The organism is Paracoccus hibiscisoli (assembly GCF_005048265.1).
GTDB lineage: Bacteria > Pseudomonadota > Alphaproteobacteria > Rhodobacterales > Rhodobacteraceae > Paracoccus > Paracoccus hibiscisoli.
Window position 1 is genome coordinate 57,672 of record NZ_SUNH01000008.1, and the last position, 56,534, is coordinate 114,205.

General features: G+C 67.9%; 54 protein-coding genes and 1 pseudogene (2 of these 55 cut by a window edge). 26 read left to right on the forward strand and 29 right to left on the reverse strand.

Annotated elements, in window-relative coordinates; translation table 11 throughout:
• On the reverse strand, nucleotides 1-69 hold the beginning of the coding sequence (locus FA740_RS06395; RefSeq protein WP_136855950.1) for a LacI family DNA-binding transcriptional regulator. The gene continues 945 nt to the left of window position 1, outside the view; 69 of the gene's 1,014 nt are visible here — the first part of the coding sequence; the start codon lies at nucleotides 67-69; the stop codon falls past the left edge of the window.
• Between the two features lie 172 nt (nucleotides 70-241).
• On the opposite strand from FA740_RS06395, the gene iolG reads away from it, so the two are divergent.
• From iolG to FA740_RS06445, 10 genes are all read left to right on the forward strand, one after another.
• A complete protein-coding gene (iolG, locus tag FA740_RS06400; RefSeq protein ID WP_136855951.1) occupies nucleotides 242-1,234 on the forward strand; it encodes an inositol 2-dehydrogenase in 993 nt (330 codons plus the stop codon).
• Nucleotides 1,235-1,362: 128 nt separating this feature from the next.
• Nucleotides 1,363-2,286, forward strand: coding sequence for a sugar ABC transporter substrate-binding protein (locus FA740_RS06405; protein WP_136855952.1), 924 nt, complete (start codon nucleotides 1,363-1,365; stop codon nucleotides 2,284-2,286).
• Nucleotides 2,287-2,347: 61 nt separating this feature from the next.
• Nucleotides 2,348-3,454, forward strand: coding sequence for an ABC transporter permease (locus tag FA740_RS06410; protein ID WP_136855953.1), 1,107 nt, complete (start codon nucleotides 2,348-2,350; stop codon nucleotides 3,452-3,454).
• 1 nt (nucleotide 3,455) lies between these two features.
• Nucleotides 3,456-4,232, forward strand: a complete 777-nt coding sequence (locus tag FA740_RS06415; RefSeq protein ID WP_136855954.1) for an ATP-binding cassette domain-containing protein — start codon at nucleotides 3,456-3,458, stop codon at nucleotides 4,230-4,232.
• Nucleotides 4,232-5,326 (forward strand): Gfo/Idh/MocA family protein, encoded by a 1,095-nt coding sequence (locus tag FA740_RS06420; protein WP_136855955.1) that lies wholly within the window; start codon nucleotides 4,232-4,234, stop codon nucleotides 5,324-5,326. The genes FA740_RS06415 and FA740_RS06420 overlap by 1 nt, the downstream gene beginning before the upstream one ends.
• The gene (locus FA740_RS06425; RefSeq protein WP_136855956.1) at nucleotides 5,323-7,239 is read left to right on the forward strand and encodes a bifunctional 5-dehydro-2-deoxygluconokinase/5-dehydro-2-deoxyphosphogluconate aldolase; all 1,917 of its coding nucleotides are present in this window, start codon (nucleotides 5,323-5,325) and stop codon (nucleotides 7,237-7,239) included. The genes FA740_RS06420 and FA740_RS06425 overlap by 4 nt, the downstream gene beginning before the upstream one ends.
• 100 nt (nucleotides 7,240-7,339) lie before the next feature.
• The gene (gene iolD / locus FA740_RS06430; RefSeq protein WP_136855957.1) at nucleotides 7,340-9,163 is read left to right on the forward strand and encodes a 3D-(3,5/4)-trihydroxycyclohexane-1,2-dione acylhydrolase (decyclizing); all 1,824 of its coding nucleotides are present in this window, start codon (nucleotides 7,340-7,342) and stop codon (nucleotides 9,161-9,163) included.
• Nucleotides 9,164-9,172: 9 nt separating this feature from the next.
• On the forward strand, nucleotides 9,173-10,081 hold the full coding sequence (gene iolE, locus FA740_RS06435) for a myo-inosose-2 dehydratase (RefSeq protein WP_136855958.1): 909 nt from the start codon (nucleotides 9,173-9,175) through the stop codon (nucleotides 10,079-10,081).
• Nucleotides 10,082-10,090: 9 nt separating this feature from the next.
• Nucleotides 10,091-10,885, forward strand: a complete 795-nt coding sequence (gene iolB, locus FA740_RS06440; RefSeq protein WP_136855959.1) for a 5-deoxy-glucuronate isomerase — start codon at nucleotides 10,091-10,093, stop codon at nucleotides 10,883-10,885.
• Nucleotides 10,886-10,898: 13 nt separating this feature from the next.
• Nucleotides 10,899-11,690 (forward strand): TIM barrel protein, encoded by a 792-nt coding sequence (locus tag FA740_RS06445; protein ID WP_136855960.1) that lies wholly within the window; start codon nucleotides 10,899-10,901, stop codon nucleotides 11,688-11,690.
• 33 nt (nucleotides 11,691-11,723) lie between these two features.
• Here FA740_RS06445 and FA740_RS06450 read toward each other — a convergent pair whose 3' ends face one another.
• From FA740_RS06450 to FA740_RS06475, 6 genes and pseudogenes are all read right to left on the reverse strand, one after another.
• Nucleotides 11,724-13,385, reverse strand: a complete 1,662-nt coding sequence (locus tag FA740_RS06450; RefSeq protein WP_136855961.1) for a CocE/NonD family hydrolase — start codon at nucleotides 13,383-13,385, stop codon at nucleotides 11,724-11,726.
• The gene (locus FA740_RS06455) at nucleotides 13,330-14,886 is read right to left on the reverse strand and encodes an ABC transporter substrate-binding protein (RefSeq protein WP_169306235.1); all 1,557 of its coding nucleotides are present in this window, start codon (nucleotides 14,884-14,886) and stop codon (nucleotides 13,330-13,332) included. Before FA740_RS06455 ends, FA740_RS06450 begins: the two co-directional genes overlap by 56 nt.
• Nucleotide 14,887: 1 nt before the next feature.
• Nucleotides 14,888-15,904 (reverse strand): ABC transporter ATP-binding protein, encoded by a 1,017-nt coding sequence (locus FA740_RS06460; RefSeq protein WP_136855963.1) that lies wholly within the window; start codon nucleotides 15,902-15,904, stop codon nucleotides 14,888-14,890.
• The gene (locus tag FA740_RS06465; protein ID WP_136855964.1) at nucleotides 15,901-16,839 is read right to left on the reverse strand and encodes an ABC transporter ATP-binding protein; all 939 of its coding nucleotides are present in this window, start codon (nucleotides 16,837-16,839) and stop codon (nucleotides 15,901-15,903) included. The genes FA740_RS06460 and FA740_RS06465 overlap by 4 nt, the downstream gene beginning before the upstream one ends.
• Nucleotide 16,840: 1 nt before the next feature.
• Nucleotides 16,841-17,701, reverse strand: a complete 861-nt coding sequence (locus tag FA740_RS06470) for an ABC transporter permease (RefSeq protein WP_136855965.1) — start codon at nucleotides 17,699-17,701, stop codon at nucleotides 16,841-16,843.
• Nucleotides 17,698-18,674 (reverse strand): annotated as a pseudogene (locus FA740_RS06475) (ABC transporter permease). The gene FA740_RS06470 and the pseudogene FA740_RS06475 overlap by 4 nt, the downstream one beginning before the upstream one ends.
• Nucleotides 18,675-18,768: 94 nt before the next feature.
• Here FA740_RS06475 and FA740_RS06480 point away from each other — a divergent pair.
• The 3 genes from FA740_RS06480 (at nucleotide 18,769) to FA740_RS19640 (ending at nucleotide 20,718) form a co-directional block, all read left to right on the forward strand.
• Entirely contained in the window at nucleotides 18,769-19,680 is a 912-nt protein-coding gene (locus tag FA740_RS06480; RefSeq protein WP_136855966.1) for a LysR family transcriptional regulator, read from the forward strand.
• 272 nt (nucleotides 19,681-19,952) lie between these two features.
• Complete coding sequence (locus tag FA740_RS06485; protein ID WP_136855967.1) at nucleotides 19,953-20,552, forward strand: RBBP9/YdeN family alpha/beta hydrolase; 600 nt, start codon at nucleotides 19,953-19,955, stop codon at nucleotides 20,550-20,552.
• Between the two features lie 28 nt (nucleotides 20,553-20,580).
• Complete coding sequence (locus FA740_RS19640; RefSeq protein ID WP_169306236.1) at nucleotides 20,581-20,718, forward strand: hypothetical protein; 138 nt, start codon at nucleotides 20,581-20,583, stop codon at nucleotides 20,716-20,718.
• A 133-nt stretch (nucleotides 20,719-20,851) separates the two neighbouring features.
• Here FA740_RS19640 and FA740_RS06490 read toward each other — a convergent pair whose 3' ends face one another.
• Nucleotides 20,852-21,913: an SDR family oxidoreductase gene (locus FA740_RS06490; RefSeq protein ID WP_136855968.1), complete on the reverse strand. Its 1,062-nt coding sequence runs from the start codon at nucleotides 21,911-21,913 to the stop codon at nucleotides 20,852-20,854.
• Nucleotides 21,914-22,013: 100 nt separating this feature from the next.
• Here FA740_RS06490 and FA740_RS06495 point away from each other — a divergent pair, with 100 nt between their 5' ends.
• The gene (locus tag FA740_RS06495; RefSeq protein WP_136855969.1) at nucleotides 22,014-22,397 is read left to right on the forward strand and encodes a winged helix-turn-helix transcriptional regulator; all 384 of its coding nucleotides are present in this window, start codon (nucleotides 22,014-22,016) and stop codon (nucleotides 22,395-22,397) included.
• Between the two features lie 18 nt (nucleotides 22,398-22,415).
• Here FA740_RS06495 and FA740_RS06500 read toward each other — a convergent pair whose 3' ends face one another.
• On the reverse strand, nucleotides 22,416-23,117 hold the full coding sequence (locus FA740_RS06500) for a GntR family transcriptional regulator (RefSeq protein ID WP_136855970.1): 702 nt from the start codon (nucleotides 23,115-23,117) through the stop codon (nucleotides 22,416-22,418).
• Between the two features lie 140 nt (nucleotides 23,118-23,257).
• On the opposite strand from FA740_RS06500, the gene FA740_RS06505 reads away from it, so the two are divergent.
• From FA740_RS06505 to FA740_RS06540, 8 genes are all read left to right on the forward strand, one after another.
• Entirely contained in the window at nucleotides 23,258-23,545 is a 288-nt protein-coding gene (locus FA740_RS06505) for a UxaA family hydrolase (protein WP_136855971.1), read from the forward strand.
• 3 nt (nucleotides 23,546-23,548) lie between these two features.
• On the forward strand, nucleotides 23,549-24,730 hold the full coding sequence (locus tag FA740_RS06510; RefSeq protein ID WP_136855972.1) for a UxaA family hydrolase: 1,182 nt from the start codon (nucleotides 23,549-23,551) through the stop codon (nucleotides 24,728-24,730).
• An 87-nt stretch (nucleotides 24,731-24,817) separates the two neighbouring features.
• A complete protein-coding gene (locus FA740_RS06515) occupies nucleotides 24,818-25,768 on the forward strand; it encodes a tripartite tricarboxylate transporter substrate binding protein (RefSeq protein ID WP_136855973.1) in 951 nt (316 codons plus the stop codon).
• A gap of 77 nt (nucleotides 25,769-25,845) precedes the next feature.
• A complete protein-coding gene (locus FA740_RS06520) occupies nucleotides 25,846-27,828 on the forward strand; it encodes a tripartite tricarboxylate transporter permease (RefSeq protein ID WP_136855974.1) in 1,983 nt (660 codons plus the stop codon).
• A 13-nt stretch (nucleotides 27,829-27,841) separates the two neighbouring features.
• Nucleotides 27,842-28,774 (forward strand): hydroxyacid dehydrogenase, encoded by a 933-nt coding sequence (locus FA740_RS06525; protein ID WP_136855975.1) that lies wholly within the window; start codon nucleotides 27,842-27,844, stop codon nucleotides 28,772-28,774.
• Nucleotides 28,775-28,777: 3 nt separating this feature from the next.
• Complete coding sequence (locus tag FA740_RS06530; RefSeq protein ID WP_136855976.1) at nucleotides 28,778-29,773, forward strand: Ldh family oxidoreductase; 996 nt, start codon at nucleotides 28,778-28,780, stop codon at nucleotides 29,771-29,773.
• Nucleotides 29,774-29,777: 4 nt separating this feature from the next.
• Nucleotides 29,778-30,791 (forward strand): YeiH family protein, encoded by a 1,014-nt coding sequence (locus tag FA740_RS06535; protein ID WP_136855977.1) that lies wholly within the window; start codon nucleotides 29,778-29,780, stop codon nucleotides 30,789-30,791.
• A 28-nt stretch (nucleotides 30,792-30,819) separates the two neighbouring features.
• On the forward strand, nucleotides 30,820-31,983 hold the full coding sequence (locus FA740_RS06540; protein ID WP_136855978.1) for a mandelate racemase/muconate lactonizing enzyme family protein: 1,164 nt from the start codon (nucleotides 30,820-30,822) through the stop codon (nucleotides 31,981-31,983).
• A gap of 10 nt (nucleotides 31,984-31,993) precedes the next feature.
• Here FA740_RS06540 and FA740_RS06545 read toward each other — a convergent pair whose 3' ends face one another.
• From FA740_RS06545 to FA740_RS06570, 6 genes are all read right to left on the reverse strand, one after another.
• On the reverse strand, nucleotides 31,994-33,409 hold the full coding sequence (locus tag FA740_RS06545) for a M20 family metallopeptidase (protein WP_136855979.1): 1,416 nt from the start codon (nucleotides 33,407-33,409) through the stop codon (nucleotides 31,994-31,996).
• Between the two features lie 17 nt (nucleotides 33,410-33,426).
• Nucleotides 33,427-34,428 carry an ABC transporter ATP-binding protein gene (locus tag FA740_RS06550; RefSeq protein WP_136855980.1) on the reverse strand — a complete coding sequence of 334 codons (1,002 nt, stop codon included), beginning with the start codon at nucleotides 34,426-34,428 and terminating at the stop codon, nucleotides 33,427-33,429.
• A complete protein-coding gene (locus FA740_RS06555) occupies nucleotides 34,425-35,405 on the reverse strand; it encodes an ABC transporter ATP-binding protein (RefSeq protein WP_136855981.1) in 981 nt (326 codons plus the stop codon). Before FA740_RS06555 ends, FA740_RS06550 begins: the two co-directional genes overlap by 4 nt.
• On the reverse strand, nucleotides 35,402-36,310 hold the full coding sequence (locus tag FA740_RS06560) for an ABC transporter permease (protein WP_136855982.1): 909 nt from the start codon (nucleotides 36,308-36,310) through the stop codon (nucleotides 35,402-35,404). The genes FA740_RS06555 and FA740_RS06560 overlap by 4 nt, the downstream gene beginning before the upstream one ends.
• Nucleotides 36,307-37,284, reverse strand: coding sequence for an ABC transporter permease (locus FA740_RS06565; protein WP_136855983.1), 978 nt, complete (start codon nucleotides 37,282-37,284; stop codon nucleotides 36,307-36,309). Before FA740_RS06565 ends, FA740_RS06560 begins: the two co-directional genes overlap by 4 nt.
• Nucleotides 37,285-37,348: 64 nt before the next feature.
• Entirely contained in the window at nucleotides 37,349-38,953 is a 1,605-nt protein-coding gene (locus FA740_RS06570; RefSeq protein WP_136855984.1) for an ABC transporter substrate-binding protein, read from the reverse strand.
• Between the two features lie 147 nt (nucleotides 38,954-39,100).
• On the opposite strand from FA740_RS06570, the gene FA740_RS06575 reads away from it, so the two are divergent.
• Both FA740_RS06575 and argE read left to right on the forward strand, forming a co-directional pair.
• Nucleotides 39,101-40,051, forward strand: coding sequence for a LysR substrate-binding domain-containing protein (locus FA740_RS06575; RefSeq protein ID WP_169306237.1), 951 nt, complete (start codon nucleotides 39,101-39,103; stop codon nucleotides 40,049-40,051).
• A 13-nt stretch (nucleotides 40,052-40,064) separates the two neighbouring features.
• Nucleotides 40,065-41,234, forward strand: a complete 1,170-nt coding sequence (gene argE, locus FA740_RS06580; protein WP_136855986.1) for an acetylornithine deacetylase — start codon at nucleotides 40,065-40,067, stop codon at nucleotides 41,232-41,234.
• A 151-nt stretch (nucleotides 41,235-41,385) separates the two neighbouring features.
• Here argE and FA740_RS06585 read toward each other — a convergent pair whose 3' ends face one another.
• From FA740_RS06585 to FA740_RS06650, 14 genes are all read right to left on the reverse strand, one after another.
• Nucleotides 41,386-42,174 (reverse strand): ATP-binding cassette domain-containing protein, encoded by a 789-nt coding sequence (locus tag FA740_RS06585; RefSeq protein WP_136855987.1) that lies wholly within the window; start codon nucleotides 42,172-42,174, stop codon nucleotides 41,386-41,388.
• The gene (locus tag FA740_RS06590; RefSeq protein ID WP_211243652.1) at nucleotides 42,171-43,145 is read right to left on the reverse strand and encodes an ABC transporter ATP-binding protein; all 975 of its coding nucleotides are present in this window, start codon (nucleotides 43,143-43,145) and stop codon (nucleotides 42,171-42,173) included. Before FA740_RS06590 ends, FA740_RS06585 begins: the two co-directional genes overlap by 4 nt.
• Entirely contained in the window at nucleotides 43,142-44,701 is a 1,560-nt protein-coding gene (locus FA740_RS06595) for a gamma-glutamyltransferase family protein (RefSeq protein ID WP_136855989.1), read from the reverse strand. Before FA740_RS06595 ends, FA740_RS06590 begins: the two co-directional genes overlap by 4 nt.
• The gene (locus FA740_RS06600) at nucleotides 44,698-45,573 is read right to left on the reverse strand and encodes a polysaccharide deacetylase family protein (protein WP_136855990.1); all 876 of its coding nucleotides are present in this window, start codon (nucleotides 45,571-45,573) and stop codon (nucleotides 44,698-44,700) included. The genes FA740_RS06595 and FA740_RS06600 overlap by 4 nt, the downstream gene beginning before the upstream one ends.
• Complete coding sequence (locus FA740_RS06605; protein ID WP_136855991.1) at nucleotides 45,573-46,373, reverse strand: SDR family NAD(P)-dependent oxidoreductase; 801 nt, start codon at nucleotides 46,371-46,373, stop codon at nucleotides 45,573-45,575. The genes FA740_RS06600 and FA740_RS06605 overlap by 1 nt, the downstream gene beginning before the upstream one ends.
• Nucleotides 46,374-46,397: 24 nt before the next feature.
• Nucleotides 46,398-47,240 (reverse strand): ABC transporter permease, encoded by an 843-nt coding sequence (locus tag FA740_RS06610; protein ID WP_136855992.1) that lies wholly within the window; start codon nucleotides 47,238-47,240, stop codon nucleotides 46,398-46,400.
• Nucleotides 47,237-48,163 (reverse strand): ABC transporter permease, encoded by a 927-nt coding sequence (locus tag FA740_RS06615; RefSeq protein ID WP_136855993.1) that lies wholly within the window; start codon nucleotides 48,161-48,163, stop codon nucleotides 47,237-47,239. Before FA740_RS06615 ends, FA740_RS06610 begins: the two co-directional genes overlap by 4 nt.
• A gap of 31 nt (nucleotides 48,164-48,194) precedes the next feature.
• A complete protein-coding gene (locus FA740_RS06620; protein WP_136855994.1) occupies nucleotides 48,195-49,703 on the reverse strand; it encodes an ABC transporter substrate-binding protein in 1,509 nt (502 codons plus the stop codon).
• Nucleotides 49,700-50,464, reverse strand: coding sequence for a GntR family transcriptional regulator (locus FA740_RS06625; RefSeq protein ID WP_169306238.1), 765 nt, complete (start codon nucleotides 50,462-50,464; stop codon nucleotides 49,700-49,702). Before FA740_RS06625 ends, FA740_RS06620 begins: the two co-directional genes overlap by 4 nt.
• A 258-nt stretch (nucleotides 50,465-50,722) precedes the next feature.
• Nucleotides 50,723-51,013 (reverse strand): hypothetical protein, encoded by a 291-nt coding sequence (locus FA740_RS06630; protein ID WP_136855996.1) that lies wholly within the window; start codon nucleotides 51,011-51,013, stop codon nucleotides 50,723-50,725.
• A gap of 271 nt (nucleotides 51,014-51,284) precedes the next feature.
• Nucleotides 51,285-52,529 carry an organoarsenical effux MFS transporter ArsJ gene (gene arsJ, locus FA740_RS06635; protein ID WP_136855997.1) on the reverse strand — a complete coding sequence of 415 codons (1,245 nt, stop codon included), beginning with the start codon at nucleotides 52,527-52,529 and terminating at the stop codon, nucleotides 51,285-51,287.
• The gene (locus FA740_RS06640; RefSeq protein ID WP_136855998.1) at nucleotides 52,526-53,527 is read right to left on the reverse strand and encodes an ArsJ-associated glyceraldehyde-3-phosphate dehydrogenase; all 1,002 of its coding nucleotides are present in this window, start codon (nucleotides 53,525-53,527) and stop codon (nucleotides 52,526-52,528) included. Before FA740_RS06640 ends, arsJ begins: the two co-directional genes overlap by 4 nt.
• A 3-nt stretch (nucleotides 53,528-53,530) precedes the next feature.
• Nucleotides 53,531-54,352 (reverse strand): arsenate reductase/protein-tyrosine-phosphatase family protein, encoded by an 822-nt coding sequence (locus FA740_RS06645; protein ID WP_136855999.1) that lies wholly within the window; start codon nucleotides 54,350-54,352, stop codon nucleotides 53,531-53,533.
• A gap of 94 nt (nucleotides 54,353-54,446) precedes the next feature.
• Complete coding sequence (locus FA740_RS06650; RefSeq protein ID WP_169306239.1) at nucleotides 54,447-54,896, reverse strand: DUF302 domain-containing protein; 450 nt, start codon at nucleotides 54,894-54,896, stop codon at nucleotides 54,447-54,449.
• Nucleotides 54,897-55,025: 129 nt separating this feature from the next.
• Between FA740_RS06650 and FA740_RS06655 the strand changes: the two genes are divergently transcribed.
• A complete protein-coding gene (locus FA740_RS06655; protein WP_136856001.1) occupies nucleotides 55,026-56,108 on the forward strand; it encodes an FAD-dependent oxidoreductase in 1,083 nt (360 codons plus the stop codon).
• A 362-nt stretch (nucleotides 56,109-56,470) separates the two neighbouring features.
• Nucleotides 56,471-56,534 (forward strand): IS5 family transposase gene (locus FA740_RS06660; protein ID WP_136856002.1); it runs 730 nt beyond the window's last position. Within the gene, nucleotides 56,471-56,534 belong to an annotated coding region that runs on past the window's edge; the region does not span the whole gene.

Below are 56,534 nucleotides of genomic sequence, written 5' to 3' on the forward strand. Positions count from 1 at the left end.
TCGCGACACGCCGGTCGCCGCGGCGACATCGTCAGCGGTCACATTCTCGAAGCCGTCGGATTTCGGCATGGGGTCTCTCCCTCGTCATGTCGGTCCGGTCTGATACCGCCAAGCATAGGTGTCAACCGGCCAGATTTCTCACAGAAAGCACGCGCGTGCAAAAATATCTTGCACACGCGTGCAAAGGGTGTATTTCTTTCACCAGGCGGACGGGTGAGGCGCCGCGGATCGGGGGGATTTGATGCTGAAAGTCGGTTTGCTGGGCGCGGGCAGGATAGGCCATGTCCACGCGGTCAACATCGCGGGCCACATGCGTTCGCAGCTGGTGGCGGTGTCAGATGTCCATCAGGAGGCCGCCCGGACGCTGGCCGACAGACATGGCGCCGAGGCGCGCACATCCGATGCGATCCTGAACGATCCGGACATCGACGCGGCGCTGATCGCCACCTCGACCGACACGCATTCCGACCTGATCGAGGCCGCCGCCCGCGCAGGCAAGGCGGTCCTGTGCGAAAAGCCCGTCGATCTGTCGCTGGAGCGCGCCCGGGCCTGCCTGCGGTCCGTCCAGAATCTGGGCGTTCCGGTGATGATCGGGTTCAATCGCCGCTTTGACGCGAATTTCGCCGGGCTCAAGACATCGCTGCGCGCAGGCGATATCGGGCGGCCCGAGCTGCTGTCCATCACCTCGTTCGACCCCGCGCCGCCGCCGGTCGATTACGTCAAGGTGTCGGGTGGGCTGTTCCGGGACATGATGATCCACGACTTCGACATGTCGAACTTCATCATGGACGCCATGCCCGTATCGGTCCACGCCGTGGGCAGCAGCATCGTCGACCCCGCGATCGGGGCGGCGGGCGATGTGGATACCGCCGTGGTCACCCTGACCTATGCCGATGGCCGCCTCGCCGTGATCAAGAACAGCCGCCGCGCGGTCTATGGCTATGACCAGCGGGTCGAGCTGTTGGGCTCGGACGGGCTGCTGCAGGCGGGCAACATGCTGGAGAACACGGTTGTCCGCTCGACCGCGACGGGCGTCGTTTCGGGCAAGCCGACCTATTTCTTCCTGGAACGCTACATGGCCGCCTATGCTGCGGAATGGGATGCGTTCCTGGCCGCGTGCCTGGACGGCGCGCCGGTTCCGGTCACGCTGGCCGACGGCATCGCGGCGCTGGCCATGGCCGAGGCCGCGACCGAATCCGCGCGCACCGGGCGGACGGTGCCGGTGCCCGGCTGACGGAAATACGGGCTGCGCCGCCGGAGGAGCGGCAGCGCAGCCCCACGATATCCGGCAGGGGAGCATGCCGGACCGACGGCGGGGCCATCGCGCCCCGTTGCGACAACAACCCACAGGGAGGGATGAACATGAACAGATATGCAGCTTCGGCCGCGGTCGCGGCGCTGATGGCGCTGGCGGCCCCGGCGATGGCACAGAACATCATCGTGGTGGCTCATGGTCAGGCGAACGACCCGTTCTGGTCGGTCGTCAAGAACGGTGCGGCCCTGGCGGGCGAGCATACCGGCGCCACCGTCGATTTCCGCGCCCCCGAGATCTTTGACATGGTCGCCATGAGCCAGCTGATCGACGCCGCCGTCAACCAGCAGCCCGACGGCCTGGTCGTGTCGATCCCCGACCCCGACGCGCTTGGCCCCTCGATCCGGCGGGCGGTCGAGGCGGGTATTCCCGTCATCTCGATGAATTCGGGCGCCGATGTCGCCGCCGATCTGGGCGCGCGGCTGCATGTGGGTCAGTCAGAATATGACGCGGGCGTCGCCGCGGGCGAACGTCTGGCCGAGCTGGGCGGCACCAAGGGCATCTGCGTCAACCAAGAGGTCGGCAATGTCAGCCTGGATCAGCGCTGCGCGGGCTTTGCCGAAGGCTTTGGCAACCCGGTCAACGTCATCCCGACCCAGAACGACCCGACCGAGGTGCAGGCCCGTGTCCGCGCCGCCCTGGAATCCGACCCCGAGGTGGACACCGTCCTGGGCCTGGGCGCAAGCCTGGTCGGAGAGCCGACCGTGGCCGCCGTCCAGGCGCTTGGCCGCGACGATGTGCTGATCGCCAGCTTCGATCTGTCGGCGGGCTTCCTCGAGGCCGTGTCCGAAGGCCGCGCCGCATTCGCCATCGACCAGCAGCAGTATCTGCAGGGCTATCTGCCGGTCACCTTCCTGGCGCTGCATGCGCAATATGGTCTGATGCCGGGCGGCGACGTGCCCTCGGGCCCGAACCTGGTGATGCAGGAGGCCGCGGGCCAGGTGATCGAGCTGTCCGCCCAGGGCATCCGCTGATCCGCTGCGGGCGGGCGTCCGCGCCCGCCCCATCCGACCGACAGCAGAGGGGAACCGACCCATGGCCACGCAAGCCGCCGCATCCGCGGACGAACGGATCAAGACCGAATCCATCACCACGCGCCTGATGAAGCGGCCCGAACTGGGGGCCATCGGCGGGGTGATCCTAGTCACCATCTTCTTTCTGTTCACCGCCAGCCCATCGATGTTCACCCTGGCGGGCATCATGAATTTCCTGACCCCCGCCGCCCAGCTGGGCATCCTGGGGATCGCCGCCGCCATGCTGATGATCGGCGGAGAGTTCGACCTGTCCATCGGCTCGATGGTGGCCTTCGCGGGCATGATCTTTGGCGTGCTGGTCGTGAACATGGGCCTGCCGCTGATCCTGGCCATTCCGCTGACCATGGGCTTTGCCGCACTGGTGGGGGCGGCCAACGGCGCCATCGTGCTGCGCACCGGGCTGCCCAGCTTCATCGTGACGCTGGCCTTCCTGTTCATCCTGCGCGGCGCCTCGCTGGTCGGGCTGAAGGTCTTTACCGGCGGCGCGACCCAGCTGCGCGGCGTGCGTGACGCGGTGGCGGCCGACTGGCTGACGCCGCTCTTTTCGGGCCATGCCTTCGGCGGTCTGTTCCGCTGGATGGCCGATCATGGCTGGACGGCCAAGCTGGCATCGGGGACGCCCGCCGTGCCGGGGATTCCGGTGTCGATCCTGTGGTTCGTGGCGGTCACGCTGATCGCGACCTTCGTGCTGCTGCGCACGCCCGCGGGCAACTGGATCTTTGCCACCGGCGGCGACAAGAACGCCGCCAGCAATTCCGGCGTGCCGGTGCGGCGGGTCAAGATCTCGCTGTTCATGCTGACCGCCTGCGCGGCGGCGCTGGTCGCGATCATCACCGTTATCGACACCGGGTCCACCGATGCGCGGCGCGGCTTCATGAAGGAATTCGAGGCGATCATCGCCGCCGTCATCGGGGGCTGCCTGCTGACGGGGGGCTACGGCTCGGCCATCGGCGCGTTCTTCGGGGCGATCATCTTCGGCATGGTCACCATCGGGCTGACCTATACCGGGTTCGACCAGGACTGGTTCCAGGTCTTTCTGGGCGGCATGCTGCTGCTGGCGGTGGTCTTCAACAACGTCATCCGCAAACGCGTGACCGGGGAGCGCTGAGATGTCCGATCCGATCATCCAGATGCAGGGCATCAAGAAGCACTTCGGCAATGTGATCGCCCTGAACGGCGTTACCTTCGACGTGCGCCCCGGCGAGTGCCATTGCCTGCTGGGCGACAATGGCGCGGGCAAGTCGACCTTCATCAAGACCATGTCGGGCGTCCACAAGCCGACCGAGGGGACGATCACCTTCGAGGGCCGCCCGATGGAATTCTCCAGCCCGCGCGACGCGATGGAGGCGGGCATCGCCACGGTCTTTCAGGATCTGGCCATGATCCCGCTGATGAGCGTCACGCGCAATTTCTTCATGGGGCGTGAACCGACCGTGGGTCGTTTCATCAAGCGCTTTGACATCGAGACCGCGAACCGCATCACGATGGAGAAGATGCGCCAGATGGGCATCAACCTGCGCGCGCCCGATCAGGCGGTGGGCACGCTGTCGGGCGGCGAACGCCAGACCGTGGCCATCGCGCGGGCCGTCCATTTCGGCGCCAAGGTGCTGATCCTGGACGAACCGACCAGCGCGCTTGGCGTGCGCCAGACCTCGAACGTGCTGGCGACCATCGCGCGGGTCCGGTCGCAGGGCGTGGGCATGGTCTTCATCAGCCACAACGTGCGCCATGCGCTGGCGGTGGGCGACCGCTTTACCGTGCTGAACCGCGGCCAGACCCTGGGCACCGCCAATCGCGGTGAGATCGACGCCGCCGAATTGCAGGACCTGATGGCCGGCGGGCAGGAGCTGGCGACCCTCGAAGGCAGCCTGGGGGGGACGATCTGATGTCCCTGGGCGTCGCGCTGATCGGCACGGGCTTCATGGGCAAGTGTCACGCCATGGCCTGGCGCAACGTGGCGACCGCCTTTGGTGGCACGCCGCCGCGGCTGGAGGTTCTGGCCGATGCCGCGGCGCCGGGCGATCTGGCCCGGGCTTGGGGCTTTGCCCGCGCGACGGCTGACTGGCAGGCAGCAGTCGCCAACCCGGGCGTCGACGTGGTCAGCATCACCACCCCAAACGGGTTGCACCGCCCCATGGCCGAGGCGGCCCTGCGCGCGGGCAAGCATGTCTGGCTGGAAAAGCCCATGGCGCTGACCCTGGCCGACGCGCAGGCGATGGCCGATCTGGCGGCCGCGCATCCTGGTCAGGTGACGCTGCTGGGCTACAACTATCTGCGCAGCCCGGCCTTTCAGGCGGCGCGTGCGATGGTGGCGGATGGGGTAATCGGCACCACCCTGGCCTTTCGCGGGGTCTATGACGAGGATTACTCCGCCGACCCGTCCCTGCCCTGGTCCTGGCGGATGACGCATCAGGAGGGCGGACTTGGCGCGCTTGGCGATCTGGGCTGTCATCTGGTCAGCGTCATGGTCGCGCTGATGGGCCCGGTGGCCGAACTGACCGCCATGACCCAGATCGCCGTGCCCACGCGCCCCTCGCCCGACGGCCCCCGCGCGGTGGAGAACGAGGACAGCGCCTTGGCCCTGATCCGCTTTTCCAGCGGTGCACAGGGGTCGTTCGCCACATCGCGCGTGGCACGGGGCCGCAAATGCCGCCTGCAATGGGAGATCCACGGCAGCGACGGCACCCTGATCTTCGACCAGGAACACATAAACGAATTGTGGGTCCACCGGGCGGGCGAGGCGGGCTTCACCCGCCACCTGACCGGGCCGGACCAGCCGGATTTCGCCGCCTTCTGCCCCGCACCGGGGCATGGGTTCGGCTTCAACGAACAGAAGGTCGTGGAATGCCGCGACCTGATCCGCGCCACCCAAGGCGGCACCCCCTGCGGGCCCGATTTCGCCGCCGGCCTGCAGATCGAACGGATCATCCACGCCATGGCGACCAGCGCCGGTCGTCCCGTTTCCCTGGAGGGCGCATGAAGACGCTTGACGTGATCACCATCGGACGCAGCAGCGTTGACCTGTACGGCCAGCAGGTCGGCGGGCGGCTGGAGGATATGGGCTCGTTTGCAAAATATATCGGCGGCAGCCCGACGAACATCGCCTGCGGGACGGCGCGCTTGGGGCTGCGCTCTGCCGTGATCACGCGGGTGGGCGACGAGCATATGGGCCGCTTCATCCGCGAACAGCTGATCCGCGAGGGCGTCGATGTGCGCGGCGTGGCCACCGACCCCGAGCGGCTGACCGCGCTGGTCATCCTGGGCATCCGCGATGAGGACAGCTTTCCGCTGATCTTCTATCGTGAGAACTGCGCCGACATGGCGCTATCCCAGGGCGACATCGACGAGGCGCTGATCGCGGACGCGCGCTGTGTGCTGGCGACCGGCACGCATCTGTCGCATCCCCGAACCGAGGCCGCGGTGATGCGCGCGCTGACGCTGGCGCGGGCGCATGGCGCGCGGACCGCCCTGGACATCGACTATCGCCCCAATCTGTGGGGCGTGGCGGGCCATGGCGCGGGCGAGAGCCGCTTTGTCGAAAGCGCCGCCGTGACGGCGCGGCTGCAGGCGACGCTGGCCCTGTTCGATCTGATCGTCGGCACCGAGGAAGAGTTCCACATCGCCGGCGGCACCACCGACACGCTGGACGCCCTGCGCGCCGTCCGCGCGCTGAGCGATGCGGTGCTGGTCTGCAAGCGGGGTGCGGCGGGTGCCGTGGCCTTTGCGGGTGCCATCGACGGTTGGGACAGCGGCCAGCAGGGGCCGGGTTTCCCCATCGAGGTCTTCAACGTGCTGGGCGCGGGCGACGGGTTCTTTTCCGGCCTGCTGAAGGGCTGGCTGGACGACGAGCCCTGGCCGCGCGCGCTGGAATACGCCAATGCCTGCGGGGCCTTCGCGGTCAGCCGCCATGGCTGCACGCCCGCCTATCCCAGCCTGGAGGAGCTGCGTTTTTTCCTGGATCGCGGCGTGGTGCAGCCCGACCTGAGGAACGACGCGGCGCTGGAGCAGGTGCATTGGGCCACCAACCGCCAGGGCCGCATGGGCGGCGACTGGTCCACGATGCGGGTCTTTGCCTTTGACCACCGGATGCAGCTGGAGGTCCTGGAGGGGTACACCCCCGCCAAGGGCGCGGCCTTCAAGCGGCTGTGCCTGGACGCGGCATTGCGGGTGCAGGACGGGCAGCCAGGGCATGGGATCCTGTGCGACAACCGCATCGGTCGTGCTGCGCTGCATGCGGCCAGCGGCACCGGCCTGTGGATCGGGCGGCCCGCCGAATGGCCCGGATCGCGGCCCCTGACGCTGGAGCCGGAGCTGGGCGCCGATTGCGGCGGCCTGTCCGAATGGGCGCGCGAGAATGTGGTCAAGGTGCTGTGCTTCTGCCACCCCGACGACGATGCCGCCCTGCGGGCCGAGCAGGAGGCGACCGTGGGGCGCCTGTTCACCGCAGCACGCCGGAACGGGCTGGATTTCCTGCTGGAGATCATCCCCTCCAAGGTCGGGCCGGTGGATGAGGACACCACCGCGGTGCTGATCCGGCAGTTCTATGCGGCGGGCATTTTTCCCGACTGGTGGAAGCTTGAGCCGCTGACCAGCGCCGCCGCCTGGTCCAAGGCCATCGCCGCCATCGAGGAGCATGACCGCCACACCCGCGGCATCGTCGTCCTGGGCCTGGACGCGCCCGAGGCGGAGCTGGAGGCCAGTTTCCGCGTCGCGGCAGGCTTTCCGCTGGTACGCGGTTTTGCGGTCGGGCGGACGATCTTTGGCGCGGTGGCGCGGGACTGGTTCGCCGGGCGCACGGGCGACGAGGATGCGGTTGGCGCGATGGCCGACCGCTATGCCCGGCTGTGCGGAATCTGGGACCGCGCGCGGGTCGCGGCGCAGGGTGGCGCATGAGCGGGCGGGACTTGCCGGGGGCGGTGGTAGGGGGCTTCACGCCCCCCAATCCCTTCGGGATTTCCCCCCGCGGGATATTTTCATGAAGAAGGGGCGGGCGATGGGAGACAGGGTGCGGTTGACCGCGGCGCAGGCGATGGTGCAATGGCTGTCGGTGCAGATGACCGAGGATGGCGAGCGGTTCATCGACGGGGTCTGGGCGATCTTTGGCCATGGCAACGTGGCGGGCCTGGGCCAGGCGCTGCACGGGATCGGCGATGCCCTGCCCACCTGGCGGGGGCAGAACGAGCAGACCATGGCACATGCCGCCATCGCGTTTGCCAAGGGGCATGGGCGCAGGCGGGCGCAGGCGGTCACGGCCAGCATCGGTCCGGGGGCCACGAACATGGTCACGGCGGCCGCGCTGGCGCATGTGAACCGGCTGCCGCTGTTGCTGATCCCCGGAGATGTCTATGCCAGCCGCAGGCCGGACCCGGTGCTGCAGCAGGTCGAGGATTTCGGCGACGGCACGGTCAGCGCGAATGACTGCTTTCGCCCCGTGGTCCGGTATTTCGACCGCATCACCCGGCCCGAGCATCTGCTGACCGCGCTGCCGCGGGCGATGCGGGTGATGACCGATCCCGCCGAATGCGGGCCGGTCTGCCTGGCCTTTTGCCAGGATGTGCAGGCCGAGGCCCATGATTGGCCCGAGGCGTTCTTTGCGCCGCGCGTCTGGCGCATCCGCCGCCCCGCCCCCGATGCGGGCGAGCTGGAGGGCGCAGTGGCGATGATCCGCGCGGCCAGGGCGCCGGTGATCGTCTGCGGCGGTGGGGTGATCCATTCCGGGGCCGAACAGGCGCTGGCCGATTTCGCAGCGCGCCACCGCATTCCGGTGGTCGAGACGCAGGCGGGCAAGTCCGCTCTGGCGCAGGCGCATCCGATGAATCTGGGGGCTGCGGGGGTGGACGGGTCGGCCGCGGCCAACCAGGCAGCGCAGGCGGCGGATCTGGTGATTGCGGTGGGCACGCGGTTGCAGGATTTCACCACCGGGTCGCGGACGCTGTTCGACGCGCGGATTCTGGCGGTCAATGTCCAGCCCTATGACGCGGCCAAGCATGGCGCGGTGTCGCTGGTCGCGGATGCGCGCGTGGCGCTGGAGGCGCTGAGCGGGGCCTTGGGCGATCTGCGCTTCAGCCCAGACATGCAGGCGCGCGCCGACTGGCTGGCGGCGGTCGAGGCGCATTGCGCGACACCGCCGGAGGGCCTGCCGACCGATGCGCAGGTGATCGGCGCGGTCCAGCGCGCCGCGCCCGAGGGCATCGCGATGTGCGCGGCGGGCACCATGCCCGGGGCGCTGAAGCTGCTGTGGCGGGCGTCGCAGGGGGGCTATCACATGGAATACGGGTTCTCCTGCATGGGATACGAAATCGCGGGCGCGATGGGGCTGGCCCTGGCGCGGCCCGACCGGCAGGTGCTGTGTTTCGTGGGCGACGGCAGCTATATGATGGCCAACAGCGAATTGGCCACCGCGGTGATGCGGCGCGTGCCCTTCACGGTGATCCTGACCGACAATCGCGGCTATGGCTGCATCAACCGGCTGCAGGCGCATACCGGCGGCGCGCCCTTCAACAACATGTATGTGGACAGCCGGGTCGAGGCGCAGCCCGAGATCAATTTCGTCGCCCATGCGGCCAGCATGGGCGCGCATGCGGTCCGCGCCGACGACCTGTCCGCGCTGGAGGCGGAGATCGCCGCCGCCCGCGACCGTGCCATCCCCACCGTGATCGTGATCGAGACCACCGCCCGCCCCGGTCCCGGCGACGGGCTGGAGGGAGCGGGTCACTGGTGGGACGTGGCCGTTCCCGCGACCGGCGGCACTGACAGGCTGAAACAGGCCTATGCCCGCTATCTTGACCACGCCGCCCGGCAATCCCTGATCAACTGAGGCACAACCATGATCCTTTACGGCACCAACCCGATTGCCTGGGCCAATGACGACGACCAGTCCATCGGCGCCCATATCCCGACCGAACAGATCCTGCGCGAGGCGGGCCGAGAGATCGGGTTTGACGGCATCGAGAACGGCCATCGTTGGCCCGAGGACCCGCAGGAACTGAAAACCCTGCTGGCGGAATACGGGCTGCGCTTCATCTCGGGGTGGTATTCGACGCATCTGCTGACGCGGTCCGTCGCCGAGGAGATCGAAGCGGTCGGGCCCCATCTGGCGCGGCTCAAGGCCAACGGGTGCAAGGTTTGCATCGTCTGCGAATGTTCGAACACCGTGCATGGCAGCCCCGATGTCGCCGTCAATGACCGGCCCCGCCTGACCGGCGATCAGATGGCGGCGTTCGGTGCCCGGATGGAGGAATTCGCGGCCTGGATGGCGGCGCAGGGCGTCACGCTGGTCTATCACCACCACATGGGCACCGTGGTCGAAAGCCCCGAGGAGATCGACGCCTTCATGGCCGCGACAGGCCCTGCCACGCATCTGCTGTTCGATGCGGGGCACTGCACCTTTGGCGGGGGCGACCCCGAGGCCGTGCTGCGCCGCCACGCGGCCCGCGTCTCGCATTTCCACGCCAAGAACATCCGCCGCCCCGTGACCGAGCGGGTGCGGGCCGAGGGGTTGTCCTTCCTGCAGGGCGTCATGGCCGGGGCCTTTACCGTGCCGGGCGATCCGGAGGGGGCCATCGATTTCGTGCCGCTGCTGCTCATCCTGGCCGATGTCGGCTATGAGGGCTGGCTGGTGATCGAGGCGGAACAGGACCCGGTGGTCCGCAACCCGTTGACCTATCAGGCGATGGGGCTGAAGGCGCTGAAGGCCGCCGCCCGCGAGGCCGGGCTGGACCGTGACACGGAATAGGAGCAGGCCATGGCCGATTTGCTGAGACGACCCTTTGGCACCCATGGCGCGGTGCACCGGATCACCCCCGCCGATGCGGGCTGGCGCTACGTGGGCTTTGCGCTGCACCGCCTGCGTCCGGGCGAACGCATCGCGGAGGCCACAGGCGACCGCGAGGTGATGCTGGTCATGGTCGAGGGCAAGGCCGCCTTCCGCGCCGCGGGCCAGGACTGGGGCGTGCTGGGCGAGCGGATGGACGTGTTCGAACGGACCCCGCCGCATTGCCTCTATGTGCCCAACGATCAGGACTGGGCGGCCGAGGCCGTGACCGACTGCACCATCGCGGTCTGTTCCGCGCCAGGCCATGACGGGCACGCCGCGCGCCGCATCGGTCCGGACGGCATCACCCTCACGCAGCGCGGCGAGGGCACCAACACGCGCTGGATCAACAACATCGCCATGGAGGCCGAGGATGTCTGCGACAGCCTGCTGGTGACCGAGGTCTTCACCCCCGCGGGGCATTGGTCCTCCTATCCCAGCCACCGCCATGACGAGGATGATTTCCCGCGCATCACCTATCTGGAGGAGATCTATTACCACCGCCTGAACCCGGCCGATGGCTGGGCGGTCCAGCGCGTCTATACCGATGACGGCAGCCTGGACGAGGTGATGGCCGTACGCGATCACGACGTGGTGCTGGTGCCCCGCGGCCACCACCCCTGCGGCGCGCCCCACGGGTTCGGGCTGTATTACCTCAACGTCATGGCCGGACCCCGCCGCAACTGGCGGTTCGTCGCCGCGCCCGAGATGGCGCATCTGGCCTGAGGAGGGCCCATCCATGTCGCGACCCTTCGACTTGGCCGCCTGCGCGGAAATGCTGTGGCTGGACCGCCCCATCGACTGGCGCGCGGCGCGCCTGACCGAGATGGGGCTGGGCGTCGGCCTGTGGAACTGGGACCGGCATGATCTGGACAAGCTGGCCGCCGTGGGCGCGCGCTATACAATCATGAACGGCTATCTGCAGGGCCGGCTTGCGGATGAGGACGGGGCCGCGATGCTGCTGGCCTCGGCGTGCGAGGCGATCCAGGTCGGCAAGCGGCTTGGCGTGGCGCGGCTGAACCTGCACGGCACCGGGCTGGGCGATCACGGCATTCCAATCATGCAGCATGATGCCGTCACCGGCCCGATGTGGCTCAGGGCGCGCGATACGCTGAACCGGATCTGCGACCTGGCCAAGCGTGAGGGCGTGGTCTTTACGCTGGAGAACCTCAACCCGCGCGACCATCCCGGCTGTCCCTTCGCATCGACGGGCGATGTGCTGGCGCTGGTGTCGTCGATTGACCGGCCCCAGCTGCGCATGAACCTGGACCTGTATCACACCCAGATCGGAGAGGGTGACCTGATCCGCTGGTGCGAACGGTGCCAGCCCTGGATCGGAGAGATCCAGGTCGCCGACAACCCCGGCCGCTGCGAGCCGGGCACAGGCGAGATCAACTATCCCACCATCGCCACAGCGCTGGTGCGGATCGGCTATCGCGGCCCGGTCGGGATGGAGGCCTATGCCCAGGGTGACAGCGATGCCGCCGTGGCAGCCTTTGTCACGGCGTTCACGCCCGGGTCCGGGTCCTGACAGCGACGCCTTTGGCAGGGGCCTGTGCCGGGCTCACCCCCGGCGCGGGTTCAAACACAGCGTCGCGTTCCGGACCCGCACATCCCCGGCCTGACGCATCGCGCAATCGAACCGGGGAAAGCTGGAAGCGGCCAGGATCAGCCCCAACCGATTTCCCCGCCGCGCCCGGTAAAAGGTCGGCGCCAGGTCCACGGTCACCGCCCCTGGCCCGGACGCGCGCGCGATGCCGTCGGTGACGTTGATGACCGCGCCGCAGGGCAGAGCCTCCACGACGACCGCATGCAGATCAAAGCGGCCGGGTGCATCGCAGATGGCCGTGACCGCCCCATCCGACAGGGGCAGATCGACCGCCAGCGGCGCGGCAAAGACGGTCGCGGAGCCGGGATGGTCCAGCGTGCCCAATCCGCGCTGATCGAACATGCCCCCGAACATGATGGCACCACCCGACGTGACCGCCCCGCCCGGGGTCGGGTGGGGATGCGCGGGATCAAAGCGCAGCGTGACATCGTCGACGCCCAGGGCGCAGTCCGCGTCCGACCCGTCGCGCCGTTTTGACCAATGCCCGCCCATGGCCGGCCATCCGCGCGCCGACATCTGCCAGAACAGGTCGTGATCCAGGGGCATCTCGGCCCGTCCCATCGCATGATCGAACCAGTCCAGCCGCAGCGTGACCCAATCGCGGCCCGTGGCCGTGTCGATGGTGGCATCGTCGCCGAAATCCGCCTGGCCCACCAGACCGGTGCTGCGGCGGCCATGCAGCCAGGGCCCGAAGATCTGACGAAGGGGGGCGGTGTTGCGCGCACCGATGGCCTGGGCCAGATCCAGCATGTTGCGGGCATAGGGATCGTTCCAGCTGCCCAAAAGCAGGACCGGCACGTCGGGAAAGCGGTCGAAATGCGCGGCGGCCTTGGTTGCCGGCAGGTTCAGGGCGGGGTCGTTCGGCCCCATTGCCCACAGCCGCAGCAGCATCTCCTCGTAATCCGGAGCCAGGGCCAAGGGGGATTGGCCGGGGTGCCAGTCGCCCTGCAGCAGGGCGGCACGGATATCGGTGGCCTCGACCGTCGCGGCATCCGCCGTGCGCCCCCGCTCCCGCAGGGCCTTGGCCGCGTGGCGAAAGGCCCATGTGACCTGCTTCTGCTCGAAGGCGCCGCCATAGCGGACCGAATGGCGCCAGGCATCCATCAGCCCGCCCGTGTCGATGGCCATGGCCGCGATGCCCGGCGCCCCCGCGACCGCCGAGGCCAGCTGCGTATGCGCCCCATAGGACAGGCCCATCGTGCAGATGCGCCCGTCGCACCACGGCTGTTCCAGCAGCCAGTGGTGGGTGTCGACGCCGTCCTCGGCCTCGTTGACGTATTTCTGGAACACGCCTTCGGAGCCATAGCGGCCGCGCACGTCCTGCATCACCACCGCATAGCCGCGCCGCGCCATGATCCGTCCCAGTTCCGCCCGGGTCAGCGGGTCGGGGCGGTCCAGCGCCACCTCTGATCCAGACACCCCCTGCCGGTCATAGGGCGTGCGTTCCAGGATCACGGGCCAAGGGCCGGGTCCGTCAGGCATGTGGATATCCGTTGCGAGACGGACCCCGTCCCGCATCACCACCATCTGCGTCTGCATGATCTGCGTCCTTTGTCGCGCCTTAATCGGCGGGGCGGATGTCCTGGGCCAGCGTCCGCTCGATCGGGCGGGCGTCATAGGTCAGCCCCTCGCGCAGCGCCCAGATCTGCTGTTCGAAATGCAGCGGGATGATCGCCTGTTGATCGGTGAAGGCGCGCACCGTGGCCTGCGCCAGCAGCGCGTCGCGCTCGGCCTCGTCAAAGGCCTGCGCGGCCTGCGCGACCAGCGCGTCGAATTCCGGATCGGAAAAGCGGGTGCGGTTAAAGCCGCCGGTGCCCGCATCCGCGTCATTCGTGGCGATCACCTGCTGCAATCCGCGGATCGCGCTGCCCGTGGTCGTCCCGAACCCGCCAAGAAAGGCCGAGAACTCCTGCTGGCTGGCGCGGTCGAAGAAGATGTTGGACGGCATCGCCTCGACGGTCGAGGTCAGACCCGCGCGCGCGAACAGCTGGCTGACCGCCTGCAGGATCTGCGCGTCGTTCTGATAGCGGTTGTTGGGGCCGTGCAGGGTGATGCTGAAGCCGTCGGGATAGCCCGCCTCGGCCAGCAGGGCGCGGGCGGCATCGGCGTCGGCCTGCGGGACGGGAACCTGATCGGTCCAGCCGACGAAGCCCTCGGGGACCAGCTGGCCGGTGGGGGTCGCCGTGCCGTTCATGATGCGGTCCGAGATCATCTGCCGGTCCAGCATGAGCGACAGGGCCTGACGCACGCGCACGTCCTGCAGCGGGTTGCCGCCCTGGGGGGCGCTGACAAAGGGGCTGTCCTCGCGGTCGCTGTCCAGCGCCAGATAGATCAGGCGGCCGGTCGTCTCGGCCACCATTTGCGCGCCGCTGCGCCCTTCGATGGCGGGCACGTCACCGGCGGGCACCGCGTCGATCACGTCCACATCGCCCGCGATCAGCGCCGCGACCCGGCCCGCATCGTTGGGGATGAACCGGATCAGGACATCCGAAAAGGCGGGCGCGTCGCCCCAGTAATCGTCGAAGGCGGTCAGGGTCAGGCGTTCGTTCGGGGTCCAGCCACCATAGCGCCAGGGCCCGGTGCCGATCGCCGCCGTGCCTGCGTCGAAATCGCGGCTGGAGATTTCGGTGCCCAGCTCGGACGGCAGGATATAGACCGATCCGATCTGCTCGATCAGATCCGGCGTGGGTTCATGCGTGGTGATCAGCAGGGTCAGGTCATCCTCGGCCTCGATGGTGGCGATGGCCGCGACATTGCTTTCAAAGGAGGCGGGCGAATTGGCCACGTTCGGGATGCGCTCGAATGTCGCGATCACGTCCTGCGCGTCCAGCGTGCTGCCATCGTGGAACGTCACGCCGTCGCGCAGGCGGATGCGCCATGTGGTCGGGTCGATGTTCTCCCAAGCTTCCGCCAGCAGGGGCACGGGCTGCAGCGTCTCGTCGATGCCCGCCAGCCCCTCGAAGATGTGCGACGCGGTGTTCTGCCCCGGCGAGGTGCGCGAGAAATGCGGATCGACCGAGGGGTGTTCGGCCTTGAGCGCCATACGCAGGGTCTCGGCCGAGGCGGCAGCAGTTGTGGCGGCCAGAATGGCGGTGGTCAGCAACAGACGGGCGGTCATGTCAGGCTCCTTGGGTCTGGGGGGCGACCTGCGGCAGGTCGTAATGACAGGCGGATCGGTGGCCCGCGCCGATATCGCGCAGGGCGGGCCGCGTGCTGCGGCACAGGTCGGTCGCATGCGGGCAGCGCGGGTGGAAATGGCAGCCCGAGGGCGGGTTCAGCGGCGAGGGCAGCTCTCCCTCCAGCGCGGTGAACCGGCGTTTCGCGCCGCCCAGTTGCGGCGCCTCGGCCAGCAGGGCGCGGGTATAGGGGTGATGCGCGCGGGCAAAGATCGTGTCGCGATCGGCGATCTCGACCAGGCGGCCCAGATACAGGATCGCGATCCGATCCGAGATGAATCGCACCACGTTCAGGTCGTGGCTGATGAACATCGACGCGAACCCGCCCTGCGCCTTGAGATCGACCAGCAGGTTCAGGATCTGCGCCTGCACCGACACGTCCAGCGCGGCCACCGCCTCGTCAAAGATCACCACCTCGGGGCTGACGGCCAGGGCGCGGGCGATGCCGACGCGCTGGCGCTGGCCGCCCGACAGGGCGTGGGGGCGGCGGTCGGCCAGATCGGGGGAAAGACCCACCTTGTCCAGCATCTGCGCCAAGAACGCGGCGCTGTCCTTGCGGCGGATCAGGCCGTGGGACAGCGGCGCCTCCAGGATGGTCTGGGCCACGCTCATGGCGGGGTTCAGGCTGGCATAGGGGTTCTGGAACACCATCTGGATCTTGCGCCGCGCCGCGCGGGCCTCATGCGGGGGCATCTGCGCGATGGGGCGGCCCTGCCAGGTGACGGTGCCGCCCGATGCCGGCAGCAGCTGCGCCGCGATCCGGCCCAGGGTGGATTTGCCGCAGCCGGATTCGCCCACGATGCCCAGCATCTCACCCGGTTCCAGGCGCAGGGACACGTCGTCCACCGCCACCAGATGCTGCGCCTTGCGGCCCAGACCCGCGCGGTTCATCGCCCGGTCCAGCGCGCCGTCATTGCGGGAAAAGACGCGGCGGATGTCGGACAGCTCCAGAACGCTCATGGCTTGGCCTCCAGCGGGAAATGACAGCGCGCGCCATCCGTCACCGGCGGGGCCTGTTCGCGGCACAGCGGCTGGACGCGCGGACAGCGCGGCGCAAAGGCGCAGCCCGTGGGCAGCGCGTCCAGCGCGGGCGGCACGCCCGGCAGGTTCGCCAGACGGGTGCGGCCGGGGACCGGCACGGCCTCCATCAGGGCGGCGGTATAGGGGTGGCGGGGGGCGGCGAAGAGGCGTTCGGCAGGCGCCGTCTCGACCACCTGGCCCGCATACATGACCATGACATGATCGGCGAAACCCGACAGCAGCGACAGGTCATGCGTGATCCACAGGATCGCCGCGCCGGTCTCGGCCGCCAGGCCCTGGATCTCGGCGATGATCTGGCTTTGGATGGTCACATCCAGCGCGGTCGTGGCCTCGTCCGCGATAATCAGCGCGGGGTCGTTCAGAAAGGCGATGGCGATGACGACGCGCTGGCGCATCCCGCCCGAAAATTCATGCGGATAGGCCGCCATGCGTTCCTCGGGGGACGGGATGCCGACGCGGCCAAGCACCGCGATGCAGCGGGCCCGGGCGGCCTGGCGGGTGACGCGGCGATGGGCCAGCACCGCCTCGATCATCTGCTCTCCGATGGTCAGGACCGGGTTCAGCGCGACCATCGGGTCCTGAAAGATCATCGCGATCCGGTCGCCGCGCAACCGGCGCAGCTGGGCCACCGGCATCGCGGTCAGGTCCTGGCCGTCAAAGATCACCCGCCCGCCCGCAATGGCGATGCCGCGCGGCAGCAGGTCGATCAGCGAATAGGCCATCATCGACTTGCCCGATCCGCTTTCGCCCACCACGCCCAGGATCTGGCCGGGCTGCACGTCGAAGCTGACGCCGCGCACGATGGGGGTGCCCTTGGCCGTCAGCGATGTCACGAGGGTCTCGACCGTCAGCATGTCAGGCCTCCTGCGGGTTCAGGGCACGGCGGATGCGGTCGCCGAACACGTTCACGGTGAAGATCAGCGCCGCCAGCGCCAGACCGGGATAGATCAGCGCCCAGGTGTGCCCCGACAGGATCTCGCGCGAGCCGTTGGCGATCAGCAGGCCAAGGGACGGCCGCTCGATCGAGGTGCCCAGGCCCAGGAAGGACAGCGAGGCCTCGATCGCCACCGCATGCGCCAGTTGCAGCGTCAGCACCACCATGATGGGAGAGATCGCATTGGGCAGCAGATGCCGCAGGATGATGCGCCAATGCGGCAGCTCCAGGCAGCGGGCGGCCTCGATGTAATCCTGCCCGATCTCGACCAGGGCGGCGGACCTGGCGGTGCGCGCGTAATAGGGCCATTGCGCCACGACCAGCGCCAGGATCAGGTTGCCGGTCCCCGCCCCCGCCAGCGCCATGATGGTCAGCGCGACCAGGATCGTCGGAAAGCCCAGCAGGATGTCGACCAGCCGCATGATGACCGCATCGACCCAGCCCCCCGCATAGGCCGAGACCAGCCCCGCCAGCACCCCGATCACTAGCGCCAGCACCGAGGCCGTCGCCGCCACCGTCAGCGTGATCCGAAGGCCATAGAGGATCGCCGACCACAGGTCGCGTCCCAGGGCATCGGTGCCCAGCCAATAGGTCAGCCCGCCCATGCCCGACGGCGATCCCGGCGGCAGGTTGCTGTCAAAGAAATCGACGACCGCATTGTCATAGGGGTCCTGCGGCGCGATCCAGGGCGCCAGCAGGGCCGCCGCCACGATCACCAGGAACAGGCCCAGGCAAAACAGCGCAAAGGGCGCGCGACGCAGGGAAAGGATGGCGTGCCTCATGCCGGTTTCCCTCCAAGGCGGATGCGCGGGTCCAGCAGGGTATAGGTCAGGTCCACGATCAGGTTGATGATGACGAACATCGCCACGACGATCAGCAGATAGCCCACGATCACCGGCCGATCGACCACGTTGATCGAATTGATCAGCAGCTGCCCCATGCCGGGCCAGTTGAACACCGTCTCGGTGATGATGCCGTAGGCCAGCAGGTTCCCCAGCTCCAGCCCCAGCACGGTGACCAGCGGGATCAGCACGTTGCGGAACGCATGGCGCATCAGGATGGGCCTTCGGGGACGCCCTTGGCGCGGGCATAGCGGACATATTCGCTGTTCATCGCCGCCTGCACCTGCGCGCGCGTCAGGCGGATCACCATGGCCGCGTTGAACAGCGCCAGGTTGAAAGCGGGCAGGAAGATATGCGACCAGCCGCTGGCGGTCACCAGGCTGGTCTCGATGCCCATGACAGTGCCGGTATCGCCGCGCCCGCCCGACGGAAACCAGCGCAGCTGCACCGCGAACAGCAGGATCAGCAGCAGCCCCTGCCAGAAATTCGGCAGCGAATAGGCAACGATCGACCCGTTCATGATGCCGTCATCGGTCATGCTGCCCGCGCGATAGCCCGCGATCAGGCCAAGCGGCAGGCCGATGACCAGCGACATCACGAAGGCCGCAAGCCCCAGTTCGACCGTGGCCGGCAGGCGTTGCAGCACCAGGTCGATGGTCGGCTGGTTATAGACGAACGATGTTCCCAGATCGCCCTGGAACAGCCCGGTCAGATACAGCCAGTATTGCACCAGGATCGGCTGATCCAGGCCCAGGGCCACGCGGGCGCGTTCGACTTCGGCCGCGGTGGCGTCGGGCGGCACCAGCATCTGCACCGGATCGCCAATGGCATAGACGCCCATGAAGACAAGGAACGACACCAGCAACAGCACGAATGCCGCCTGCGTCAGCCGTCTGACAAGATATGCCGCCATTGCGAATCCTCCTGAGGATGCAGCATGGCGGCATGGACAGGCAGCGTCCACATTACTAGGATATCAATTCATCTAGTGATTTTACGGTAGTCCCATGTTCAGTCTGGTGCAGCTCCAATCGTTTCAGGCGGTCTTTGCGCATGGCACCACGGTCCGCGCCGCCGAGGTCACGGGCCGGTCCCAGAGCCAGGTCTCTGCCGACCTGCGCGCCATCGAGGCGCAGCTGGGCCGCCCGCTGTTTCGGCGCGAAAGCGGCCGCCTGACGCCCACTCAGGCCGCCGAGCAGGTGTTCGAACGGGCCGCACAGGTCTTTGAGGCGCATCAGAACCTCGCCCGGCTTGGGATCGGCCGGGGGGATGACCAGGTGCTGACCTTCGGTGCCCCCCGGTCGCTGTCGATGACCCTGTTGCCGCGCATGGCGCGCGATCTGCGGCAGCAGTTTCCGAACCTGTCGATCGCGCTGAAATTCGGCCGGTATCCGGACCTGATCGCGGCCGTGGCCGAAGGGCGGATGGATCAGGCCATCGTCAAGCTGCCCGTGTCCGACTGGCGGCTGCGCATCCTGCCCATCATCGACGCGCCGCTGGTCGTGGTGATGCGGGCCGACGACCCGCTGACCGCCCTGGACCGCGTGGGGCCCGACGCGATCGGAGGCCGCCATCTGATCCGCACCAGCGAGGGTGCCCCATCCTGGCAGGCCGTCACTGCGGCGTTCCGGCAGTCCGGCAGGCAACCCTATTCGCGGATCTCGGTCGAGGGGGTGGGTCCGATCTGCCGCCTGGTCTCGGAGGGTGAGGGGTTGGCGGTCGTGAACCGTCTGATGGCGGCGGATTATGCGGGCGGCCTGAACCTGCAAATGCGGGTCTTCGCGCCCGAGACATGGGAAAGCTTCGCCATCATTCAGAACGCATCCGCCACACATGGCCTGACGATGACCGATGTGCAGGCCGTCCTGCGCCGCAGCCTGTCCCCCGATGCCGGGCGCGCGGACCCGTCGCACGCCTGACGGCCTGTCGACCGTCAGGGACGGGGCGGCTGTGCCGTGGCCGATCCCGGATCGCCGCTTTCACACCGACTGGCGGCAGCACGATCCCCTGCCGGATTGGCGCGTCCGATGACGTCCCCAGCCTTGGGGTGGATCGCCCCCAATGATCCGACGGGAAACAGGTCAGGGCGGCGGACCCCAACTGTAGAGAACCGTTCTCTTTTCAGGGAGATCTTTGGAACCCAAATACACGACTAACATTGTAGTCTTATGTAGAATTAAAGGAGAGCGCGATGACCAAGACCTTGATCGTCCCCGGCCTTGACGGCTCGCCTGCGCCTCACTGGCAGGACTGGTGGGCCCGCACCGACCCGACCGCGATGATGCTGGACATGGGCGACACCACCCGCCCCGTCCGCGAGGTCTGGGAGGCAACGCTGGCCGTCCATATCATGGCCCATCCCGACAGCATCCTGGTCGGCCATTCGCTTGGCGCCGTGACCATCGCGCATCTGCTGGCGCGCTGGCCGGGGTTGCGGGTGCGGGCCGCCCTGCTGGTAGCGCCCGCTGACCCCGCCGCCTCCGACCGGACCGCCTGCTTTGGCGCCCTGCCCCGCCAGCGGTTCGACGTGCCCACCATCGTGGTGGCCAGCCGCAACGACCCCTGGATACCCTTCGATCAGGCGCGCCAGGTCGCGGAGCGGTGGGGCGCGCAACTGCATGACATCGGCCATGCCGGCCACATCAACGCCGCATCGGGCTTTGGTCCCTGGGCGGGGGGCAAGGAGCTGCGCGACCGCCTGCTGGCGCGGACCGCGCGCCCGTCGGCCCTGCGCCGCCTGTTCGGCACGCGCGCGCCATCCCCGCTGCGGCCCGCCCAACGGCTGGCCTGATCCCAAGACATCCAGATTGGAGGTTCCCATGTTCGACATCCAGACCGAGGCCTATCTGCGCCGCACCACCCCCCGCGACGATGCCCGGGGCGCATCGCCCCTGATCCCCGTTACCGCCGCCGCCACGCTGATCCTATGGACGGCGGCGCTGATCGCCGCCCTGTAGCACAGGGGCGCCTGCCAGAAGGGTCGATGCCTGCGCCTATGCGCCACGCGACCCATGTGCGGGGTCCAGACAAGCCGCCAATTGTCCGTGCCACCCGCAGACACGGTCGCACAGGCACGGCAATGCAGGGTGCCTAGGGGATGATGCGATCCGACCGCAGGCATTCGAACAGGTCCAGGAAGGCCTCGTCCGTCGCGCGATAGGCCGTGAAACCCAGTTTGCGGCTTTTCGACATGTTGGTCACGACCTCGATCGGGCGCCCCAGATCGGCGTCGGTGTGCCACGGAGAGATCAGGCGCGTGATGTCGCCTTCGATCAACCCGTCCCGTGCCGCGATGCGCGACCAAATCCGGGCATCATCGGCCATCTGAACGGCCAGGGGGCGGGCGACACCGTCGAAATCCTCGGCCTCGATCCCGAACCACTCCGCCAGGCGATGCCACATCCAGCTCCAGCGAAAGACATCGCCGTTCACGATGTTGAACGCCTGATTGCGGGCGGCGGGCGTCTCGGCGGCCCAGATGACCTGGGCTGCCAGCTGGCGCGCGTCGGTCATGTCGGTCAGGCCGTTCCATTGCGCCGCGGAGCCCGGAAAGCGGAACGGGCGCCCCGTCTCGCGGCAGATCGCGGCATAGACGGCAAGGGTCGTGCCCATGTTCATCGCGTTGCCAACGGCCTTGCCGATCACCGTATGGGGGCGGTGGACGCTCCAGCCGAACCCGTCGCGCTTGGCGGCTGCGAACAGCTCATCCTCTTGGGCGTAGTAGAAATTCTCGATGTCCAGACGGCCCTGATCCTCGCGGAACGGCGTCTGTGGCAGCTGGCCCTGGCCGTAGGCCTCGAACGGCCCCAGGTAATGCTTGAGCCCGGTCACCAGCGCCACGTGCCGCACCGTGCCAAGCGGGCGCAGGCCGTCAAACAGGTTGCGCAGCATCAGCGCGTTGACGCGGATATTCTCGGCCTCGGTCGGCTGGCGCAGCCATGTGGTCAGGAACACATGCGTCGGCGCCAGCCCGTCCAGCGCCGCCGCGACCGAGGCCGGGTCCAGCAGGTCGGAAGCGACGGGTGTCACGCCCGACTGCGGCTGCGGGTTGCGGCTGAGGCCGAGGACGGTCCAGCCCTCTGCGACCAGCTGTTCGGCAATCGCCTGACCCTGGATGCCGGTCGCGCCGACCACCAATGCGGTTCGTGTCATGGAATTCTCCTGTCCTTGTGCTGTCAGAGGACCTAGTCACCGCGCGTCCGGCGTGCCAGACGGCACCAAATTGGGACATAGCCACCAAGAGGTAACCACCATGCAGCCCGGCAGCGACGAACAGGACTGGCGCGAGGATTGCGCCCCCCGCCGCACGATGGAGATCTTTGCCACCAAATGGACCAGCATGATCCTGCACACGCTGCACGCCCAGCACGGGGGTGCGGCTCGCAACGGCATGCTGTTGCGCAGCCTGCCGGGGATCTCCAAGAAGATGCTGGTGCAGACGCTGCGCGAGATGGAGGAGAGCGGCCTGATAGACCGCCATGTCGAAAGCACGGTCCCGCCCGCCGTGGAATACAGCCTGACGCCCCTGGGCATCCGGTTCGTTGCCCTGGTCGAGCTGGTCTATGCCTGGGGGCGGGACAATGCCGATGCCCTGGACCAGCTGCAGGCGCGGGCGACATCGCGGCGCAACGGCTGAGATCTGAGCGGCCCGCGCCTAGTCCAGCCGGACCATATAGCCCATGTCGGCGGTCAGATAGAGGCTGAGACGGCGTTCGATCAGGCGCCCCAGAATATCCTGCGCGCGACGCTCTACCTGCAGGATGGGCGTGCCCTCGGCGACCCGCAGATCGGCCGCGTCCTGACCCTGGGCGGCGCAGGCGGTGATCGCCTCGTCGGCATGCAGAACGATCAGGCCGTAGGCTTGCTGATACAGGACATACAGCGCACTTGGCAGCGGGCTGCGGCGCTCGATCCCGGCGAAAAGATCGGCGGGAAGGACGGCGGTCTCGATCACACGGGGCCGGCCCAGCAGGCTGCGCAGGCGCCGGATCTCGATCACCGTGGCGGGTGCGCCATGCAGGGTCCGCTGCTCCTCGGGCGTAGCGGGGCGCTGGCGGATACGCTCGTCCAGCACCTCGGGCTGGACCACGTGGCCATCGGGCGGGCGAAGCCGAAAGAAGTTGAACAGCGAGGATTCCGGCGTCCGGGCCGTCACGAAGGTTCCGCGACCCTGCTCACGGCGCACGATGCCGTGCTGTTCCAGCATCATCAGCGCCTTACGCGCGGTGCCCTGCGACACGCCGCTGTCCTGCGCCAGCTGGGTCTCGCTTGGCAGCATCCCACCGGGCAGCAGATCGCCCGCCGCGATGCGTGCCACGATCGAGTCGATGACGGTCTGATAGAGCGAAGCGGCCATGGCACATCCTGATTTTCGCCAAGAATAGCACCGCGCCGCGACCGCCCGCAAGTAAGGCATAACAAGTCTTGTATAAGAGTTAGTGTATATGTTATGTCGTGATCCGGAGAGGTTCATTCATCTGCCAAAGGGAGGGTCACTTGAGTATTCCGCAACTTCTGGTCCATGACCGCGAGGACAATGTCGGTGTCGTCGTCGTCGAGGATCTGACCGCCGGCACCGAGATGCTGTGCGTGGTCACAGCCGACAATTCCGATTTCCGCCTGACGGCCAAGGCCGACATCCCCATCGGGCACAAGGTCGCGCTGAAGCCGCTGAAGGCGGGCGACACGGTCATCAAATATGGCGAGGATATCGGCCGCATGATCGGCGACGCCGAAGTCGGCGGCCATGTTCACACGCAAAACTGCAAGACAAAGAGGTGGTAAGCCATGGCGCTTGATTTCAGCACTGCGACCGTCAAGGCCTGGCGCCGCGAGAATGGCCGCGTGGGCGTGCGCAACCACGTCCTGATCCTGCCGGTCGACGACATCTCGAACGCGGCCTGCGAGGCGGTGGCCAACAACGTCAAGGGCACGATGGCCCTGCCGCATGCCTATGGCCGCCTGCAGTTCGGCGAGGATCTGGAGCTGCATTTCCGCACCATCATCGGCACCGGCGCGAACCCCAACGTCGCCGCCGTGGTCGTGATCGGGATCGAGCCGGAATGGACCAAGGTCATCGTCGACGGCATCGCCAAGACCGGCAAGCCCGTCACCGGCTTTTCCATCGAGCAGAAGGGCGATTTCGAAACGATCCGCCAGGCCAGCTGGAAGGCCAAGGAATACGTCCACTGGGCCAGCGAGCTGCAAAAGGAGGATTGCCCGGTCAGCGATCTGTGGATCTCGACCAAATGCGGCGAAAGCGACACGACCACGGGGCTGTCATCCTGCCCGACGGTCGGCAACATGTATGACAAGCTGCTGCCGCAGGGCATCTATGGCTGCTTTGGCGAGACCTCCGAGATCACCGGCGCCGAACATATCTGCGAAACCCGCGCCGCGAACCCGGAAACCGCCGCCAAGTTCAAGGCGATCTGGAAGGCTTATCAGGATGACGTGATCGAGGCGTTCAAGACCTCGGACCTGTCGGACAGCCAGCCGACCAAGGGCAACATCCTGGGCGGTCTGACGACCATCGAGGAAAAGGCCATGGGCAATCTGGAGAAGATCGGCCGCACCTCGACCTATATCGACGCGATCGGCCCGGCCGAGACGCCCGAAAAAGGTCCGGGGCTGTATTTCATGGACAGCTCGTCTGCGGCGGCGGAATGCGTGACGCTGATGGCGGCAGGCGGCTATGTCATCCACACCTTCCCGACCGGGCAGGGCAATGTGGTGGGCAACCCGATCGTGCCGGTCATCAAGATCTCGGGCAATCCGCGCACGCTGCGTACGATGTCGGAGCATATCGACGTGGACGTCACGGGCGTTCTGACACGCGAGATGACCATCGACCAGGCTGGCGACAGCCTGATCGAGATGATCATGCGCACCGCCAATGGCCGCCTGACCGCCGCCGAGGCCTTGGGTCACCGGGAATTCTCGATGACCAAACTGTATCGCAGCGCCTGAGTGACGCCCGCCTGCCGCGCCTTTGAGGAGGGGGGCGGCAGGCACCGGGCAGCATCGGGACCATTTTTGAAACGGGAGGAGAGACCCATGATCGGAACGACGACACGGCGCCTGATCGGCGCGGCCAGCCTTGCACTGATGGGAACCGCGGGGGCCGCGCTGGCCTATCCGGACGGTCCGGTCACCTACATCATCCCGTTCAATGCCGGCGGCGAAAGCGACGTGACCGCGCGCTATCAGCAGGCGCGGTTCCGCGAGCTGACCGGCCACGACATGATCGTGCAGTATCTGCCGGGCGCGGGCGGGGCGCAGGCCTGGGCCGGGTTGAACGGAATCAGCGGCGACGGCCAGACGATCATGGGCACCAACCTGCCGCATATCGTGCTGCAGCCGATGCTGCAGGACCCCGGCTATACGACCGAGGACATCACCAACGTCTATATGTTCCACTTTACCCCCGACGCGCTGATGGTCGCCAATGACAGCCCGTTCCAGACCGTTCAGGACGTGATCGACGCGGCCAATGCGATGCCCGGCGGCGTCACGGCGGGCGGATCGGCCACCAATTCGGCCAATCACATCGCCAATCAGGTGTTCATGAACGAGACCGGGGTCGAGACGACCTATATCCCCTATACCGGCACCGGCGCGACCGAGACGGCGCTGGTCGGCGGAGAGGTCGACATGCTGTGGGGCTATACCACCGTGGCCGTGCGTCAGGGCGACGCCACCCGCGTCCTGGCCGTCGCGACCGAGGAACGCCACCCGCTGTTCCCCGACAGCCCCACCTTCCGCGAGCTGGGGATCGAGATGGTCGGCGGCGCCTATCGCGGCATCGGGGTGCCGCAATCCACCCCCGAGGAGGTCCGCACCCAGCTGTCCGACATCATCGGCCAGATCAACCAGGACCCCTCCTTCCGCGAGCAGATGGAGAATGACGGCTATGCCCTGATCGACGTCCCCTATGCCGAGATGGACGCCTTTATGGCCGAGCGGATCGAGGCCTATACCGCCATCGCCCAGCAATTGCAGCAATAGGCCGCATCACGACCGCCGCCGGACCGCCCGCGCGGCGGCCCGGCGGTGGACCTGTGCCACGTCCAAGGGGGTGAACCATGGCCAATGCAGCAACCATTCTGTTCGAAGCGCTCAGCCCGATGAACCTGCTTCTGGCGCTGCTGGGGGTGCTGGGCGGCACGGTCATCGGCGCCTTGCCGGGACTGTCGGCCACCATGGCCATCGCCGTGCTGGTGCCCTTCACCTTCGTCATGGACCCGGCATCGGGGCTGATCATGCTGGGGGCGATCTATACCGGCGCGATCTATGGCGGGGCCTTTGCGGCGATCCTGGTGAACACGCCGGGCACGCCCAGTGCCATCGCCACCACCTTTGACGGCTATCCCATGGCCCGGCGCGGTGACGGCGATCTGGCCGTGACGCTGGCCACCATCGCCAGCGTGTTCGGCGGTCTGTTGGGGGCGATCCTGCTGATCACGCTGGCCCCGCGTCTGGCCACGCTGGCGCTGGCCTTTCAATCGACCGAGTATTTCTGGCTGGCCATCCTGGGCCTGACCCTGATCGCGACCCTGTCGCAGGGCAATCTGGTCAAGGGCCTGATGGGCGGCATGTTCGGGCTGTTCCTGTCGATGATCGGCGTGGCCGTCATCGGCGGCGACATGCGGTTCACCGGCGGCATGCCCTCGATGCTGGGCGGTATCGACATCATCGCGGCGCTGATCGGGCTTTACTGCATCCCGGTGCTGATCGGCATGGTCGCCACCCCGGACCAGCACCTGGACCCCGGCGAGGCGCGCGGTTTCCGCCTGTTCGAGGCCATCGGGATCTCTGTCAGGAACTGGTTCAACCTTATCCGGTCGTCGCTGATCGGCACGCTGGTGGGCATCCTGCCGGGGGCGGGCGGCTCGATCGCCTCGCTGATCGCCTATTCCGAGGCGCGCCGCGCCTCCAAGAACACCGCCAATTTCGGCAAGGGCGAACCGGGCGGCCTGCTGGCCACCGAAAGCGCCAACAACGCCACCGTCGGCGGCGGCTTCATCCCCACGCTGGTGCTGGGCATTCCGGGCACGCCGCCGGATGCGGTCATCATGGGCGCGCTGATGGTGCAGGGCATCCGGGTGGGGCCGTCGCTGTTCCAGTCGGGCGACGGCACGGTTTATGTCTTCATGACCGGGCTGGTCATCGCCACGCTGCTGATGCTGCCGGTGGGATTGATCATCGGGCGCTATGCCTTCCGCTTCATCACCAATGTCCCCAAGGCGATGCTGGTGCCGCTGATCGCCTTCATGACCGTCATCGGCAGCTTTGCCATCCATGCCAACCCGCATGACGTGCTGGTCATGGTGGTGCTGGGGCTGGTCGGATGGGCCGCGGGGCTGGCGGGGTTCGGCGCATCGCCCATCGTGCTGGGGCTGGTCCTGGGCCAGATCGCGGAACAGGGCTTCATGCGCGCCTGGATGATCGGCGGCGCGCGCGGCGACTTCATGGGCCAGCTGCTGCTGAACCGGCCGATCAGCTGGGCCATCGTCGCGCTGATCGTGCTGACGATGATGCTGCCGCTGCTGCGCGGCCGTACGGCGCGCCGGCTGGTGGCCCAGGACCTGGCCCGCGACAGGGTCGCCGCGACGACACGGGTGGACCGGGCGGGCCTAGCGGGGTCGGTCGTGTTCCTGGGGCTGGCGGTCGTGATGCTGATGCAGGCGCGGGGCCTGTCGCCCATGGCCGCGGCCTTTCCCTATGCCATCGGCGGCACGCTGGCGGGGCTGTCGGTCCTGCAGATCCTGCGCAGCCTGCGCGGTCAGGGCGGCATCAATGCCGAAGGCGCGGGTGCGGACGGCACGGTGCGCGGGCTGGTGCTGGCCGCGACCATGCTGGGCTGGGCGCTGGTCTTTCCGCATCTGGGGCTGTTCGTCACTTCGCTTGCGGCCTGCATCATCCTGATGCTGACGGGCCAGTTCGGGCGCCTGACCGCGCGCCGTCTGGCGGTCTATCTGGCCTGCCTGCTGGCGATGGTGGTGGGCTTTTATCTGACGCTGGACAGGGTGCTGAACGTCCCCCTGCCCCAGGCACTGCTGTTCTAGGAAAGGAAACGCCATGTCGCGTATCGTCATCACCGAATTCATGGACGAGGCTGCGGTGCAGCGGATCGCGGCGTCCCATGACACGCTTTATGCGCCCGATCTGGTCGACCGCCGGGCCGATCTGCTGGCCCAGGTCGCCACGACCGACGTGCTGATCGTGCGCAACCGCACCCGCGTCGATGCCGACCTGCTGGCGGCGGCGCCCCGGCTGCAGGCCGTCGGGCGGCTTGGCGTGGGGTTGGACAATATCGACATGGAGGGCTGTCAGGCGCGCGGCATCACGGTCTGGCCCGCGACCGGGGCCAATGATCTGGCGGTGGCGGAATATGTCATCACCACCGCGATGATGCTGCTGCGCGGAGCCTATACCGCGACTGACCGGGTCATCGCGGGCGACTGGCCCCGCCAGGACCTGATCGGGACCGAAGCCTCCGCCCTGACCCTGGGCTTGATGGGCTATGGCGCCATCGCACGGCAGGTCGCGCGGCGCGCGCAGGCGATGGGCATGACGGTGATCGCCCATGATCCGCATCGGCCTGCCGATGATCCGGCATGGGGCGATGTCACCTCGGTGTCGCGCGCGGACCTGCTGGCCGGGTCGGATGTCATCAGCCTGCACGTGCCGCTGACCCCGCAGACGCGCCACATGATCGACGCCGCTGCGTTGCGCGCCATGCGCCCCGGCGCGGTGCTGATCAACGCGGCCCGCGGCGGTGTCGTTGACGAGGATGCCTTGGCGGACGCTCTGCGGCGGGGCCATCTGGCCGGTGCCGCGCTGGACGTGTTCGAGGTCGAGCCCCTGACGGCCGAGGCCGGTCAGCGCTTCGCGGGCCTGTCAAACCTGATCCTGACGCCGCATATCGCCGGCGTCACCACCCAGGCCAACGTCCGGGTCAGCAGCCTGATCGCCGACCGGGTTCTGGACCACCTTGCGGAGAGGGTCTGAGCCATGGTCACGATGACGCCCGATCAGGTCCATGACCTGATCCTTCGCACCCTCATGCGCTGCCGGACCGCAGAGGCGAATGCCCGCTCCGTCGCCCAAGCGCTGGTCGCGTCCGAGCTGGTGGGCCAGTCGGGCCACGGGCTGCGGCGCGTGCCGTCCTACGGCGCGCAGGCGCTGTCGGGCAAGGTGGACGGCTTTGCCACGCCCACCGCCACTCATCCGCGGCCCGGCGTCATGGCCGTGGATGCCGCGATGGGCTTTGCCTATCCGGCGCTGGATCTGGCCGTGGATTGGCTGACCCAGGCCGCGCCGCGCCAGGGCATCGCGGCCGCCGGCATCGCCCGGTCGCATCATTGCGGCGTCGCCGGCGTCACGGTCGAGCGTCTGGCCCGGTCCGGTCTGGTCGCGCTGCTGTTTGCGAACACGCCCGCCGCGATGGCGCCCTGGGGTGGGCGCAAGGCGCTGTTCGGAACGAACCCCATCGCCTTTGCCGCGCCCCGGTCCGGCGGGCGCAGCCCCATCGTCGTGGATGTGTCCCTGTCCAAGGTGGCGCGCGGCAAGATCATGGCCGCCGAGCAGAAAGGCACCGCCATCCCCGAGGGCTGGGCGCTGGACGCCGACGGACAGCCCACCACCGATCCCGCCGCCGCGCTGTCCGGCACAATGATCCCCATGGGCGACGCCAAGGGCACCGCGCTGGCGCTGATGGTCGAGCTGTTGGCGGCGGGCCTGATGGGCGCCAATTTCGCGCATGAAGCGTCGTCGTTCTTTGACGCCGATGGCCCGCCGCCGGGCGTCGGTCAGCTGATCCTGGCGCTGGACCCGGACGCGTTTTCCGACATGGCGCGGGCGCGGATCGACGATCTGGCCGATGCGATGGCCCAGCAGCCCGGAGCCCGCCTGCCCGGTGCGCGCCGCGACGATCTGCGGAAAGCGGCGGCGGACGGCCTGCAGGTCGATGATGCGCTGCTGGCGCAGATCGACGCGCTTGGGGTCTGAGGGGATGATCGCGGGCCTCGACCAGTCGCGGATCAGGGCGCTGTTTCCCGGCATCGCGGTGTCCATCCTCGTGGCCGTGACCGCGCAGTTTCTGGCCGAACATTACGGCGCGCCCGCGATGCTGATGGCGCTGCTGCTGGGCCTGACGCTGAATTTCCTGGCCGAACCCGGCACCCGCACCGCCACCGGGGTCGCGTTTTCGGCCAAAACGGTGCTGCGCCTTGGGGTCGCGCTGCTGGGGGCGCGGATCTCGGTGCAGATGCTGGCCGAACTGGGCGGCCCCATGATCGCGCTGGTGATCGCGGGTGTGATCGTGACGATCCTGTTCGCGCTGCTGGCGGCGCGGCTGTTCGGGCGGGGCTGGCGGCTGGCGCTGCTGACGGGGGGATCGGTCGCGATCTGCGGCGCCTCGGCCGCGATGGCGATTGCCGCCGTGCTGCCGCGGACCGACAAATCGGACCGCAACCTGGCCTTCACCGTCCTGTCGGTGACGATCCTGTCCACCGTTGCCATGGTGATCTATCCGCCGCTGTCCACCGCCCTGGGGTTCAACCCGCTGGAATCGGCGGTGTTTCTGGGCGGGACCATCCATGATGTGGCGCAGGTGGTCGGCGCGGGCTTTTCGATCAGCCCCGAGGTCGGCGAGACCGCGACGCTGGTCAAGCTGATCCGCGTGTCCATGCTGGCCCCGGTCGTCCTGATCTTTTCGCTGGCGATCCGGGCCGGGGGGCTGGGCGATCTGGAGCCGGGGGCCAAGCGTCCGCCGCTGTTGCCGTCATTCGTGGTGGGTTTTCTGGCGCTGGCCACGCTGAACTCCCTGGGGGTGATCCCCCCTGCCCTGTCGTCCCTGGCCGAGGGTGCCAGCCGGTGGGCCCTGCTGATCGCCATCGCGGCGGTGGGCATCAACACCTCGCTGGTCCGCATGCTGGATGTGGGCGGCACCGCCATCGCCCTGATCGTCGCCGAGACGGTCCTGTTGGGCACGTTCATCGTCGCGGGCGTTCACCTGCTGGGGTGACGCGCCCCCCGAAAAAAGGAGCCACACCATGCGCATCATCGACATCCGCGAGGTGACCAAGCCGATCGCCTCTCCGATCCGCAACGCCTATATCGACTTCAGCAAGATGACGACCAGCCTGGTCGCGGTCGTGACCGACGTCATCCGCGACGGCCAGAGGGTCGTGGGGTACGGCTTCAACTCGAACGGGCGCTATGGTCAGGGCGGCCTGATCCGAGAGCGGTTCGCCGACCGGATCCTGCAGGCCGCGCCCGACAGCCTGCTGACCGATGCGGGCGACAACCTGGACCCGCACCGCATCTGGGCCGCGATGATGGCAAATGAGAAGCCGGGCGGCCACGGCGAACGCTCGGTCGCGGTGGGCACGATCGACATGGCCATCTGGGACGCGGTCGCCAAGATCGAGGGCAGGCCTCTGTTCCGCCATCTGGCCGCCCTGCATGGGCGCGAGGCGGACCCCCGCGTCTTTGTCTATGCGGCGGGGGGCTATTACTATCCGGGCAAGGACAACGGTGCCCTGCGGGCCGAGATGCGCAGCTATGTCGACCGCGGCTATACCGTGGTCAAGATGAAGATCGGCGGCGCCTCGCTGGATGAGGACCGCCGGCGGATCGAGGCCGTGCTGGACGAGATCGGGTCAGAGGCGCAGCTGGCCGTGGACGCCAACGGCCGCTTTGATCTGGAGACGGCCATCGCCTATGCCAAGATGCTGCGCCCCTATCCGCTGTTCTGGTACGAGGAGATCGGCGACCCGCTGGACTATGCCCTACAGGCCGCCATGTCGGAATTCTACGACGCGCCGATGGCCACCGGCGAGAACCTGTTCTCGCATCAGGACGCCCGCAACCTGCTGCGCCATGGCGGGATGCGGCCCGACCGCGATTACCTGCAATTCGACTGCGCGCTGTCTTACGGCTTGGTCGAATACCTGCGCACGCTGGAGGTCCTGCGCCAGTTCGGCTGGTCCCCCACGCGCTGCATCCCGCATGGCGGGCACCAGATGTCGCTGAACATCGCCGCCGGTCTGGGGCTGGGCGGCAATGAAAGCTATCCCGACCTGTTCCAGCCCTATGGTGGCTTTCCCGACGGGGTCGCGGTGCAGAACGGCCATGTGCTGATGCCCGAAATGCCGGGCATCGGCTTTGAGGGGAAATCCGACCTGATCGCCCAGATGCACGCCCTCGCACGCTGAGGGCGCGCGGTCAGGCGGCCTCGATCGGGGGGCGCGTCTCGGCCGGGATGGGGCAGGCATAGGGGTGGTCTGCGAGGTGTTCGGCATGGGAGGCCTTGGCGGCCTTGATCAACGCCGGGTCGGTCAGCGCCGCATGCGCCGTCGCGGCCATCACCTTGGCCGCATGCAGCATACCCTTATGCGCGGCGGGCGCCTTGCCCTGTGCGGTCTGCTGCCAGCTATGCAGCGCGGTGCCGATCGCGCAGGTCGCCACCCGCGCCTGCACGGTGGGCACCGCCCAGCTGACATCGCCCACATCGGTCGAGCCCATGCCGCCCATGAAGGGCCGGTCCAGCGGCGCGATGAAATCGCACAGCGGCAGGTCATAGTCGGGCTTCATCGCGAGGCGCTTGAAGGTGTCGGCGATGTCCTCGCGCGTCAGGCTTTCGCGGATGGCGGTGGCGAAGGCCGCATCGTCGCCGTCGAAGGGAACGGGGCCAAGTGCCTCGAACTGCGCCTGCATGGCGCGGGACAGGGGCGCGTTCTCGGTCAGGTTCGACACGGCCGAGAACACGCGCGAGGTCACGGTGGTGCCCGACATCAGCGCCGCGCCGTCGGCGATCTTGCGCACCCGGTCGACCAGCGAGGACAGGCCCGCCAGATCGGGGCTGCGGATCAGCTGGCGCACAGTGGCCTTGGCCTGGACCACGTTGGGGGCGATGCCGCCCGCGTCCAGATAGGCGTAATGGACCCGCGCCGCGTCGGGCATGTGTTCGCGCATGTAGTTGATGCCGATGTTCATCAGCTCGACCGCGTCCAGCGCCGAGCGGCCCAGTTCCGGCGCGCCCGCCGCATGGGCCGCCTTGCCGTGGAAGGTAAAGTCGATGCGCGTGTTGGCCAGGGACCGCATGTCGTCGACCGCGTTGAAGCTGGCCGGGTGCCATGTGATGGCGATGTCGACATCGTCGAACAGCCCGTCGCGGACCATGTAGGTCTTGGCAGCACCCCCTTCCTCGGCCGGGCAGCCGTAGTAGCGGACGCGACCGGGCAGTCCTTCGGCCTCCAGCCAGTCCTTGACCGCGGTGGCGGCAGAGAGGGCGGCCGATCCCAGCAGGTTGTGACCGCAGCCATGGCCAAAGCCGTGATCGGCGATCTGGCGTGGCTGGGCCAGGCCTGGTTCCTGGGACAGGCCGGGCAGGGCATCGTATTCGCCCAGGATCGCGATGACGGGGCCGCCCTCGCCGGCCTCACCCATCACCGCCGTGGGGATGCCGGCCAGATTCTCGGTCACGCGGAAGCCCTGGTCGCGCAGCATCTGGGTGTGGGCGGCGCAGGATTGCACCTCGCCATAGGCCAGTTCGGGCGTATCGAACACGGCATCGGCAAGGCCGGTGAACGCGGTGGCGCGGGAATCGACCAGCGGCCAGAGGGGGTTGTCGTTTCGCATCGGGAAGTCCTTTGGTTTCAGGCTTGGTCGTTCAGGTGGCAGGCCGACAGGCGGCCGGGGGCCACCTCGCGCAGCGCGGGCACCTCAAGGCGGCAGCGGTCATGGGCATGCGGGCAGCGGGGGTGGAAATGGCAGCCCGAGGGCGGGTTCAGGGGAGAGGGGATCTCTCCCTTGATGGCGTGATAGGTCTTCTTGCCGGTCTCGAAGGTCGGGATCTCGCTGACCAGCGCCTGCGTATAGGGGTGGTCGGGGCGCGCGATCAGATCCTCGGCCTCGCCCAGTTCGACCAGGCGGCCCAGATACATGACCGCGATCCGGTCCGAGATATGTTCGACCACGCCCAGATCATGACTGACGAACAGATAGGTCAGGTCGAAATCCTGCCGCAGCTGAACGAACAGGTTCAGGACCTGCGCCTGGATCGACACGTCCAGCGCTGCCACGGATTCGTCGCAGACCAGAAAATCGGGGCGCACCGCCAGCGCGCGGGCGATGCCCACCCGCGCCCGCTGCCCGCCCGAGAACTGGTGCGGATAGCGCTTGCCCATGCTGGGGTCCAGGCCGACCTGTTCCAGCATCCGCTCGACATAGGCGGGGATCTCTCGGCGCGGGACGATGCCGTGGACGCGCGGCGCCTCGCCCACGATGTCGCGGACCTGCAGGCGGGGGTTCAGCGACGACATCGGGTCCTGAAAGATCATCTGGATCTTCAGCGCGGCGTTGCGGGCATCGGCACCTTTCAGCCCCGCCACGTCCTGCCCGTTATAGAGGATGCGGCCCTGGCTGGGCTGGGTCAGCCCCGCCACCATCCGCCCCAACGTGGACTTGCCGCAGCCGGATTCGCCGACAAGGCCCAGCACCTCGCCGCGGCGGATGTCCAGATTGATCGTATCGACCGCATGAACGGTCACCGGCGCGATCTTGGCGCCCAAGCGGCGGGCGGTGCGTTCGGCGATGTCCAGATCCTTGGAGAACCGCTTGGACAGGCCCTCGATCTGCAGAATGGGGGTCTCGGTCACGGCGTGGCCTCGTGGTCGGCATGGGGGTGGTGGCAGCGCACCTGGCGGTCGGGTCCGGCGGGGGTCAGCGCGGGTTCGACCTGACAGGCGGCATCGGCGCGCGGGCAGCGGGGCGCGAACTTGCAGCCCTGCGGCAGGTTCAGAAGCGACGGCGTCATGCCCTTGATCTGGGTCAGCATCGCGCCGTGACGCTTGCCCTGCGGGACGCTGTCGATCAGCCCGCGCGTGTAGGGGTGGCGGGGGTTGGCGATGATCGCGGCGGTGGGGCCGGCCTCGATGATGCGGCCCGCATACATGACCGCCAGACGGTCGGCCAGGCCCGACACCACTGCCAGATCATGGGTGATCCAGATCAACGCGGTGCCGGATTGGGCGCAGAGCTTTTGCACCTCGGACAGGATCTGGGCCTGGATGGTCACGTCCAGCGCGGTGGTGGGTTCGTCCGCGATGATCAGGTCGGGCTTGTGCAAGAGCGCGATGGCGATCGCCACGCGCTGGCGCATACCGCCCGAAAACTGGTGCGGATAGCTTTTCAGTCGCTCGTCCGGCGAGGAAATCCCGACCTGTACCAGCGCATTGCGGGCGCGGGCCAGGGCAGCCGATTTGGACACCTTGTCATGGGCGCGCACGGTCTCGACCATCTGGGTGTCGATGCGCAGGACCGGGTTGAGGGTCATCATCGGGTCCTGGAAGATCATCGCGATGCGCTTGCCACGAAGGGTGCGCATCATCCCCTCGCCGCCCGCGATCAGATCGTCGCCGTCAAAGACGACCTGCCCGCCCGCCACGCGGCCCGGCGGATCGACCAGCCCCAGGATGGAGAACCCCGTGACCGACTTGCCCGAACCGGATTCCCCGACCAGCCCCAGGATCTGGCCCCGTTCCAGCGAAAAGCTGACCCCGTCCACGGCCTTGGCGACCCCGTCACGGGTGAAGAAATGCGTCTGCAGATCGCGGACGTCCAGAAGCGCGCTCATGATTGCAACCTCGGGTTCAGGACATCGCGCAGGCGGTCGCCGACGACGTTGATGGCGACGATGGTGACGACCAGGGCGATGCCGGGAAAGACGCTGACCCAGTAGCGGCCCGACAGAAGGTAGTCGTAGCCATTGGCGATCAGCAGGCCCAGGGACGGCTCGGTGATGGGCACGCCCACGCCCAGGAAGGACAGCGTCGCCTCCAGCGCGATGGCCTGGGCGATCTGCACGGTGGCGACCACGATCAGGGGCGGCACGCAATTGGGCAGCAGGTGGCGGAACATGATCCGGCGGTCCGACAGGGCCAGGCAGCGGGCGGCGTCGATGTAGTCCTTGCGCGTCTCGACCATGGCCGAGCTGCGCACCGTGCGCGCGTAATAGGCCCATTGCACGATGACCAGCGCCAGGATCACCTTGTCCACCCCGCGCCCCAGCAGCGCCAGCAGGATCAGCGCGATCAGGATGGCGGGAAAGGACAGCTGCAGATCGACGATGCGCATGACGATGCTGTCGAAACGCCCGCCGAAATAGGCGGCGGCCACGCCGACGATGGTGCCGATGGTGATCGCCAGCGTCAGCGAGACGACCGCCACCATCAGGCTGATGCGCAGCCCGTACATGATCGCCGACAGCATGTCGCGGCCCTGCGGGTCGGTGCCCAGCCAGAAGGTCTGGCCGGTCGCAAAGCTGGCATCGCCTGGCGGCAGCCCGCCATCCATGATGCTCAGTTGGCGCAGATCATAGGGGTTCTGCGGCGCGATCCAGGGCGCCGCGATGGCGATGATCGCGATCAGCACGAACAGGATCAGGCCGATGACGGCGATCTTGTCCTCGACGAACTGCTTGGCGATGCGTTTCGCGGGGCTGTCGATGCGGACGGGGGTCGGGGTTGCGATCTCGGTCATCCCTTCATCTCCGACAGGCGGATGCGGGGATCGATAGCCGAATAGATCACGTCGACCAGCAGGTTGATGGCCACGATGATCAGCACCGTCAGCATCAGGTAGGCCACGATCACCGGGCGATCCAAGAGGTTGATGCTGTCGATCAGCAGCTTGCCCATGCCGGGCCAGGCGAACACGGTCTCGGTCACGATGGCGAATGCGACCATCGAGCCCAGTTCCAACCCGATGATGGTCACGACCGGGATCATGATGTTCTTCAGCACATGGACCAGCACCACGCGGCGGGGCGACAGGCCCTTGGCGCGGGCGAATTTCACGTAATCCTGCATGCAGACCTCGCGCGTGTTGGCGCGGGCCAGACGGATGATCAGCGACATCTTGAACAGCGCCAGATTGATGGCGGGCAGGATCAGATGGGACAGCCCGTCCCAGGTCAGAAAGCTGACCTGCATGCCCAGAAATTCGGTGGTTTCACCGCGCCCACCGGCGGGCAGCCAGCCCAGCAGCACCGCAAAGACCAGGATCAGCAGCATCCCCTGCCAGAAATTCGGCAGCGAGAAGCCCAGGATCGACCCCCCCATGATCGTGCGCCCGGCGATGCTGTTGGGACGCAGCCCCGCCCAGACCCCAAGCGGGATGCCGATGCCCACCGACAGGGCCAGCGCGACCAGCGCCAGCTCCATCGTGGCGGGCAGGCGGTCCAGGATGATCTCCAGCGCCGGGCGGCCATAGACGAAGGACGTCCCCAGATCGCCCTGCAGGGCGTTCCAGACGAAGATGCCGAACTGTTCATACAGTGGGCGGTCCAGGCCCAACCGCTCGACCGTGGCGGCGATCTGGGCTTGGCTCGCCTCGGGGTTGACCAGCACATCAACGGGGTTGCCGATGAAGAAGACGCCGATAAAGACCAGCACGGCCATGGCCATGACGGCCAGCAGGCTTTGGCCCACGCGGCGGACAAGATAGACGATCATTATGGGGTCCCTGTGATCGGGCGGTGATCCGGCACCCCGCAGAGGGGGGTGCCGGAGGGGCGCATCATTCGGCGGCGCGTTTGACTTCGCGGGCCATGGTGTACTGGTCCACGCGCGGCTCATAGATCAGGTCGGGCTTCATGGCCCAGACCGTCTGTTCGTAATGCAGCGGGATGATGCCATGATCGTCCAGCACCATGGTCTGCGCATCCTGCAGCATCTGGTCGCGCGCCTCGTCGTCGATGGTGGCCATCGCCTCGATCAGCAGGGTGTCCATCTCGGGGTTGGAATAGCGGCCGGCATTGGTCGGCCCCATGCCCGTGGCCGCATCAAACGTCGCCACCAGCGATTTCAGCGGCGAGGACATGTCGCCCGAGGACGCGCCCCAGCCCGCCAGATAGACCGGAAATTCCAGCGCATTCCGGCGCGAGAAGAACTGGCTTGCGGTGCTGGCATCGACGCTGACGCTGATGCCGATCTGGGCCAGCATCTGCGCCACGGCCTGCGCCACCTGTTCGTCGTTGATATAGCGGTCGTTCGGCGTGCCGAGCGTGATCGAGAATCCATCGGGATAGCCCGCCTCGGCCAGCAGTTCGCGGGCGCGGTCGGGGTCATAGGGATCGACGTCGCGCCCCGAGGTGCCGAACATCGGCGGCGGCAGCAATTCGCCCGCAGCCTGCGCATAGCCGCCCATGATCCGTTCGGTGATCGCCTCGCGGTTGATCGAGATCGAGATCGCCTCGCGGACCCGGGCATCCATCAGCGGGTTCTCCCCGTCGGTGCCGCCGATGCCGGGCGCATCCTCCTGCTGCAGCATGTGCAGATAGATGATCCGGTTCGACAGCGCGTCGACGATGGTAAAGCCGCCCTGCTCGATACGGGGGATGTCCTGGATGGGGGGCGATTCGATCATGTCCACGTCGCCCGCCAGCAGGGCCGCCACGCGGGGGCCGTCGCTGGTGATCGGGCGCATGGTCACACGCTCCCAGTCGGGGGTGCCGCCCCAGTAATCGTCGAACCGCGTCACCACGACCTCGGACCCGCGATTGTAGCGGTCGAGGATATAGGGGCCGGTGCCCACGGCGATGGCCGGATCGTTGAAGGCCGGGGCCTGCGGCACGTCGCCCATCCCTTCGCAGGTGCCCTCGGGGCCGTAGGTCACCTGATCCTCGGCGCCCAGGGCATTGGCCGACAGGATCGCCAGGCTCCACAGATCGACGGGAAGCAGGGGGTTGGTGGCGGTGGTGGTGATGGTCAGGGTGTGGTCATCCTCGGCCGCCATGTCGGCGATGCCGCCGGTGAAGATGGTGTAGGGCGAGGGCGAATTCTCGACCAGCGGCACCCGGCAGAAGGAATAGATCACGTCGCGGGCGGTGAAATCGCTGCCGTCGTGGAACTTGACCCCTTGGCGCAGCTTGAACCGCCAGGTGGTGTCGTCCACCACCTCCCAGCTTTCGGCAAGGCCGGGGGTGACCATCTGCAGCGCGTCCTGGGTGGTCAGCGCCTCGAAGATGTTCTTGGCGACCTGGATGTTCGTGGACAGCTGATGGAACTGCGGGTCCATCGACGTCGCCTCGGATTTCAGGCCGATGGACAGGGTCTGCGCCGAGGCCGGGGCAAGGCCCGCCGCCATGATGCCCGCCATAAGGGGCAAGGTCAGTGCTTTCATGGATAAGTCCTCTCTGTTGGTGGCTGTGCGGATCGGTCGCCCCGTGGTTGGTTCCCCGGTGGTGTAATCGCGCTTGGCCTTCAGGGTATGATGCGATAATCAGAAGTCAATCGTGAATGTTTATGCGTTTTTCTCATAGGATGGATGATGGAGCTGGATGACGCCGCCACGGACCGCGACCGCCGGTCGGGAATTTCCCTGCGAGAACTGGAGGTTCTGCAGGCGCTGGTCGCCGCCGGCACCGCCATCAACGCGGCGCGCAGGCTGGATATCTCGCAATCGGCGGTCAGCCGCAGGCTGGCCCAGTTGGAGGATCGGCTTGGCTTCAAGCTGTTCCTGCGGACCAACGGCCGGCTTGTCCCCACCGTCGAGGCCCTGTCGCTGAGCGAGCAGCTGGCCCCTGTGCTGGACACGCTGGCGCGTCTGGTCCACCGGGCCGATCAGCCCCGCGCGGCCCATGCGGGCACGCTGTCCATCGTGGCCCCGCCCACCATCGCGCACAGGTTCCTGCCAAGCCGAATCGCGGCCTTCAAGCGGGCCAATCCGGGCTGCCAGATCACCTTTGACGTGCTGGCCAGCGACAGTCTGCTGACCGGCATCGCCGAGGGGCGGTTCGATATCGGCATGACCGACAGCACGACTGCCCATGAAGGCATCACATCCGAACTGTTGCTGGAAACGCAGGCAATCTGCGTTCTGCCGCAGGACCACCACCTGGCCGCATTCGAGGTGATCCGCCCCGAGGATCTGCAGGACGAGCCGTTCATCGCCCTGTCGCGCCGCCATTCCAGCCGGGCCGCCATCGACCGCCTGTTCGACCGCGCGGGCCTGAACCTGCGCATCGTGCTGGAGGCCTCGACCAACGTCTCGGTGATCCAGTTCGTGCGCGAAGGCCTGGGCGTGTCGCTGTTGAACCCCTTTCCGCTGGTCCATCAGATCGGCGACCGGGTGGCGATGCGCCCCTTTCTGCCCGCGATCCGCTACAGCACGCATTTCCTGCTGCCCTCCAGCCGCGCGCCGTCGGCGGTGACGCGGGCGTTCATGCAGGATGTGACCGACAGCCTGGACCGCGCCGCCTATCCCACCCCCGCCCCTTGACGAAGGACACCCGATGCACCGCCTTTCCAGCCAGCAGATCCTGGCGCAGCTGATCGCCTTTGACACGACCAGCAGCAGATCGAACCTTGGCCTGATCGACCATGTCCGCGACTATCTGGCCGGATACGGCGTGGACAGCCGGCTGGTCATGGACGCGACGGGGCAAAAGGCCAACCTGTGGGCCACCATCGGCCCCGCGGACCGGCCCGGCGTGATCCTGTCGGGCCACACCGACACCGTCCCGGTCGAGGGTCAGGACTGGGCCAGCGACCCTTATGTGCTGACCGAACGCGACGGGCGCCTGTACGGGCGCGGTGCCTGCGACATGAAGGGGTTCCTGGCCTGCGCGCTGGCCGCCGTGCCCGACCTTGTGGCGCGCGATCTGGCGCGCTCGGTGCATCTGGCGTTCTCCTATGACGAGGAGGTCGGCTGCGTTGGCGTCATCGGCCTGCTGGAGATGCTGCGCGCCGCAGCCCTGCGCCCCGCAATGTGCATCGTGGGTGAGCCCACGCTGATGCAGGTGGTGATCGGGCACAAGGCCAAGCGGTCGATGCGGGTGACGGTGCGGGGGCGGTCGTGCCATTCCTCGCTGGCGCCGCAGGGGGTCAATGCGGTCGATTATGCCGCCCGGCTGGTGGTGCGCATGCAGGACATCGCGACGCGGCTGGCCGCGACCGGCGGGCGCGACACCGACTATGACATCACCCACAGCACCGCCCATACCGGCACCATCCACGGCGGGACCGCGCTGAACATCGTGCCGGATCTTTGCACGCTGGACTGTGAATTCCGCGTCCTGCCGCATGAGGATGCCGATGCCCTGGTCCAGGAATTGCGCGATTATGCGGCGACCGAGCTGGAGCCGATGATGCAGCGGACCGCGCCCGAGGCGGGAATAGAGATCGACCTCTATGCGCAATTTCCCGGGCTTGAGACCGCGCCCGACGCCGAGATCGTCACGCTGGCCAAGCGCATGGTCGGCAGCAACGCCCATTCCAAGGTCGCCTTCGGGACCGAGGGCGGGCGGTTCGCCGAGGCCTTGGGCGTTCCCACGATCGTCTGCGGACCGGGCGCGATCGCGCAGGCCCACAAACCCGACGAATACATCGATCCGTCGCAGCTGGCCGCCTGTGACGACTTCCTGCGGCAGATCGCGGATTGGGCCGCCGGGACGGACCACTGACGGTCGCTGCGCCTGCCTGACATGATGACCGTGCGTGTCAGCGCAGGGACTGCACACATCATGATCGGTGCGGTTCGGGCTGCACTCATCTCGGCCTGCGATGAGCCGCCATAGTGGCGCGACCTCTCTGGGCCGGGCCGCTTATGGCGTCCTACAACCGGGGAACAGCTGCCAGAAGCTGGCGGGTATAGCGGTGGCGGGGGGCGTGAAAGATGTCGTCGGTCCGCCCTTTCTCGACGACCTTGCCCGCCTGCATGACCAGGATGTCGTCTGCGATGTGGCGCACCACCGACAGGTCATGCGAGATGAAGATATAGGCAAGCCCAAGCCGCGACTGCAGTTCCAGCAGCAGGTTCAGGATCTGGGACTGGATCGAGACGTCCAGTGCCGACACGGCCTCGTCGCAGATGACCGCCTGCGGGTCCAGCGCCAGCGCGCGGGCGATGACGATGCGCTGCTTTTGCCCGCCCGAGAATTCGCGCGGCAGCCTGCCGGCCGAGGATTGCGGCAGGCCCACCAGATCCAGCAGCGCGGCCACCTTGGCGCGGCGGTCGCGGGCGGTGCCGATGCGGTGGATCTGCAGCGGCTCGGCGATGCTGTCACCGGCCGACATGCGCGGGTTCAGGGCCGAGGCGGGGTCCTGAAAGACGATCTGCAGGCGGCGCATCGTCTCCATCCGCTCGGGTCCTGACATGGCGGCGCGGTCCTTGCCGTCGATCAGGACGCGTCCCTCGGTCGGGTCCTGCATCCCCATCACCGCATAGCCGGTGGTCGACTTGCCGCTGCCGGATTCGCCCACGATGGCCACGGTCTTGCCGGGCATCAGATCAAAGCTGACCCCGTCCACCGCGCGGACATGGTCGGTGACCCGCTCCAGGATCCCGCTGCGGATGGGGAAATGCACCTTGAGGTCCTGGACCGAGACGATGGGTTGGGTCATGGCAGATCCGATGCGATGCGGTCGTGATGCCAGCAGGCCGTGCGGTGGTCCGGCGTGACGTCCGTCAGCGGCGGCGCCTCGCTGCGGCAGCGGTCGGTGGCCAGCGGACAGCGGGGATGAAAGCGGCAGCCCTGCGGCCAGTCGCGGATGTCGGGCACCGCGCCCGCAATCGCGGGCAGGGCCACCTTGCGCGGACCGTCCAGGCGCGGGATCGTGCGCAGCAGCATGGCGGTATAGGGGTGGCGCGGCCCGGCAAAGACCTGCGCCACGCTGCCCGTCTCGACGATGCGCCCGGCATACATCACGGCGACCCGATCCGCGCTTTCCGACACCACGCCCATGTCATGGGTGATCAGCAGGACCGCGCTGCCGGTCTCCCGGCGCAGAGCGGCCATCAGCTGCAGGATCTGCTTCTGGATCGTGACGTCCAGCGCGGTCGTCGGCTCGTCCGCGATCAGCAGGATCGGCTGGCGGATCATCGCCATGGCGATCATCACCCGCTGGCACATGCCGCCCGACAGCTGGAACGGATACTGGCGCGCGCGCACCTCGGGGCGGTCGATGCCGACGCGGATCAGGAATTCCTGGACCTTGGCGTCGACCGCGGCGCGGGTCATGTCGGTGTCGCGGCCAAGCGCCTCGGCGATCTGGCGTCCGACCGGCATCAGCGGGTCCAGCGAGGCGACGGGCTCCTGAAAGATCATCGCCAGGCGGTTGCCGCGCAGCCGGTTCATCTGACGCTCTGACAGCTGGTCCAGCCTGTCGCCCTGCAGGTCGATCCGGCCGCCGGTCAGGCGCGCGGCATCGGGCAGCAGCCGGATCAGCCCAAGCGCGGTCATGCTTTTGCCGCAGCCCGATTCCCCGACCAGGGCCAGCGTCTCGCCCGCCGCGATCGACAGGGACGTTCCGTCCACCACGGGCCGGCCGTCGATCTCGATGCGCAGGTCGGTGCAGGACAGGACCGGGTTCATGATGCCCCCTTGGGATGGGCGGCCACGGCTGCGGACCAGGGGTGGTTGGGATGGACCATGCCCTGCAGTAGCCCGTCCGGGCGGCGTTCCACAGCACTTGGGATCGCGAACTGCACGGGATAGAGGATGTCGTCGACCACCTCGACATCATGATGGCGCGCGATCAGCCCGGCGGATTGTTCCGGCGCGCGGCGGTCGATGCGGATGCGCGGATCAGAGGCGTTCAGCCGGGGATGGGACAGCGCCTGCCCCAGATCCATCCCGTGGCGCAACCGAAAGGCCAGCAGCTGGGCGATGGCGGGCATGATCTGGCGCCCCCCGGCGGCCCCCATCGCCAGCACGCCGCCGCCCGGCATCTCTGCCAGGACGGGGCACATGTTGGCCAGCGGTTGGACCCCCGGCGCCAGCGCGTTGGGCGTGCCGGGGCGCGGATCGAACCACATCATGCCGTTGTTCAGCAGCACCCCTGTGCGGGCCGAAGTCACCTTGGACCCGAAACGCGACAGCAGCGTGTTGGTCAGCGAGACCGCGTGACCCTGCGCGTCGATCACCGACAGATGCGTGGTGCAGCCCGGATCGACCCCGGTCTCGGCATGGCCGCGTTCGGTCAGGCGGCGGGCATAGGCGCCGCGGATCGCATCGGCAAAGGCGGCATAGTCGCGCGCCTCGGGCCCTGCGGCCGGCCGGTCGTCCAGCTGCGCCAGCACGTCCAGCAGCGCGGGCCCGCCCGACAGGCCGGGCATGGCCAGAACCGTGCCGCCCGCCCAATCGTGCCGCAGGGGCGTGCCCCATCGCGGCCGATAACGGGCCAGGTCCTCCGCATCCATGCAGCCGCCCAGATCGCGCATGTCGGCGATCAGGTCGCGGGCGATCTGGCCGTCATAGAAATCGCGCGCCCCGGCCATGGCCAGGCGGCGCAGGGTGGCGGCCTTTTCGGTCAGGGGCAGACGGTGCAGACCGCCGCCCTCGGCCAGCGACGGCGCGCGCCCGTCCGGCAGAAAGATCCGGGTCGATGCCGCGTCGGTCAGCAGGTTGCCCGCATCGATGGACAGGCACAGGGCGGTGAACCAGTCGACCTCCAGCCCTTTGTCGGCCTCGGCGATCGCGGGGGCCAGGGCCTCGGCCCAGGTGATCGTGCCATGGGAGGCCAGCGCCTCGGACAGGCCCGCCACCGCGCCGGGCACGCAGACCGAATGCACCCCGATCAGGTTGCGCTGCCCCTGCACCTGCGGCCAGTTGAACCAGTCGTCGTCCCGGCCCGGCACCAGCGGGTAATCCTCGGGGCGCAGGCCGCGCGGCGACATCATCGAGAAATCCAGACTGCGCGCCGATCCGTCGCGCCCGTCGCGCCACAGCAGGAAGCCGCCGCCGCCAATCCCGCTCAGCCAGGGTTCCACCACCGACAGGACCAGCGCGGTCGTGACCGCCGCGTCCATCGCATTGCCGCCCTGCGCCAGCACATCCGCGCCCGCCTGCGCCGCAACCTGATGCTGGGCCGCGACCATGCCATGGCGACCCTCGACCATCGCCTTTCCCGGTTCCCAGGTCGAGGTCATGCGCCCGCCTCCAGCGCGGCGGCCAGGTGGCCCAGCCCCGGCTCGGCCATGAAACGGCCCTCGTTGGCCGACAGATGCCAGTCCGCGATCTGACCCGCGGTGGCGAACCACACGTCGTCCTGGGCCGCGATATCGGCCAGCAGCCGTTCCAGCATCGCGACCCGCTGCGCACGGCCCGAGATCCAGGGATGCACGGTGATCATGAACAGCTGGCCGAAACCGCGCCCGGCCTGGAATTCGTCGCGCCAACCGGCCTCGACCGCGCGGGCGGTCTCGGGGGGCCAGCGGTCGGCGCCGCCGCCCTGAAACTTGAAATAGATCGCGTCGTCGATCTGCCATTGCACCGGCACCTGCACCAGCCCGCCGATCTGATACGGATGGTCATAGCCCATGAGCGAGCTGTCATAGCGCAGCCCCCGGTCCCTCAGCGCGGCCAGCATGGCGGGCGTCATCTCCCACGCGGGAGAGCGGAAGCCGGTCGGAACGATGCCGGTCTGCGCGTGAAACACCCGCAGGGACCGGTCCAGCGCAGCCTCGAACCGGTCATCGGTCGTCTCGGATACCAGCTCGTGCAGATGACCGTGCAGGCCGATCTCGTGGCCCCGGTCGCACAGCGCGGGCAGCAGTTCGGGATGCAGCTCGGCCACGACCGAGGGGATATAGAAGCTGCCCTTGATGCCGATCCGGTCCAGCAAGTCCAGAATGCGCCAGATCCCCTCGCGCGGGCCGAAACGGCGCTGTTCCAGCTGACCCAGAGCCTGCGGCAGGCCCGTGCGGTTGGCCCACAGATAGGGGGCCTCGGCATCGACATCGACGCTGAAGCACGCCGCCGACCGCTTGCCCTGGGGCCAGATGTAGAGGGGGCGGTCCATCACAAGGCCTTCTTCTTGTCCTGATGGACCAGGATCTGGCCCGCCGATCCGCCGCCATCGACCGACAGCGTCGCCCCGGTGATATAGCTGGCCGCATCGGACGCCAGAAACATCACCGCCGCCGGCGCATCCTCATAGCGGGAGGCGCGCCCCAGGGGGATCGCGCCGGTCACCGCAGTCACATGCGCCTCGGTCAGCGGGCTGGCGGTGCTGCCTGCGGCAAAGCCGGGCTCGACCGCGTTGCAGCGGATGCCGTATTCGGCCAACTCGACCGCGAAGCCCTTGGTCAGCCGGTCCAGTGCGGATTTCGAGATGGAATAAGGGGCCGCCGTGGTCCGCATCTTGCGCGACGCACCCGACGAGATCATGACGATGTTGCCGCGCACCTCGCGGCGCACCATCTGCGTGGCGATGCCGCGGGTCAGCAGGAACGGCGCGCGCAGATTGATGTCGAAGATGCGGTCCCATTCATCGGCATCCACATCCAGCAGGAAGCCGCTTGGATAGACCGCCGCATTGTTGACCAGGATGTCGGCGGCGCCCCATTCGCGCCCCACCATCGCCACCAGATCGTCGATGGAGGCCGCGTCGGTCAACTCGGTCACATGGGTCAGCGCGGGGCGCGACAGGCTGGCCGCGACATCGGCCATGGGGGCCTGATCGCGGTCCGACAGCAGCAGGGTCGCCCCGGCCGCATCGAAGGCCTCGGCGATCCAGCGCCCGAAGATGCCCGCGGCCCCGGTCACGATCACGCGTTTGCCGGTGAAATCGGCGCCGGGCAGAGGCAGGGGTCGGGTCATGGGGCAGTCCTTTCGACAGGGGGCTCAGCGTCGGCCTTCGACGACGTCGCGGACGTGATCGCCCAGGACGTTGACCGACAGGATCAGAAGAAACAGGAACAGGCCCGGAAAGACGGCGATCCACCAGGCCGTGGTGACATAGTTGCGCCCCGCCGACAGGATCGCACCCCAACTGGGCGTGGGGGGCTGCACGCCAAGGCCTAGGAAGGACAGGCCCGCCTCGAACAGGACCATCAGGCCGAACTCCAGGGTGACGACGACCATGATGGGGCCGATGATGTTGGGCAGGATGTGGCGCAGCAGCACGCGCGGCGTCGATGCCCCCATGAACCGCGACAGCCGCACATAGGGCAGGTTCATCAGTCCAAGCGTCTGGCCATAGGCGACGCGTGCGTAGCGGGGCCAGCGGGTAAAGGCCAGCACCGCGATCACGTTGACGAAGCCCGGTCCCAGGATGGCGACGGTGATGATCGCCAGCAGGATGGCCGGCACCGACAGGACGATGTCGACCAGCCGCATGATGATGGTCGAGGTCCAGCCCCCCGACCAGGCCGCGATCATGCCAAGCGCGGTGCCGATGGTGCCGCTGACCAGCACCGACAGCGCCGCCACCGTCAGCGAGACCTGCGCCCCATAGATCAGCCGCGACAGCAGATCGCGCCCCAGCTCGTCCGAGCCCAGCAGATAGGTGATGCCCCGCACCTCGGTCCCCGGCGGGCGAAGGCGGCCCAGCAGGTTCTGCGTCTCGGGGCTTTGCGGGGCGACCCAGGGCGCCAGCAGGGCGGCCAGCGCCAGCACCGCCAGAATGGCCGCGAACACCCACAGCCGGGCCGGCAGCCAGCGGCCAAGGCGCGACGGGGCGGTCACTTGCCGCCCTCCAGCCGGATGCGGGGATCGACGGCGCTGTACAGCAGATCGGCCGCCAGGTTGAGAAAGATCGACACGAAGGCCCCCAGCAGCACGATGGCCTGCACGATGGGAAAGTCGCGCGCGGCGATGGACTGGATGGTCAGCTGACCCAGGCCGGGCCAGGCAAAGACCGTCTCCACGATGACCGCGCCCGACAGAAGGTTGGCGATCTCCAGCGCCGCGATCGAGATGACCGGAATCGCGCTGTTGCGCAGCGCGTGGCGGCGCACGACCTGGCCCATCGACAGGCCCTTGGCCCGGGCGGCGCGGATATAGGGCTTGGACAGCTCATCCAGGACGGCGGTGCGGGTCACGCGCGCGAATGTCGCCATGCTGAGCAGCGACAGGCAGATCGCGGGCAGGATGACGCTTTGCGTTTCCCGCGCGCCCGAGGCGGGCAGCCAGCCCAGGGTCACCGCGAACAGCAGGATCAGCAGCACCCCGCTCCAGAAGGTCGGCAGGCTCTGGCCCGCCAGCACGAACCCCATGCCAAGGCGGCTGAGCGGATGGTCGCGACGCATCGCCATGAACACCCCAAGCGGCGCGCCCACCCCAAGCGCAAGCAGCAGCGCGACCCCCGCCAGCCAGATCGTGTAGGGCAGCCGCGATCCGATGATGTCCACGACCGGCACCTGCTGGACGACCGACCGGCCGAAATCGAACCGCGCCAGATCCGACATATAGTCGGTGAACTGGACCAGCACGGGCCGATCAAAGCCCAGATTGGCGCGCAGCGCGTCGATGGCCTGCTGGCTGGCGCCCTCGGATACCAGCAGCAGGACCGGGTCGCCCGCCAGCCGCTGCAGGAAAAAGATCAGCGCCGTGACCCCAAGGACCGAGATCACGGCCTGCATCAGGCGCCGGGCCAGAAACCGGCTCATCGCGCGACCTGTCGGGGGGCGCGGGCCGCGATCATTCCGACCAGCCCATCCGGTTCAGGAACAGGCTCTCGTTCGAGGTCGGGGTCCAGTCCAGATTGTCCGACGCGCCATAGAGGATCGCGGCCTGATACAGCGGCACTTGCGGCACCTCGGTGGCGACCCATTCATGGACCTGAGCGTACAGCGCCTGCCGGGCGTCGGGGTCCATCTCGGAGCGCGCGCTTTCCAGCAGCGCGTCCAGATCGTCATCGCGGACCCGCGACCAGGACGAGCTGGAATGCAGCAGCGGATACAGGACCCCATCCGCGTCCTGACAGGCGCAGGACCAGCGGCCAAAGCCCATGTCGGGGGCATCCTCGGGCGCGCTTTGGGATTTCTGCAGATAGGTGGCCATATCGGTCATCTCGATCTCGAGCGTCAGGCCGACATCGCCCAGCATCTGCTGAATGGCCTGCACGATGCGCTGGTCGAACACCGGCGAGGTGGCAAACCCCAGGGGCCGCGTCGCCGGTTCGCCGATCTCGGCGATCAGGGCGCGGGCGGCGTCGGGGTCATAGGGCACGCCCTCCAACCCCTCGACCCAGCCCACATGGGCCGGGGTCAGCATCTGGCCGACAGGGTTGTCGAAGCCGCCCAGCAGCCCCTCGATCAGCAATTCGCGATCGATGGCATGGGCAATGGCGCGGCGCAGGCGCACATCCTCCAGCCCCGGCTTGGCGCGGTTCACCGACAGATAGGCGACCCGTTCGGTCAGCGCCGACAGGGGGCTGACGCCATCGGCGGCCTCCAGCTGCAGGGCCAGATCGGGGTCCATGCCCACGACCAGATCCGACGCCCCCGAGGTCAGGTTCGCCACCCGGGTCGAGGCGTCGGGCACGGCGCGGAACACCGCCGCCGGAAAGGCCCCCGAATCGCCCCAATAATCGTCGTTGCGCACCAGGGCGACCTCGACCCCGCGCTGCCAGCTGTCGAACCGATAGGGCCCCGAGCCGACGGGCGCCAGGTTGAACGCCTCGCGCCCCAGATCCTCGACCACGGCCTTGGGCACGATGGACAGCTTGACCAGCTGCGCGAACAGGGCCGGATAACCGGTCGCGGTGGTCAGCTTGACGCGCCCGTCCTCCAGCACCTCGGCGTCGATGATGCTCTCGAATTGCGACAGCTGAGGAGAGCCGAATTCCGGGTCGGTGATGCGCTGGACCGAGAACACCACATCCTCGGCGGTCAGCGGGCTGCCGTCATGGAACAGCACGTCATCGCGGATGGTGAACACGGTCTCGGTGTCCGACACCTGCTCCCATTCGGTGGCGATCTGGGGCACGATCTGGCCCTCGTCGTCGCGGGTCAGCAGATTGTCGAAGATGTTGCGATAGACGTAATAGCTGTCGGGGTTCCACTGCAGATGCGGGTCCAGCGTGGTCGGTTCGTTGACCAGATCGACCACCAGCCGTTCGGCATCGGCCAGCGCGACCGAGGGGGCCGTCAGGGCCGTGGTTGCGGCCAACATGGCGACGAACAGCGTCTTGGGAACAAGTCTCATGCCGGATCTCCTTTGGTGGAACGGGGCCCGGGGGTTGTCCCGGACCGATGGTCGGTCGAAGGTGCCGCGCCACGGCGCGGCGCAGGCGCGGGGGCGGGCGACAGGGGGACGGCGCTGCGGGCCAGCGCCCGCGATGCCCGCAGGTCAAAGTCGTGGCGCATCCGCTCCAGCAACGCCGTCGCTTCGGGCGCATCGCCATCCGCCACCGCCACCGCCAGCGCGGGCAGCGGCAGGGCATCGCGGGACATGCCGAAAGACTGTTCCAGATGACGGTCGGCGCGCAGGCACAGCTCCCATGTGTCGATCAGCCACGCCCTGATGCGGGGCGCCGCGACCGCCAAAGCGATCAGCCCCATCAGGTCCCGCTCCTGGTGCAGCGGCGCCTGGCGGCCCGGGCCCTGCAGGGTTGCGGCGTGATGGACGGCGGCGCGCAGGCGCAGTTCCGCGCCCAGATCCGAGGGCGGCGCATGATGGATCAGCGCCGGCTCCAGGCATTGCCGCGACACGCTCAGATCCGCCAGATGCGCCGCCGATACCGGCAGGATGACAGAACCGCGCCGACCATCCGGCGCGATCCATCCCGACGCCGTCAGCCGCATCACCGCCGCACGCACGGCGGCCAGACCAAAGGCGAACCGGGCGCTCAACTCGGCCTCGGACACAGCCTGACCCGGCGCGATCTGACAGTCGATGATGGCCGCGCGCAGGGTCGCATGGGCGCTGTCGGACAGGCTGTCACGCGGCCCGGGCAGCCTGTTCACGGAAAAGGGGGACTGCTTGTCATACATAAGCTGATGATGGCAGCAGTTTTCAACATGTCAATCATTCTGTTTCAACATGTCGAAAGGACCAGCATGCGCAGCCTGCCTGCTGGGCAATACGCCCGCCCAGGATCGGCCCATCGCCATTCGAACCCGCGCAGCCGGTCCGATCACGGCGGACTCCCCCGCTGCCAAAGGACGGGCTCGACCTTTTGCGGTGATGGTTCCCGTGAGTGTTCGGTGGCCCTTGGCGCCGCGTCAGACCAGGACAGCGACAGTCAGTCCGATCCCCAACCCGATGAACAGGCCGACCGATATGCCCCGGAAAAAGAGGCAGCAGGGGCAGGACGTTTCGAAATAGGCAGTGACGCGCGACGTCCAGTGCCGCGGGGTGTCGCACCAGGACGGCAGAAAGACCCGGCTGGCCCAGGCCATGGCATTGGACAGCCCATTATCCGCCCAGTCACCCGTGCCGCCATCCAGCGCCCGGGCCTCCGGGTCGGCGGCGGTGTCCGGGGTCTGGGGCCGGAACCGGAATGGATTGATCATGGTCACCTCGCGGACAGGAATGGCGGAACGGCCCTTTGCGGCATCGGACGTCACGCGCCTCCGAACGCGGTCCGGGGGCACAAGTTGCGTGACCCTTGCTTTGCGCTGTGGGCCCTAGCTGTCCGGTCGGTCCCTTTCCGTCACACCCTCCAACAGACAACAGGTTGTCAACATTCATAAGCCCGCTTGGGCATGCCGCCGGGGGACGGCGCGGCCGATCCGTCGGGGTCCTATCCCGGCGTGGCGCCCCCGATCCAGGGCGCGGTTCCCCTCAGGCCAGGCGTCTGACCGCAATCCAGCTGGCCGTCGCCATCATCCCGGCGGTGGCCAGGCACAGGGGCAACCCGCCCAGCTGATAGCTGATCCCCGACAGCAGCGTGCCCATCAACCGCCCCGCCGCATTGGCCATATAGTAGAAACCGACATCCCGGGTGATCCGCTCGGTCTGGCCGAATGCCAGGATCAGGTAGGAATGGACCGCAGAATTGATTGCAAAAACGTAGCCGAACCCCAGCAGGCCCAGCACCAGCAGCGCTGTCAGCCACGGCGCCGGATCGCCAGCGACCAGCACCGCCAGCGCCAGCGCAAAGGGGATGGGCACCAGAAATCCCGCCCACCGGATCGCGTCGCGCGTCACCGCCGTGTCCTGCCTGTCGGCGCCGCCCAGCAGCCGGGGGGCCGCCGCCTGGACCGCGCCATAGAGGATGATCCAGGCCGCCATGAAGCCGCCGACCAGAAAGAACGCCTCGCGCCGGCCATCGGCGGTGCCGTCCGACAGGACCGCCTGGAAATAGATCGGGATGCCCACCACGAACCACACGTCCCGCGCACCGAACAGGAACATCCGCGCCAGCGACAGCCGGTTCACCCGCGGGTCCGACGACCGCCAGCCCGACCAGCTATCCGCGCCCTTCATCCGCCCCGGCAGGCCCGGCGGCAGGAACAGCGCGACCGCCAGCAGGATCACCGCCAGCACCGCCGCCATCGCCCAGATCGCGGCCTGGAACCCCGCCACCGCCAACAGCGCCGCGCCCAGGAAAAAGCCCAGGCCCTTGACCGCGTTCTTGGACCCGGTCAGCGCCGCGACCCACCGGAACAGACCGCCATCCGCGGGCGCCAGCACCTTGACCGCCGATTTCGACGACATCTTGGCCAGGTCCTTGGCTACGCCCGACGCTCCCTGCACCGCCATGACAAAGACGACGGAGGCCCCCACCGTCCAGCCGGGGTCCAGCTGGGCCAGCGCTGCCAGCGCCGCGATCTGGATGCCCAGCCCGGCATAAAGCGTCGCCGCCAGCCCGAACCGCGCGGCCAGCCAGCCCGCCGCCAGGTTGGTGATGATCCCCGCGACCTCGTACAGCAGGAACAGATAGGCCAGCTGCACCGGCGAATAGCCCAGCCCGTTGAAATGCAACAGGACCAGCATGCGCAGCGCGCCATCCGACAGCATGAAGGCCCAATAGGCCGCCGTCACCGCCATATAGGCGCGCAGCCCGTTCACGGCACCCGAGGTCATGGGCGCCCCGCGACCATCCGGGCGATGTCCACCAGCCGGCAGGCATAGCCCCATTCGTTGTCGTACCACGCGTAAATTTTCACTTGCGTGCCGTTGACCACCATCGTCGAACCGGCATCAATGATCCCGCTGCGCGGATCGTTGACGTAATCGGTCGAGACCAGGGGCCGCGTCTCGTAGCCCAGGATGCCCTCCAGCGGGCCTTCGGCTGCGGCCCGCAGCAGGGCGTTCACCTCCTCGACCGTGGTCTCGCGCGCGACCTCGAAGACGCAATCGGTCAGCGATGCGTTCAGCAGCGGCACCCGGATCGCATGGCCGTTCAGCCGACCCGCCAGCTCGGGATAGATCAGGGTGATCGCGGTGGCGCTGCCCGTGGTCGTCGGGATCAGGTTCATCAGAGCAGACCGCGCGCGGCGCATGTCCTTGGCCGGGCGGTCCACGATGGTCTGGGTGTTCGTCACGTCATGGATCGTGGTGATCGACCCGTGGCGGATGCCCAGACCCTCGTGGATGACCTTGACCACCGGGGCCAGGCAGTTCGTCGTGCAGCTGGCCGCCGTCACGATGCGCTGGCTGCCGTCATACAGATCGTGGTTGATGCCATAGACCAGGTTCAGCGCGCCGCCATCCTTGACCGGGGCGCTGACCACCACGCGTTTCACGCCAGCGGCGAAATAGGGTTCAAGCTGCGCCCCCGTCTTGAAGACGCCGGTCGCATCGATGACCAGATCGACCCCCTCCAGCGGCAGGGCCTCGATGGTGCGGTGATGCGTCAAGGGAATGCGGTGGCTGTCCAGCACCAGCGCATTGCCATCCGCCGAGACGGGGACGGGCCAGCGGCCATGGACGCTGTCGAATTCCATCAGCAGGGCGTGCTGGTCGGCATCCCCCGCGATGTCATTCAACAGGACGATCTGGTCGCCCATCCCCTGGTCGATCAGGCGCCGCAGCGCCAGCTTGCCGATGCGGCCAAGGCCGTTCAATGCGATCCGTGTCATGGGTCAGTCCTTGGCCTCGGCGTCGATGGCATCGACGTGGTTCTGCAGGGAAATCCGGTCCAGGCTGGCCATGGGCAGGGCCACAAAGGCCTCGATCCGGCGGCGCAGTGCGCCATAGGTCTGGGCAAAGACCAGCGCCTTTTCGGCATCCGTCCCCTGCGCCTTGACCGGGTCGGGCAGGCCCCAATGCCCGGTGATGGGCTGTCCGGGCCAGGGCGGGCATTCTTCGGATGCCGCCGTGTCGCAGACGGTAAAGACGAAATCCATGCCCGGCGCGTCATCCGACTGGAACTCGGACAGGTGCTTGGATCGCAGGGGCGCCACGTCATGGCCGTTGCGCTCCAGCACCTCCAGCGCAAAGGGGTTCAGCTGGGTGCCGGGGCGGGTGCCCGCCGAATGGGCGGCAAAGCGCGCGCCGCCCAGATCGCGCAACAGCGCCTCGGCAAAGATCGAGCGGGCGGAATTGCCCGAACAGATGAACAGCACGTGATACGTGTCCGACATTGGTCTTTCCTTGATGAGGGGTGCCAGCAGGTCGGGACGTGCCCGCCCCAGATCCAGCGCCAGATATCCCAGCAGCGCCTCGGTCCGGTCCAGATCGACCGAATAGAGCAGGAACCGCCCCTCGCGACGCACCTGCGCCAGCCCGCAGCCGGTCAGGTCCGACAGATGATGCGACAGGGTGTTCGGCTTCAGCGACAGGGCCTGCGCGATGTCCGTCGGACGCACTCCGTGCGGGGCGAACCGCATCAGCAGCCGAAAGACGGCCAGGCGGCCGGGGTGACCGAGGGTGGCAAAGGCGCGGGATGCATCGTTCGTTTCCATGATTCCAGAATACCGGAATGCCGGATACGGTCCAGTGACTTTTCCATGACAGTCCGATGACCCGCGCCCCACCGGCCACGGGTCATCGTGCCGATTATTCCGCCGCGACAGCGCCGTCGGTCATGCGGTCCAGCGCCTGCGCCATGCTGTCAAGCGGCTGCTGGCTGTCGTCCAGATCATGGCGATCCGCCAGCGCCTGCACCGACAGATAGCCGACATTGGTCTGGCCATCCTGCTGCCAGACCAGCACGCGCAACGGCAGATCCAGGGCTACGCGTGGGTCGGTCTGCATCAGCGGCGTGCCGATCTGCGGATTGCCAAAGATCAGCACGGTGGCGGGGTCCATCTGCAGGCCCGCATCGGCGGCGGCGGCCTGATGGTCGATGCGGGCGACCAGGGTGGCGGGGCTGTCCCCGATGATCGCCTCCAGGCGGTCGGCCGTGACGGCGACATCATGGGGGCTGGACTTGATGACCCAATCCTCGGCATGTGCGGCAGAGGTGGCGGCAAGGCCCAGAACGACGGTTGCAACAAGACGGCGCATTGGCATGATCCCTTGGTTGACGGTTCGCGACCATCCTGCGGCAGTCCCGCATCGACCGCCACCCGATCCGGCCTTGACGGCGAACGCGCATGCGTGCGCCCATCGCCCGTCCCCTGCAGGGAGTGACAGATGACCGCTGCCGACCGCCCCCGGGTCCTGCTTCTTGGCGCGGGGCATGCGAACCTGCTGGCGGTTCGCGCCCTGCGCAAGGGGGCGCTGCAGGCCCGGATCACCGTGATCGACGCGGCGGCGCAGGCCAGCTATTCGGGCATGTTCCCCGGCCATGTCGCGGGCCATTACGCGCTGGACGACATGCGGATCGACCTGCCCCGCTTTGCGGACCGGCACCACGTGGCCTTCGTTCAGGGGCGCATCGCCGCGATCGACCCGCTGGCCCGGCAGGTGTCCCTGCAGGACGGCACGACCCTGACCTTTGACGTCGCGGTTCTGGATGTGGGCAGTCACAGCGCCATGCCCGAGATACCGGGTTTCGCCGAACACGGCCTCCCCATCAAGCCGCTGGACGGCTTCACCGCGCGGCTTGGGGCAACCCATGCCACGGCGCGCGCCGCCATCATCGGCGGCGGCGTGGCGGGGGCCGAAATCGCCCTTGCCCTGCGCCATCGCGGCGCGCGCGAGGTCACCGTGATCGAGGCGGGGCCGGTCGTGGCTGCGGCCCTGCAGCCGCGATCGCGCAGGCATCTGATGTCGGCCCTGGGGCGTGCCGATATCCGCGTCGTGACGGATGCCCGGATCGCCCGGGTCCAGCTTGACGCGGTGGTCATGGGCGACGGGACGCGGATCGCATCGTCCCTGACCATCGGTATCGCGGGCGCGCGGGCGCATGGCTGGATGGCCCGGACCCTGCCCGTGGACCCTGCCGGTTTCGTGCGCGTCACCCCGACGCTGCAGGTCGAGGGGCACCCGACGCTGTTCGCCGCCGGGGACTGCGCCGCGATGATGCATGCGCCCCGCCCCAAGGCCGGGGTGTTCGCGGTGCGGCAGGCGCCGGTCATCGCCGCGAACGTGGTCGCGGCGGTATCGGGCAGGCCCCTGCGCCGGTATCATCCGCAGGATGACTATCTCAAGATCATCTCGCTTGGGGGCAGGACGGCGCTGGCCGAATGGCGGGGGCTGACCCTGCACGGGGCATGGCTGTGGCGATGGAAGGACCGAATCGACCGGCGCTTCATGGCCAGCCTTCAGGGCTGAGCGCAGCGGCCCGCCCCCGGCACGACCTGCGCCAGCACCGGATAGTGGTCCGAAGGCCATTGCCCCCCGCCGCGACCGCACCGCGACCGGCCGATGCGCCAACCTGGTGGCGCAGTCATGCAGGATGTGGTCGATTGCCCCGAACAGGTTCAGACCGCAGTTGAAGTGAAGGCTGGACCCGCGGGCCCGGATCAGAACCAACCCGGCATCGGTCGGAATCCGCGAGGTTCGGCTGCCCGCCAGCGCGTTCAGATCACCGGCCAGGATGACATGCTCCCTGGCGCCCAGCCAGGGTGCTAGGCTCCAGACCCATTGATCTTACGGTCTCTACATGATTCAGGCTCCGCAAGGAGACCTGATCGATGAGCAACCTTTTCTGGCTGATTGAGGCGCAGATGGCCCGCCTTCGTCCTTTCTTTCCCAAGA

Coding starts and splice junctions, on each gene's coding strand:
- FA740_RS06410 (WP_136855953.1), top strand. CDS start 2,348: ATGGCCACGCAAGCCGCCGCATCCGCGGACGAACGGATCAAGACCGAA.
- FA740_RS06445 (WP_136855960.1), top strand. CDS start 10,899: ATGTCGCGACCCTTCGACTTGGCCGCCTGCGCGGAAATGCTGTGGCTG.
- FA740_RS06405 (WP_136855952.1), top strand. CDS start 1,363: ATGAACAGATATGCAGCTTCGGCCGCGGTCGCGGCGCTGATGGCGCTG.
- FA740_RS06465 (WP_136855964.1), bottom strand. CDS start 16,839: ATGCTGACGGTCGAGACCCTCGTGACATCGCTGACGGCCAAGGGCACC.
- FA740_RS06500 (WP_136855970.1), bottom strand. CDS start 23,117: ATGGCCGCTTCGCTCTATCAGACCGTCATCGACTCGATCGTGGCACGC.
- FA740_RS06615 (WP_136855993.1), bottom strand. CDS start 48,163: ATGAGCCGGTTTCTGGCCCGGCGCCTGATGCAGGCCGTGATCTCGGTC.
- FA740_RS06515 (WP_136855973.1), top strand. CDS start 24,818: ATGATCGGAACGACGACACGGCGCCTGATCGGCGCGGCCAGCCTTGCA.
- FA740_RS06605 (WP_136855991.1), bottom strand. CDS start 46,373: ATGACCCGACCCCTGCCTCTGCCCGGCGCCGATTTCACCGGCAAACGC.
- FA740_RS06560 (WP_136855982.1), bottom strand. CDS start 36,310: ATGACCGAGATCGCAACCCCGACCCCCGTCCGCATCGACAGCCCCGCG.
- FA740_RS06545 (WP_136855979.1), bottom strand. CDS start 33,409: ATGCGAAACGACAACCCCCTCTGGCCGCTGGTCGATTCCCGCGCCACC.
- FA740_RS06495 (WP_136855969.1), top strand. CDS start 22,014: ATGCAGCCCGGCAGCGACGAACAGGACTGGCGCGAGGATTGCGCCCCC.
- FA740_RS06490 (WP_136855968.1), bottom strand. CDS start 21,913: ATGACACGAACCGCATTGGTGGTCGGCGCGACCGGCATCCAGGGTCAG.
- FA740_RS06420 (WP_136855955.1), top strand. CDS start 4,232: ATGTCCCTGGGCGTCGCGCTGATCGGCACGGGCTTCATGGGCAAGTGT.
- FA740_RS06645 (WP_136855999.1), bottom strand. CDS start 54,352: ATGGAAACGAACGATGCATCCCGCGCCTTTGCCACCCTCGGTCACCCC.
- FA740_RS06585 (WP_136855987.1), bottom strand. CDS start 42,174: ATGACCCAACCCATCGTCTCGGTCCAGGACCTCAAGGTGCATTTCCCC.
- FA740_RS06485 (WP_136855967.1), top strand. CDS start 19,953: ATGACCAAGACCTTGATCGTCCCCGGCCTTGACGGCTCGCCTGCGCCT.
- FA740_RS06650 (WP_169306239.1), bottom strand. CDS start 54,896: ATGCGCCGTCTTGTTGCAACCGTCGTTCTGGGCCTTGCCGCCACCTCT.
- FA740_RS06590 (WP_211243652.1), bottom strand. CDS start 43,145: ATGAACCCGGTCCTGTCCTGCACCGACCTGCGCATCGAGATCGACGGC.
- iolD (WP_136855957.1), top strand. CDS start 7,340: ATGGGAGACAGGGTGCGGTTGACCGCGGCGCAGGCGATGGTGCAATGG.
- FA740_RS06565 (WP_136855983.1), bottom strand. CDS start 37,284: ATGATCGTCTATCTTGTCCGCCGCGTGGGCCAAAGCCTGCTGGCCGTC.
- FA740_RS06620 (WP_136855994.1), bottom strand. CDS start 49,703: ATGAGACTTGTTCCCAAGACGCTGTTCGTCGCCATGTTGGCCGCAACC.
- FA740_RS06425 (WP_136855956.1), top strand. CDS start 5,323: ATGAAGACGCTTGACGTGATCACCATCGGACGCAGCAGCGTTGACCTG.
- argE (WP_136855986.1), top strand. CDS start 40,065: ATGCACCGCCTTTCCAGCCAGCAGATCCTGGCGCAGCTGATCGCCTTT.
- FA740_RS06520 (WP_136855974.1), top strand. CDS start 25,846: ATGGCCAATGCAGCAACCATTCTGTTCGAAGCGCTCAGCCCGATGAAC.
- FA740_RS06575 (WP_169306237.1), top strand. CDS start 39,101: ATGGAGCTGGATGACGCCGCCACGGACCGCGACCGCCGGTCGGGAATT.
- arsJ (WP_136855997.1), bottom strand. CDS start 52,529: ATGACCTCGGGTGCCGTGAACGGGCTGCGCGCCTATATGGCGGTGACG.
- FA740_RS06540 (WP_136855978.1), top strand. CDS start 30,820: ATGCGCATCATCGACATCCGCGAGGTGACCAAGCCGATCGCCTCTCCG.
- iolB (WP_136855959.1), top strand. CDS start 10,091: ATGGCCGATTTGCTGAGACGACCCTTTGGCACCCATGGCGCGGTGCAC.
- FA740_RS06655 (WP_136856001.1), top strand. CDS start 55,026: ATGACCGCTGCCGACCGCCCCCGGGTCCTGCTTCTTGGCGCGGGGCAT.
- FA740_RS06640 (WP_136855998.1), bottom strand. CDS start 53,527: ATGACACGGATCGCATTGAACGGCCTTGGCCGCATCGGCAAGCTGGCG.
- iolG (WP_136855951.1), top strand. CDS start 242: ATGCTGAAAGTCGGTTTGCTGGGCGCGGGCAGGATAGGCCATGTCCAC.
- FA740_RS06450 (WP_136855961.1), bottom strand. CDS start 13,385: ATGACGCCCGCCCGATCGAGCGGACGCTGGCCCAGGACATCCGCCCCG.
- FA740_RS06470 (WP_136855965.1), bottom strand. CDS start 17,701: ATGAGGCACGCCATCCTTTCCCTGCGTCGCGCGCCCTTTGCGCTGTTT.
- iolE (WP_136855958.1), top strand. CDS start 9,173: ATGATCCTTTACGGCACCAACCCGATTGCCTGGGCCAATGACGACGAC.
- FA740_RS06480 (WP_136855966.1), top strand. CDS start 18,769: ATGTTCAGTCTGGTGCAGCTCCAATCGTTTCAGGCGGTCTTTGCGCAT.
- FA740_RS06455 (WP_169306235.1), bottom strand. CDS start 14,886: ATGACCGCCCGTCTGTTGCTGACCACCGCCATTCTGGCCGCCACAACT.
- FA740_RS19640 (WP_169306236.1), top strand. CDS start 20,581: ATGTTCGACATCCAGACCGAGGCCTATCTGCGCCGCACCACCCCCCGC.
- FA740_RS06415 (WP_136855954.1), top strand. CDS start 3,456: ATGTCCGATCCGATCATCCAGATGCAGGGCATCAAGAAGCACTTCGGC.
- FA740_RS06460 (WP_136855963.1), bottom strand. CDS start 15,904: ATGAGCGTTCTGGAGCTGTCCGACATCCGCCGCGTCTTTTCCCGCAAT.
- FA740_RS06595 (WP_136855989.1), bottom strand. CDS start 44,701: ATGACCTCGACCTGGGAACCGGGAAAGGCGATGGTCGAGGGTCGCCAT.
- FA740_RS06600 (WP_136855990.1), bottom strand. CDS start 45,573: ATGGACCGCCCCCTCTACATCTGGCCCCAGGGCAAGCGGTCGGCGGCG.
- FA740_RS06570 (WP_136855984.1), bottom strand. CDS start 38,953: ATGAAAGCACTGACCTTGCCCCTTATGGCGGGCATCATGGCGGCGGGC.
- FA740_RS06530 (WP_136855976.1), top strand. CDS start 28,778: ATGGTCACGATGACGCCCGATCAGGTCCATGACCTGATCCTTCGCACC.
- FA740_RS06535 (WP_136855977.1), top strand. CDS start 29,778: ATGATCGCGGGCCTCGACCAGTCGCGGATCAGGGCGCTGTTTCCCGGC.
- FA740_RS06630 (WP_136855996.1), bottom strand. CDS start 51,013: ATGATCAATCCATTCCGGTTCCGGCCCCAGACCCCGGACACCGCCGCC.
- FA740_RS06525 (WP_136855975.1), top strand. CDS start 27,842: ATGTCGCGTATCGTCATCACCGAATTCATGGACGAGGCTGCGGTGCAG.
- FA740_RS06510 (WP_136855972.1), top strand. CDS start 23,549: ATGGCGCTTGATTTCAGCACTGCGACCGTCAAGGCCTGGCGCCGCGAG.
- FA740_RS06555 (WP_136855981.1), bottom strand. CDS start 35,405: ATGAGCGCGCTTCTGGACGTCCGCGATCTGCAGACGCATTTCTTCACC.